The sequence below is a fragment of the Pseudomonas sp. B23(2017) genome (genome assembly GCF_002113725.1).
Taxonomy (GTDB): domain Bacteria; phylum Pseudomonadota; class Gammaproteobacteria; order Pseudomonadales; family Pseudomonadaceae; genus Aquipseudomonas; species Aquipseudomonas putida_Z.
On the sequence record NZ_NEJM01000001.1, the window covers coordinates 681,800 to 728,676 of the forward strand.

Genomic DNA, 46,877 nt, shown 5'->3' on the forward strand with positions numbered 1-46,877 from the left:
GAGGAACAGAGTGCCGCCATGCGCCGCTTCAGCCAGGCCGATCTTGCGCTGGTTGGCGCCCGTGAACGCGCCCTTCTCGTAGCCGAACAACTCGCTCTCGAACAACGACTCGGTCAGGCCGGTACAGTCGACCACCACCAATGGGCCGTTGGCCCTGGGGCTGCCCATGTGCACCGCACGGGCGAACAGTTCCTTGCCGGTACCTGACTCACCCTGTAGCAACACCGGGATCTGCGCCGGCGCCGCGCGTTGCAGGCTGGCAAGGGCCGCCTTGAACGCTGGCGCCCGGCCGACCAGGCCTTGTTCCTGAGGCTGCGCCGACGCGAGGGTGATGCTGGTCAGGCGTTCGACAAAGGCCACTACCCTGCCCTGTTCATCCAGGATCGGCCGCAGCTCGACATCCACATGCTCAGGGCCGCGTGGCGTGTGATGAATGTGCAACACCCGCTCCGGAACCTTGCTGTGCCACGCCTTGCGCATCGGGCAATGCTCGCCGGCCTGGTCGCAAGGCACGGCGTAGTGGTGCGAGACCTTGTGGCATTTCTCGCCCAGCGGCGCCTGCTCATGGCGACCGAACTGGCGGCGATAGGCAGCGTTGGCCGCCAGGATGTTGTAGTCGGTATCCAGCACGATGGTTGGCAGGGCATCGTGCTCAAGATAGGAAACCAAAGCTAGGATGATGGGATGGGCTTCAGGCATGACGGCACCGATTGGATGACCGGCGCAGGGTAACAAGGACTGCCAAACACTGCCATTGGCTGACAGTCGACTGCCATCTGTGCTGCCACTGTCGTCGGCAATTGTCAGCAACGGGCCGGTTTCATTGGCCCAAGCGCAGGAAAATGCCTGGCATGCATCTTGATAAACCTCCTGGCACTGCCTACGCCTGTACAAGGCTGGGCGGATAAATTGGAGAACGCGATGATCATCGGCAACAACCTGCACGTGGACGCCTTTTACGACAAGGCGACCTCGACCATCAGCTACCTGGTCATGGACCGTGAAACCCGCCAATGCGCATTGATCGACAGTGTGCTGGATTACGACCCCAAGTCCGGGTGCACCTGCACTGCGTCGGCGGACCGCCTGATCCAGCGCGTGACCGAGCTTGAAGCCAGCGTGCAGTGGGTGCTGGAAACCCATGTGCATGCCGACCACCTTTCGGCAGCGGCCTATTTGAAGGAAAAGCTCGGCGGCCATACCGCCATCGGCGCGCACATCACCCAGGTACAGAAAGTGTTCGGTGCCCTGTTCAACGCCGAGCCTGGCTTCGCCCGCGATGGCAGCCAGTTCGATGTGTTGTTCGAGGACGAGGAAGGTTTCCGCATTGGCAACCTGCATGCCCGCGCGTTGCACACCCCGGGGCACACGCCTGCGTGCATGAGCTTCATGATCGAGGAGGCCGGCGAGACAGCGGTGTTCGTCGGCGACACCCTGTTCATGCCCGACTACGGTACCGCCCGTTGCGACTTCCCAGGGGCCGATGCCCGTACCCTGTACCGCTCGATCCGTCGCCTGCTGGCCTTTCCCGACCAGACCCGGCTGTTCATGTGCCACGACTACCTGCCAGGTGGCCGTGACATGCAGTACGTCACCACCGTGGCCGAGCAGCGCGCCAACAATATTCATATCCACCAGGGCATCGATGAGGACAGCTTCGTCGCCATGCGTGAAGCCCGCGACAAGACCCTCGACATGCCCGTGCTGATCCTGCCTTCGGTGCAGGTGAACATGCGCAGCGGCCAATTCCCCGCGCCGGAAGATAACGGTGTGAGCTACCTGAAGATTCCGCTGAACAAGCTGTGACCGCCCTGCCCCATAACCAGATTTACAGGATTTACCGCCATGCCTGCCTTGTTGTCCCCTGCCAATACCGACCACCACAAAGTGGTCATCGTCGGTGCCGGCGCCGCCGGAATCGCCACCGCTTCCAGCTTGATCAGCCGTGACCCGTCGCTGGATGTGACCTTGATCGACCCCGCCGAAGTGCATTACTACCAGCCCGGCTGGACCATGGTCGGTGCCGGTGTGTTCAAGGCGCCAAGCACTGCCCGCACCATGGCCTCGACCATTCCGCGCGGCGTGCGCTGGATAAAGGCACGCGTGCAGGGGTTCGACCCGCTGGGCCAACTGGTCCTCCTCGAAGGCGGCCGCGCCATCAGTTATGAACAGTTGGTGGTCTGCCCCGGCCTCAAGCTGGATTGGGCGGCCATTGATGGCCTCAGCGAGACCTTGGGCCGCAACGGCGTCACCTCCAACTACCGCTACGACCTGGCGCCCTACACCTGGGAACTGGTACAGAAGCTCAAGCAAGGCCGAGCCCTGTTTTGCCAGCCGCCCATGCCGATCAAGTGCGCAGGCGCGCCGCAGAAGGCGCTGTACCTGTCTTGCGACCACTGGCTGCGGCACGGTCACCTGGGGGCTGTGAAAGCCAGTTTCTTCAATGCCGGCGCAGTGTTGTTCGGAGTGGCGGACTACGTGCCCGCACTGATGAAGTACATCGACAAGTACGCCGTGGATCTCAATTTTTCCCACCGCCTGGTCGCCGTGGACGGCCCGAACAAGCGCGCCACCTTCGTGCGCACCTTGGCCGATGGCAGCAGCGAAACCCGTATCGAGGCCTTCGACATGCTGCACGTGGTACCGCCGCAGGTGGCACCGGACTTCATTCGTGAAAGCCCGTTGGCCGACAGCGCCGGCTGGGTCGATGTCGACCCGCACACCCTGCGCCATCGCCACTTCACCAATGTCCATGCCCTTGGGGACGTGACCAACACCAGCAATGCCAAGACCGCCGCCGCTGCACGCAAGCAGGCTCCGGTCGTGGCCAACAACGTGCTGGTGGCCCTGGGCAGGTTGCCTGCCCTGGCCCAGTACGATGGTTATGGCTCGTGCCCGCTCACCGTCGAGCGCGGCAAGATCGTCCTTGCCGAGTTCACCTATGGTGGCAAGCTGGCTCCAAGCTTCCCCAACTGGTTGCTGGATGGCCGCAAGCCGACGCGTCTGGCCTGGTTGCTCAAGGCGCAGGTGCTGCCACCCTTGTACTGGAAAGGCATGCTCAAGGGCCGCGAGTGGCTGGCACGGCCACAGCCGTTGGTAGCCGAGGGCCGGCGGTGATCGAACATCAAATACTGGGAGCGGGCCTGGGCGCGATCATCGGTGCCGTGCTGGCGTTGACCGGTGCCGGCGGTGGCATTCTCGCAGTGCCTTTGCTGGTGTTCGGCCTGGGGCTGTCGATGGTCGAGGCGGCACCGGTCGGCCTGCTGGCCGTAGGCATGGCGGCAGCGGTGGGTGCTGTGCTGGGCTTGCGGCAGGGCCTGGTGCGCTATCGGGCGGCGCTGTTCATCGCATTGATCGGTGTGGCAGCGGCGCCGTTCGGGCTGATGCTGGCGCACCGCCTGCCGAACACGCCACTGCAGTTGGTGTTCGCCGTGGTGCTGGTGTATGCCTGCCTGCGCATCTGGCGCAAGGCGGCCAAGGAGCTGCGCGGCGAAGCCAATGATGCCCATCGCTACATCGAACCCTGCGTGCTGAACCCGCTGCAGGGCCGTTTGCGCTGGACCCTGCCCTGCGCGCGCGCCCTGGCCTTCACCGGCGCATTGTCCGGGCTGCTATCCGGCCTGCTGGGCGTGGGCGGTGGCTTTGTCATCATCCCGGCCCTTAACCGCTACACCAACCTGCGCATGGCCAGCATCGTCTCCACTTCGCTGGCGGTGATCGCGCTGGTGTCCACCGGCAGTGTGGTCAGCGCCAGCCTGGCAGGGGTCATGCACTGGCAGGTTGGCGCCCCGTTCGCCGTCGGTGCGGTGCTCGGCCTGCTGCTGGCGCGGCCATTGGCGGCCAGGCTGGCCGGGCCGCGCTTGCAGCAGATGTTTGCCGTGGCCGGTTGGGCTGCGGCCCTGCTGCTGGCCGGCAAGGCGCTACTGGGCTAGCAGCTCGCTCTGTTCTGCCGCGCACAGCGCCAGCAGGTAGTCCCACACTACCCGCAGGCGCACCGACTTGTGCAGTTCGCGGCGGGTGCAGATCCAGTAGCTGCGCTGGATGGTTTCGCCAGGCAGCACGCGCACCAGCGTCGGGTCGTGGCGGGCCATGTAGTTGGGCAGTACGGCGATGCCCAACCCGGCGCGGGCGGCGGTTTGCTGGGCGATCACGCTGGTGCTGCGAAACACCACGTTGGGGGCCCGACAGAAGCTGTTGAGAAACAGCAGTTCCTGGCTGAACAGCAAGTCGTCGACGTAGCCGATCCAGCTGTGCCGGGCCAGGTCCTCCCGGTTGCGCAGCGGGGGCGCGCGATCCAGGTAGTCCTGGCTGGCGTACAGGGCCAGGCGATAGTCGGTGAGCTTGCGGGTGATCAGCAGGTCGGCGTTGGGCCGTTCCAGGTGGATGCTGATCTCCGCCTCGCGGTTGAGGATGCTGACGAAGCGCGGTACCGCCACCAGCTCCACTTCCAGGCCGGGGTAGCGGTCGAACAGCGCATTCATGCGCGGGGTGAAAAACATGATGCCGATGCCTTCGGTCACCCCCAGGCGAATCTTGCCCAGCGGCGTGATGGCCTGGGTGATTTCTTCCTGCGCCAGCAGGGCGACGTTTTCCATGGCTTCGGCGTGCTTGAGCAGGGCCTGGCCCGAGGGGGTCAGTTCATAGCCCTGGGCATGCTGCACGAACAGCGCAGTACCCAGGCTTTGCTCGATGCTCTCGATGTGCCGGGCCACGGTGCTGTGGGTGGTGTTGAGACGCTTGGCGGCGGTAAGCAGGCGGCCGCTGCGCTGCAACTCGAGGAAAAACCGCAGATCGTTCCAGTCGAACATGCTTGTCCCTATGCATCCAGACCGCGCGAACCTTTGTAGGAGCGGCCTTGTGTCGCGATGGGGCGCGCAGCGGCCCTGAATTCAGCAAACACGGTCTACCTGAAGGACCACATGTGCTGACTCAGGGCCGCTGCGCGCCCCATCGCGACACAAGGCCGCTCCTACAGGACCGCGCCGTTGCCGTGATGATCGCTGTGCTAAAACGCACAGCGGCTGCGCGAAATCTCGTGTTTCCTCCACGAAATTACTCACTAAGATGGATCGGGACAAGAATAATAATCAGGCCCGAGGTTGCACATGCCATCAGCCGATTCTGTCTTCGACTACGTGGTCGTAGGGGCCGGTCCCGCCGGTTGCCTGTTGGCCAATCGTTTGTCCGCCGACCCTTCCTGCCGAGTGCTGCTGCTGGAAGCGGGTGGGCGCGACAACTATCCCTGGATCCATATCCCCGTCGGTTACCTCTATTGCATCGGCAACCCGCGCACCGACTGGTGCTTCAAGACCGAGGCTCAGGCCGGCTTGGGCGGTCGTGCGCTGGGCTATCCACGCGGCAAGGTGCTGGGTGGCTGCTCCTCGATCAACGGCATGATCTACATGCGCGGCCAGGCCGCCGACTACGACCATTGGGCCGAGCAAGGCAACGACGGCTGGGCCTGGAAGGACGTACTGCCGTTGTTCAAGGCCAGCGAAAGCCACTTTGCCGGCGCCAGCGAGCACCACGGTGGTGATGGCGAATGGCGGGTCGAGCGCCAGCGCTACAGCTGGCCGATCCTCGATGCCTTCCGTGATGCCGCCGAGCAAAGCGGCATCGGCAAGGTCGATGACTTCAATACCGGCGACAACCAGGGCTGTGGATATTTCCAGGTCAACCAGCGCAGCGGTGTGCGCTGGAACGCTTCCAAGGCTTTCCTGCGGCCGATCAAGGACCGCCCCAACCTCACCGTGCTGACCGGCGTTCAGGTTGACCAGGTGCTGCTCAACAACACCCGTGCACGGGCGGTAAAGGCGTTCTGGCAGGGTGCCTGGCACGAGTTTGCGGCACGTCGCGAGATCATCCTCTGTGCGGGTGCTGTGGGCTCTCCCGGTATCCTGCAGCGCTCCGGCATCGGCCCGCGGCAGTTACTGGAAAGCCTGGGCATTGGCGTGCGTCACGACATGCCCGGTGTGGGCGGCAACCTGCAGGATCACCTGCAACTGCGCCTGATCTACCAGATCCGCAATACCCGTACCCTGAACCAGATGGCCAACAGCCTGTGGGGCAAGATGGGCATGGGCCTGCGCTACCTCTATGACCGCAGTGGCCCGCTGGCCATGGCGCCGAGCCAACTGGGTGCGTTCGTGCGTTCGAGCCCGGAGCAGGCCACCGCCAACCTGCAGTACCACGTGCAGCCGCTGTCACTTGAGCGCTTCGGCGAGCCACTGCACAGGTTCCCGGCCTTTACCGCCTCGGTGTGCAACCTGCGCCCGGCCAGCCGCGGGCGTATCGATATCCGCAGCAGCGACATGAACAGCACACCGCAGATCGACCCCAACTACCTCAGCGACCCCCAGGACCTGCGCGTCGCCGCCGATTCCATTCGCCTTACCCGGCGTATCGTCCGGGCCCCTGCCCTCGCTGCGTTCGACCCAAAGGAATACCTGCCGGGCCCAGCCCTGCAAACCGAAGAAGAGCTGTTCGAAGCCGCCGGCAAGATCGGCACCACCATCTTCCACCCGGTAGGCACCTGTCGCATGGGCAATAGCGAACTGGACGTTGTGGATAACCAATTGCGCGTGCACGGCATCCCTGGCCTACGCGTGGCGGACGCCTCGATCATGCCGCAGATCACCTCCGGCAATACTTGTTCACCCACCCTGATGATCGCCGAGAAGGCGGCGCAACTGATCCTCAAAGGAGCTGCCACCCAGACCTATCTGAACGAAGACGCGATACCGACGCCCTGACCCCGGGTGCGTGCAGTACCGGCAGCTGGCGGTCAGAAGCTGCCGACAGTGGAACAACAAGAATAATCACTGTGGCCTGCGGGCCGAGGACAGCAACGATGTCGGATTACATCCAAGAGCAGGGTGCGGCGGCCAGCAGCTCCAGCCGTCGTGAAGAACGCAAGATCATTTTCGCGTCATCCCTCGGGACAGTTTTCGAGTGGTATGACTTTTTTCTCTATGGTGCGCTGGCAGCGGTCATCAGCAAGCAGTTCTTCGCTGGCGTGAACGACACCACCGCCTTCATCTTCGCCCTGATGGCCTTTGCCGCCGGCTTCCTGGTGCGGCCATTCGGCGCGCTTGTGTTCGGCCGGCTGGGCGACATGATCGGACGCAAGTACACCTTCCTGGTCACCATCGTGCTGATGGGCCTGTCCACCTTCGCGGTGGGGTTGTTGCCCACCTACGCCAGCATCGGCATCGCGGCACCGATCATCCTGGTGGTCCTGCGCATGCTGCAGGGGCTGGCGCTGGGTGGTGAATACGGCGGTGCGGCCACCTATGTGGCCGAGCATGCTCCGCCCGGCAAGCGCGGTTTCCACACGGGTTTCATCCAGTCCACCGCCACCCTCGGCCTGTTGTTGTCGCTGGTGGTGGTGCTGGGCAGCCGCTATATCAGTGGCGACCAGTTCGAAACCTGGGGTTGGCGCCTGCCGTTCCTGCTGTCGATCGTGCTGCTGGCGATTTCCACCTGGATCCGCATGAGCATGCACGAGTCGCCGGCCTTCGTGAAAATGAAGGCCCAGGGCAAGGTCAGCAAGTCGCCGATCCGTGAGTCGTTCACCTCCTGGCCGAACCTGAAAGTGGTGCTCACCGCCCTGTTCAGCATCAACGCCGGGCAGGCCGTGACCTTCTACACGGCGCAGTTCTACGTGCTGTTCTTCATGACCCAGATGCTGAAGATGGACCCGGCCCAGGCCAACACCCTGCTGATCATCAGCGTGGTCATTGGTGCGCCGTTCTTCGTGTTCTTCGGCTGGTTGTCCGACCGTATTGGCCGCAAGCCGATCCTGATGCTCGGCCTGCTCCTGGCCACGGTGCTGTACTTCCCGCTGTTCAAGGCGCTGAGCCACTACGCCAACCCACAGATCGACGCGGCCAGCCGCCAGGCGCCGATCGTTGTCACTGCCGACCCGCAAGGCTGCACCTTCCAGTTCGACCCGGTGGGCAAGGCGCGTTTCGACAGCCCGTGCGACAAGGTCAAGACCTTCCTGGTCAAGCAAGGCCTACCGTACAGCTCTGTGGATGTGGCCGGCAGCGATGTGGTGGTTAACATCGGTGACAAGACCATCAACGGCTTCGACGAAGCAGCCATGCGTGCTGCGGTGGAACAGGCCGGCTACCCGGCCAAGGCCGACCCTGGGCAGGTCAACCAGGTGATGGTGGTGGTGCTGATCGTGGCGATGATCCTGATCGCGACCATGACCTATGGCCCGCTGGCAGCGGTGATGGTCGAGCTGTTCCCGACCCGCATCCGCTACACCTCGATGTCGCTGCCCTACCACATTGGCAACGGCTGGTTCGGTGGCTTCCTGCCAACGGTGTCGTTCGCGCTGGTGGTGTATACCGGGGATATCTTCTACGGGCTGTGGTACCCGGTGCTGGTGACCGGGGTCAGCCTGGTGGTGGGGATCTTCTGCCTGAAAGAAACCAAGGATGTGGATATCGACAAGATCTAATGGTTCGCACGGGCCTCTTGTAGGAGCGGCCTGGTGTCGCGAAAGGGCCGCAAAGCGGCCCCGGGGCATCAGCAGTGATGCGCAAATTGCTGGGACTGCCTTGCAGCCCTATCGCGACACAAGGCCGCTCCTACACCGATCACCCACACCCGCATGAGCCCATAAAAAAACCGGCTGTAAAAGCCGGTTTTCTTATGCCCCGAAAAAACTTATGCACGATTTTCAGAAAAATGTCATACACAGAAATAAACAGCTAATTCAAACACTTAGCTATCACTTCAAGCTTTTAATCCAAAAACAGTTCACAAGTTATCCACAGATGGTCAAGCCATCTGTTCCTGGGGTTTTTCCTCTGCTGGCGGCAGCGAACCCATGGCCCGCTGGGTCGCTTCGTTCCACGCCGCGGCGCGGTCGTTGAGCTCGGCGATGGCCCGTGGCCCGGTGCCGTTGGCGTACATCGGTTCGCCAATCACCACCTCGATGGTGCCAGCGCGCTTGCCCCAACCGGTCTTCGGCCAGAACTTGCCGGCGTTATGGGCAATCGGCAGCACCGGCAGCCCGGCATTCACCGCCAGCGCGGTACCGCCACGGGAGAACTTGCCCATGGTGCCGAATGGCACGCGGGTGCCTTCCGGGAAGATCAGCACCCAGGTCTTCTGCTTGAGCAACTCGTCACCCTTGCTGGCTACCTGGCGCAGGGCTTCCTTGGGATTATCGCGGTTGATCGCGATCGGCCGCAGCATGGCCATGGCCCAACCGAAGAATGGCACGTACAGCAACTCGCGCTTGAGCACCTGGCTCAGTGGCGAGAAATACTGGGAAAGGAAGAAGGTTTCCCAGGTGCTCTGGTGGTTGGACAGGATCACGCAAGGCTCATCAGGCACGTTCTCGGCGCCAGTGATCTTGTAGTCGATACCCAGGATGGTGCGCACCAGAAACAACGCGCAACGGCACCAGTACACGTTGATGAACTTGTAGCGCTTGGGGAACGACAGGAACGGCGCGACGAAGAAGCTCAGCGAGCACCACAGCAGCGAACTGGTGCCCAGCAGCAGGTAAAAAAGAAAGATTCTGATCGCCTGCAGGATCGACATAGTGGCTTGTACCATTGCGGGGCATGCCCGCCTGAGAAAAATGCGCCCGAAGGCGCACTGTTTAAATTAGTTCTCTGGCGATAGCTGCCAGATCGTCGAAAATCAGTGTAGTTTCCGGGACGCCTTTTTCCAGGGTCCGCTCGCCCTTGCCGGTTTTCACCAGCACGGGTTGTGCACCGACGGCCAGGGCGGCCTCCAGGTCACCTTTGCTGTCGCCAACGAACCAGACGCCTTCCAGGCCGACCTGGTAATGCTCGGCGATCGCCCGCAGCATGCCAGGCTTGGGCTTGCGGCAATCGCAGCCTTCGTCCGGCCCGTGCGGGCAATACACGATGTGACCCACCTCGCCGCCCTGCTCGGCCACCAGCGCGCGCAGGCGCGCGTGCATGGCCTCGAGGGTTGCCAGCGCATAGTAGCCACGGGCAATGCCGGACTGGTTGGTGGCCACGGCCACCGTCCAGCCCGCCTTGCTCAACTGCGCGATCGCTTCGACCGAGCCAGGGATCGGCACCCACTCGTCCAGCGTCTTGATGTAGGCGTCGGAGTCGTAGTTGATGACTCCGTCACGGTCGAGAATCAGCAGTTTCAAGGCTTACCCCAGCAGCGAAATGTCGGCCACGCCCAGGAACAGGCCGCGCAGGCGGCTGAGCAGGGCATAACGGTTGGCGCGTACCTTGGCATCCTCGGCGTTGACCATCACCGCCTCGAAGAAGGCGTCGACCGGGTCACGCAGGGCCGCCAGGCGGGCCAGCGATTCGCTGTACTGGCGTGCAGCAGCCATCGGTTGCACGGCCTGGTCGGCCTGCTGGATGGCCGAGTACAGGGAGAACTCGTTGGCGTTGTCGAAGTACTTCGGCTCGACGTGATCGGCGATGGCGCCTTCGGCCTTGCTCAGCAGGTTCGACACGCGCTTGTTCACCGCGGCCAGGGCCTCGGCTTCCGGCAGCTTGCGGAAGGCTTGTACGGCTTGCACGCGCTGGTCGAAGTCCAGGGCAGAACCTGGCTGCAGGGCACGTACCGACAGGTAGGTGGCCACGTCGATGCCTTCGTCTTCGTAACGCGCACGCAGGCGGTCGAAGATGAACTCCAGCACCTGTTCGGCCAGGCCGGCGGCCTTGACCTTGGTGCCGAACTGCTTGACCGCGAACTCGACCGCACCGGTCAGGTCCAGGTCCAGCTGCTTCTCGATCAGGATACGCAGCACGCCCAAGGCGGCACGGCGCAGGGCGTACGGGTCCTTGCTGCCGGTAGGCAGCATGCCGATGCCGAAGATGCCGACCAGGGTGTCGAGCTTGTCGGCGATGGCCACGGCAGCACCGGTGAGGGTCTGCGGCAGCTCGGCGCCGGCACCGCGCGGCATGTACTGCTCGTTCAGGGCCAGGGCCACGTCTTCCGGCTCACCGTCGTTGAGCGCGTAGTAGTAACCGGCCACACCCTGCATCTCAGGGAATTCGCCGACCATCTCGGTGGCCAGGTCGCACTTCGACAGCAGACCGGCGCGGCCGGCGCGCTGGGCGTCGCCGCCGATCAGCGGGGCGATGAAGGCGGCCAGCCTGGAAACGCGCTCGGCCTTGTCGTACACGGTACCCAGCTGAGCCTGGAACACCACGTTCTTCAGGCGCTCGTTGAAGGTTTCCAGCGGCTGCTTCTTGTCCTGCTTGAAGAAGAACTCGGCGTCGGTCAGGCGTGGGCGCACGACCTTCTCGTTGCCTTGCACGATCTGCTTCGGGTCGCGGCTCTCGACGTTGGCCACGGTGATGAAGCGCGGCAGCAGCTTGCCTTCGCTGTCCAGCAGGCAGAAGTACTTCTGGTTGTCCTGCATGGTGGTGATCAGGGCTTCCTGTGGCACTTCGAGGAAACGCTCCTCGAACGAGCACACCAGCGGCACCGGCCACTCGACCAGAGCGGTCACTTCGTCCAGCAGTGCCGGCGGCACGATGGCGCTGCCTTCCTGCTGCATGGCCAGTTCGGCGGTACGCTTGCTGATCAGCTCGCGGCGCTCGGCGAAGTCGGCCAGCACGTAGGCTTTGCGCAGGTCCTCGACGTAGTTGGCCGGGGTGGTGATGACCACGTTTTCCGGGTGGTGGAAGCGGTGGCCACGGGATTCACGGCCGGCCTTCTGCGACAGGATGGTGCAGTCGACCACCTGGTCGCCCAGCAGCATCACCAGCCATTGGGTCGGGCGCACGAACTCTTCACGGCTGGCCGCCCAGCGCATGCGCTTGGGGATCGGCAGGTCGTTGAGCGAATCTTCGACGATGGTCGGCAGCAGGCCGGTGGTGGCCTTGCCCGGGATGTGCTGGGAGAAACGCAGCTTGGCGCCGGTCTGGTCGATTTCCGACAGATCCACACCGCATTTCTTGGCAAAGCCCAAGGCAGCCTGGGTCGGCTCGCCGTCTTTGAAAGCAGCCTGCAGGGGCGGGCCGTCGATATTGATGCTGCGGTCAGGCTGTTGCACATCCAGCTGGCGGATCAGCACGGCCAGGCGACGCGGCGCGGCGTAAACCTGCTTGCCGGTGTAGTTCAGGCCAGCGGCCTGCAGGCCTTTCTCGATACCAGCCAGGAAGGCTTCGCCGAGGTTGGCGAGGGCCTTCGGTGGCAGCTCTTCGGTGCCCAGTTCTACCAGGAAATCTTGAGCACTCATTGTGCAGCCTCCAGCTTAGCCAACACTTCGTCACGCAGTTCAGGGGTGGCCATCGGGAAGCCCAGGCGTGCGCGGGCTTGCAGATAGCTTTGCGCCACGTCCCGGGCCAGGGTACGTACACGCAGGATGTAGCGCTGGCGCTCGGTTACCGAGATGGCACGGCGGGCGTCCAGCAGGTTGAAGGTGTGCGAGGCCTTCAGCACCATTTCATAGGTCGGCAGCGGCAGATCCAGCTTGATCAGGCGGTTGGCTTCGCTTTCGTAGAAGTCGAACAGCTCGAACAGCTTCTCGACGTTGGCGTGCTCGAAGTTGTAGGTCGACTGCTCCACCTCGTTCTGGTGGAACACGTCGCCGTAGGTGACCTTGCCGAACGGGCCGTCGGCCCACACCAGGTCGTACACCGAGTCGACGCCCTGGATGTACATGGCCAGGCGCTCCAGGCCGTAGGTGATTTCACCGGTGACCGGGTAGCACTCGATACCGCCTACCTGCTGGAAGTAGGTGAACTGGGTGACTTCCATGCCGTTGAGCCAGATTTCCCAGCCCAGGCCCCAGGCGCCGAGGGTCGGCGATTCCCAGTTGTCTTCGACGAAGCGAATGTCGTGGACCAGCGGGTCCAGGCCGATGGCTTTCAGCGAGCCGAGGTACAGCTCCTGGAAGTTGGCCGGGTTGGGCTTCAGTACCACCTGGAACTGGTAGTAGTGCTGCAGGCGGTTGGGGTTTTCGCCATACCGCCCGTCGGCAGGGCGACGGCTAGGCTGCACATAGGCGGCGTTCCAGGTTTCTGGACCCACGGCGCGCAGGAATGTAGCGGTGTGGAAAGTGCCGGCGCCTACTTCCATATCGTAGGGCTGAAGCACCACACAACCTTGCTCGGCCCAGTAGTTCTGCAGGGCGAGGATCAGGTCTTGGAAGGTACGCACGGCTGGCGTAGGCTGGCTCACGAAATTCACCTGTATCTGGGGATGCGGATGTAAAGAGCGGGAGTATAACCTGATTCGCCTCGCCCTCTACTCATTGGAGCCTTATGCCACGCTGCTTTTGGTGTACCGACGATCCGTTGTACCAGGCCTACCATGACCAGGAATGGGGAACGCCCCAGCGTGACCCGGCGTTGCTGTTCGAGATGCTTTTGCTCGAAGGGTTCCAGGCGGGGCTTTCGTGGATCACCGTATTGCGTAAACGCGAGCGTTATCGCGAGGTGATGCACGGCTTCGATCCGGTGAAACTCGCCGTCATGAGCGACGAACGCATCGAGGAGTTGATGCAGGATCCCGGCATCATCCGCAACCGCCTCAAGCTCAAGGCTGCCAGGCGCAATGCCCAGGCCTGGCTGGCTGTGGACAACCCTGCCGACTGGCTCTGGTCATTCGTTGGTGGTGCGCCGAAGATCAACCACTTCACGGGCCGCAGCGAGGTGCCAGCGGTTACCGATGAAGCCAAGGCGATGAGCAAAGCCCTGCAGAAAGCCGGCTTCACGTTCGTTGGCCCGACCATCTGCTATGCCTTCATGCAGGCCACCGGCATGGTCATGGACCACACCACCGATTGCGATCGCTACGCCGCCTTGTTGCGCTGAGGGGTTACAATGCGCGCCTTGCTGAAATAAGGAATTCGCCTGTGGAAAAGTTCAAGGGCGCCCTGATGGTCGGGGTGCTGCGTTTGTTTGCCAAGCTGCCCTGGGGCGCTGTGCAGCGCGTCGGCGCCGGTATCGGCTGGCTGATGTGGAAGGTCCCCAACGGCTCGCGCAATGTCGTGCGCATCAACCTGGCCAAGTGCTTCCCGGAGATGGACCCGGCCGAGCGCGAGCAGCTTGTTGGCCGCGCGTTGAAGGATATCGGTAAATCCTTCGTCGAAAGTGCCTGTGCCTGGATCTGGCCGCCGCAGCGCTCGCTGGAGCTGGTCAAGGAAGTGCACGGCCTGGAAGTGCTGGAGCAGGCCCTGGCCTCGGGCAAGGGCGTGGTCGGCATCACCAGCCACCTGGGCAACTGGGAAGTGCTGAACCACTTCTACTGCAACCAGTGCAAACCGATCATCTTCTACCGCCCGCCGAAGCTGAAGGCGGTGGATGACCTGCTGCGTGAGCAGCGGGTGCAGATGGGCAACCGCGTGGCGCCTTCGACCAAGGAAGGCATCCTCAGCGTGATCAAGGAAGTGCGCCGTGGTGGCCAGGTAGGTATTCCTGCCGACCCGGAGCCGGCAGAGTCGGCAGGGGTGTTCGTGCCGTTCCTGGGTACCCAGGCGCTGACCAGCAAGTTCGTGCCGAACATGCTGGCCGGGGGCAAGGCGGTGGGGGTCTTCCTGCATGCCCTGCGGCTGCCGGATGGCTCGGGCTTCAAGGTGTTCCTGGAGGCGGCGCCGGAAGAGATGTACAGCACCGACGTGACCGTGTCGGCAGCGGCGATGAGCAAGGTGGTCGAGCGCTATGTGCGCGAGTACCCGAGCCAGTACATGTGGAGCATGAAGCGCTTCAAGAAGCGCCCGGCGGGCGAGCCGCGCTGGTACTGAGATTTTCACTGTCCCCTGTGGGAGCGGGTTTACCCGCGAATGCGTCGGTGAATCCAACATCGCATTCGCGGGTGAACCCGCTCCCACAGGGACCGCGTTAACCTGATGTCTTGTTGAGCTTCTTCAGGAACACGGTCATTTCTTTCTCGGCCTGCTTGTCCCCATGGGCCTGCGCCGCCACGATCCCCTCCTCCCAGGCCTTGCGCGCCGCCGCCAGGTCACCCTGCAGCTGATGCGCCTTGCCCAGCAGCTTCCACGCCGCCGAGTACTTCGGGTCCTGTTCCACGCACCGTGCCAGATGCAGCGCCGCTTCAGCACCATTGCCTTCGTCCAGCCAGGCCTTGCCCAGGCCGAACCTCAACAATGGGTTATCCACACCCTTGGCCAGCATCTTCTCCAGCGATTCGCGCATGCCCTGTGCTCCTAGAAGAAACTCAAGCCGACGTGGAACAGCTTCTCCACATCCCGAATATGCTTTTTATCCACAACGAACAGGATCACATGGTCGCCCGATTCGATCATGGTGTCGTCGTGGGCAATCATCACCTCTTCGTCACGAATGATCGCGCCGATGGTAGTGCCCGGCGGCAGGGCGATGTCTTCGATCGCCTTGCCGACCACCTTGCTCGACTTCGAATCGCCGTGCGCCACCGCTTCGATCGCCTCGGCCGCGCCACGGCGCAGCGAGTGCACGCTGACGATGTCGCCCCGGCGCACGTGCGCCAGCAAGGTGCCGATGGTGGCCAGCTGCGGGCTGATGGCGATGTCGATGTCGCCACCCTGCACCAGGTCGACATAGGCCGGGTTGTTGATGATGGTCATCACCTTGCGTGCACCCAGGCGCTTGGCCAGCAGCGACGACATGATGTTGGCCTCGTCGTCGTTGGTCAGGGCCAGGAAGATGTCGGCGTCGGCGATGTTCTCTTCCAGCATCAGGTCCTTGTCCGAGGCGCTGCCCTGCAGCACCACGGTGCTTTCCAGGGTGTCGGAGAGGTGTCGGCAACGGGCCGGGCTCATCTCGATGATCTTCACCTGGTAGCGGCTTTCGATGGCCTCGGCCAGGCGTTCGCCGATCTGCCCGCCACCGGCGATGACCACACGCTTGTTGGTTTCGTCGATGCGGCGCAGCTCACCCATCACCGCGCGGATGTCCTTCTTCGCGGCGATGAAGAACACTTCGTCGTCGGCTTCGATCACCGTGTCGCCCCGCGGGGTGATCGGGCGGTCGCGGCGGAAGATGGCCGCCACGCGGGTGTCGACGTTGGGCATGTGCGCGCGGATCTGGCGCAGTTGCTGGCCTACCAGCGGGCCACCGTAGTACGCCTTCACTGCCACCAGCTGGGCCTTGCCTTCGGCGAAGTCGATTACCTGCAGCGAGCCCGGGTGCTCGATCAGGCGCTTGATGTAGTTGGTCACTACCTGCTCGGGGCTGATCAGCACGTCGACCGGGATATGGTCGTTGTCGAACAGCTCTTCGCGGGTCAGGTAGGCCGACTCGCGTACCCGGGCGATCTTGGTCGGGGTGTGGAACAGCGAATAGGCCACCTGGCAGGCGACCATGTTGGTCTCGTCACTGTTGGTTACCGCCACCAGCATGTCGGCGTCGTCGGCACCGGCCTGGCGCAACACCGTAGGCAGCGAGCCGCGGCCTTGCACGGTGCGGATGTCCAGGCGGTCGCCCAGGTCGCGCAGGCGGTCGCCGTCAGTGTCGACCACGGTGATGTCGTTGGCTTCGCTGGCCAGGTGCTCCGCCAGCGTACCGCCGACCTGCCCTGCGCCGAGGATGATGATCTTCATCCGCTACTCCCTACCTTTTGTTCTTATCCGCGCGAAGCGGCGATCTTGATCAGCTTGGCATAGTAGAAACCGTCGTGGCCGCCTTCCTGGGCCAGCAACTGGCGGCCGTGGGGCTGGCGCAGGCCGGCTTCGGTGGCCAGGTCCAGCTCACGGGCGCCCGGGGTGCGGGCAAGGAAGGCATCGATCACTTCGGTGTTCTCGGTCGGCAGGCTGGAGCAGGTGGCGTACAGCAGCATGCCGCCCACTTCCAGGGTCGGCCACAGGGCATCGAGCAGCTCGCCTTGCAGCGTGGCAAGGGCCGGGATGTCGTCGGCCTGACGGGTCAGCTTGATGTCCGGGTGACGGCGGATCACGCCGGTGGCCGAGCATGGTGCGTCGAGGAGGATGCGCTGGAACGGTTTGCCGTCCCACCAGCTGGCGGTGTCGCGGGCATCGCAGGCGATCAGCTCGGCGTCCAGTTGCAGGCGGTCAAGGTTCTCGCGCACGCGGGTCAGGCGCTTGGCTTCGAGGTCGATGGCCACCACGTGGGCCAGGCCGGCTTCGGCTTCCAGCAGGTGGCAGGTCTTGCCGCCTGGTGCACAGCAGGCGTCGAGCACGCGCTGGCCGGGGGCCAGTTCCAGCAGATCGGCGGACAGCTGCGCGGCTTCGTCCTGAACGCTCACCCAGCCTTCGGCAAAGCCTGGCAGGCCGCGCACATCGCAGGCTTCGGCCAGCACGATACCGTCACGGCTGTACTGGCAGGCGCTGGCGCCAACACCTGCCTCGGCCAGCAGTGCCAGGTAGGCATCGCGGCCGTGGTGGCGGCGGTTGACCCGCAGGATCATCGGCGGGTGGGCGTTGTTGGCGGCGCAGATGGCCTCCCACTGCTCCGGCCAGAAGGCCTTGAGCGACTTCTGCAGCCAGCGCGGGTGGGCAGTGCGTACCACCGGGTCGCGCTCCATGCCGGCCAGCAATTCTTCGCCTTCGCGTTGGGCGCGGCGCAGCACGGCATTGAGCAGGCCCTTGGCCCACGGCTTCTTCAGCTTGTCGGCACAGCCGACGGTCTCGCCAATGGCCGCGTGGGCCGGGATACGGCTGTAGAACAGCTGGTACAGGCCGACCAGCAGCAGCGCCTGCACATCGGCATCGGCGGCCTTGAACGGCTTCTGCAGCAGCTGCGCGGCCAGCAGGTCGAGGCGTGGCTGCCAGCGCGCGGTGCCGAACGCCAGGTCCTGGGTCAGGCCGCGGTCGCGCTCATCGACCTTGTCCAGTTGCGCCGGCAGCGAGCTGTTCAGCGAAGCCTTGCCACTGAGCACAGCGGCAAGGGCACGGGCGGCGGCGAGGCGTGGGTTCATTGGCCCAGCACCTTGCCGCTGGCGAATTTCTCGCGACGGCTGTTGAACAGGTCGCTGAAGTTCAGCGGCTTGCCGCCGGGCAGTTGCAGACGGGTCAGGCTCAGCGCCTGGTCACCGCAGGCGACCACCAGGCCGTCCTTGCTGGCGGAGAGGATCTCGCCTGGGGCGCCTTTACCTGTGGACAGGTTTGCCGCCAGCACCTTCACGCTTTCGCCATCGAGGGTGCTGTGGCAAACCGGCCACGGGTTGAAGGCACGGATCAGGCGTTCCAGCTCGACGGCCGGGCGGCTCCAGTCGATGCGCGCTTCGTCCTTGTTCAGCTTGTGCGCGTAGGTGGCCAGGGCATCGTCCTGCACTTCACCGTGCAGCGAACCATCGGCCAGGCCGGCGATGGCTTGTACGACTGCGGGCGGGCCCATCTCGGCCAAGCGGTCGTGCAGGCTGCCGCCGGTGTCTTCGGCGCTGATCGGGGTGACTACCTTGAGCAGCATCGGGCCGGTGTCCAGGCCCGCTTCCATACGCATCACGGTCACACCGCTCTCGGCGTCGCCGGCTTCCACGGCGCGCTGGATCGGTGCGGCACCGCGCCAGCGTGGCAGCAGGGAGGCATGGCTGTTGATGCAGCCCAGGCGCGGGATATCCAGCACCACCTGCGGCAGGATCAGGCCATAGGCGACCACCACCATCAGGTCCGGCTTCAGCGCGGCCAGTTCGGCCTGGGCTTCGGCGTTGCGCAGGGTCGGCGGCTGGAACACCGGGATGTCATGGGCCACAGCCAGTTGCTTGACCGCGCTCGGCATCAGCTTCTGGCCGCGGCCGGCCGGGCGGTCGGGCTGGGTGTAGACAGCCACGATCTCGTAGGGGCTGTCGAGCAAGGCCTTGAGGTGTTCGGCGGCAAACTCTGGAGTGCCTGCAAAGACGATGCGCATGGAGTTCTCGCTTCAAAAAAGAAAAAGGCTTGCCGGAGCAAGCCTTCTGGAAGGTGGGGATCAGGCTTGCTGGCGGTGCTGCTTTTCCAGCTTTTTCTTGATCCGGTCGCGCTTGAGCTGCGACAGGTAGTCGACGAACAGCTTGCCGTTGAGGTGATCGAATTCGTGCTGCACGCACACCGCCAGCAGGCCTTCGCACTCCAGTTCGAACGGCTTGCCGTCGCGGTCCTGGGCCTTGACCCGCACACGCAGCGGGCGGTCGACGTTCTCGTAGAAGCCAGGTACCGACAGGCAGCCTTCCTGGTACTGGCCCATGTCGTGGGTCAGTTCTTCGACCGTGGGGTTGATAAAGACGCGCGGCTCGCTGCGGTCTTCACTGAGGTCCATGACCACGACCTGCTGGTGCACGTTGACCTGGGTGGCGGCCAGGCCGATGCCAGGGGCTTCGTACATGGTTTCAAACATGTCGTCGATCAGCTGACGCAGGGCGTCGTCGAACACCGTCACCGGCTTGGCGATGGTGCGCAGGCGCGGGTCCGGGAATTCGAGAATGTTCAAGATGGCCATAAGGTCAGGCAGTCACTGTGCGTTCGGTTGAAAACTGAGCACACATAATAAAGGGAAACGGGGATTTCAGCACCTGGCAAAGCTCGGCTAGGGTTTTCAAGGGCCGCTTATAGCCCATTCGATGGACAGGTTGTCAAAGCGTTATCAACAAAGTTATCCACAGTTTGTGCCACGTCGATGGCCCCAATTCGATCAAGGATGATCCCCATGCAGACTTACCATTCGTCGCCTCTTCCACCTGCCGAACTGGAGGCGCGATTACGCCTGCACCGGCTGCCGGAAACGGGATTGCGTCGTTTTAACACCTTGTTGGAGGCCTTTGGCAGTGCCTCTTCGGCACTGTGCGCACCGGCCGGCGCGTGGCGCGCATTGGGCATACCACAGGCCACCATCGATGCCCGGCGCAGTGCCGAAGTACGTGAGGGCGCACTGGCTGCAATGGCCTGGTTAGAGCGCCCGGGCCAGCATTTACTGATGTGGGACGGCCCTGGCTACCCGCCACTATTGGCGGAAATCGACGATGCCCCTCCGCTGCTTTTCGTCGCTGGCAACCCGGCCTTGCTCGAGCGCCCACAGCTGGCAATTGTGGGCAGCAGGCGTGCTTCACCCCCGGCGCTCGATACTGCTGCGGCATTTTCCCGCTACCTGGCGCAGGCCGGTTTCACCATTACCAGCGGCTTGGCCGTGGGCATCGACGGTGCCGCTCATCGGGCCGCATTGCAGGCTGGTGGGGGCACGGTTGGCGTGCTCGGTACGGGGTTGCAAAAACTTTATCCACAGCGCCACAAGTCGCTCGCGCAAGCGATGATCGACAACGGTAGCGCGCTGGTTTCCGAGTACCCGCTGGATGCCGGGCCGCTGCCTGGCAATTTCCCGCGGCGCAATCGCATCATCAGTGGCCTGTCGCTGGGCGTGCTGGTGGTCGAGGCCAGCCTGGCCAGTGGTTCGCTGATCACCGCACGCCTGGCTGCCGAGCAAGGCCGCGAGGTGTATGCCATACCGGGCTCCATTCACCACCCCGGTGCCAAGGGCTGCCACCAGTTGATCCGTGACGGCGCGCTGCTGGTGGAGAGCGTGGAGCAGATATTGGAAAGCCTGCAGGGCTGGCAGAACCTGCCGCCTGCGGTTGTGGATAAATTCGACCATCCCCTGCTCGCCCTGCTGCATGCTGCGCCACAAACCAGCGAAAGCCTGGCCCACTGCAGCGAGCTGCCGCTGGCCGACGTGCTGGCGCAGCTGACCGAACTGGAGCTGGAAGGCCGGGTCAGCAATGAAGCCGGGCGTTGGTTTGCCCGCGCGGGCTAAGTACACTGCTCACAAGCAAGGTATATAGGCGGAGTAACAAAAATGGTGAGCAGTTTTCGTGTGCAACAAGCCGCACGTGAGATCCGGGCGGGCGCAGTGATCGCCTATCCGACGGAAGCGGTCTGGGGCCTGGGCTGCGACCCGTGGAACGAGGATGCGGTGTATCGCCTGCTGGCGCTGAAGTCGCGGCCTGTGGATAAAGGCCTGATCCTGGTAGCCGACAACATCCGCCAGTTCGACTTCTTGTTCGAGGATTTCCCCGAAGACTGGATCGACCGCATGGGCAGCACCTGGCCGGGGCCGAACACCTGGCTGGTACCGCACCAGGATCTGTTGCCCGAGTGGGTGACCGGGGAGCATGACACCGTGGCGCTGCGGGTCAGCGACCACCCGTTGGTGCGTGAGTTGTGTGCGTTGGTGGGGCCATTGATTTCCACCTCGTGCAACCCGGGCGGGCGCCCGGCGGCGAAGACCCGGTTGCGGGTGGAGCAGTACTTCCATGGCCAGCTGGATCTGGTGCTGGGTGGGGCGTTGGGTGGAAGGAAGAACCCGAGTGTGATTCGTGACCTGGTGACTGGCGAAGTCGTTCGCCCGGGCTGATACCGCTGGCGAGGGCTTCGCCCTCGATCGCCGGCAAGCCAGCTCCCACAGGTACTGCACATGACTTGAAATCGGCGCGGTCGGTGTGGGAGCTGGCTTGCCGGCGATTGGGCTGCAAAGCGGCCCCAGAACCCCGCAGATTTTTCTGATTTTGTCTCGAATGGCTGTCCAGCTTGCGGCTTGGGAAATATCCTACGAGCCGCGTCCTCTGCCATCACCTTCTCAGTGGGAACCAGTGTCTCTAGGCTTCATCCGTCGCTGAATACCTTGGCGATCGGGTGTGGTAGCCCGGATGCATTTTTTCCATGGCAGTCTATGGTGACTGTGCGTGGGAGGCTTTCGAGCCTGCCTGGATTGGAAAATGCCCGGGTCTACCACCTCGCGTACAGTCGCCACCCATTCACGTGGTAGTGATTGGTGGCGGCAATGAGGAGCATTTTCCAATGATGAAGAAAATAGTCCCCGATCCACCGCTTCCCTGCACCTCTACTCGCCCCTTCGGCCGCTGCGATGCCGGCCACGAACCGCTGTTCACCGTAAACCCGAACATTTCCGCCGAGGACGCCTTGGTTCATGTAGCTCTGTATCTGCGAGGCGCCTACGAAACGGGTTCGAAAGCCCTCGAGTACCTGCGCGAAGAAGGCCGTGGCATGTATTGGTCGAGCCTGCATTCCATTGAACTGGCGGAGGGATTGGTGGAGGCGATTCTCGATGGTATCGAGTCGATACCAACCACCCGTCCTCCACAGGCATAGCGCCCTGTTCAAGGCCGACGCAGTACCTGTGGGAGTGGGCTCAGGGGATCAGTACAGTCGACCCGACAGTCCTGCGCGCCGACAGCTCCGCCTGTGCCTTGGCCGCCTCACTCAGCGGATACCGCTGCTGGATATCCACAACTAGCTTGCCGCTGCCAATCATCGCAAACAGGTCATCGGCCATGGCCTGGGTATTCTCGGCATTGTTGGCATAGGTCGCCAACGTGGGCCGGGTCACATACAGCGAGCCCTTCTGCGCCAGAATCCCCAGGTTCACCCCGCTCACTGCCCCCGAGGCATTGCCAAAGCTCACCATCAACCCGCGCGGCTGCAGGCAGTCCAGCGAGGTCAGCCAGGTGTCGGCACCCACACCGTCATACACCACCGGGCATTTCTTGCCGTCGGTCAGCTCCAGCACCCGCTGGGCCACGTCTTCACGGCTGTAGTCGATGGTCGCCCACGCCCCCAGCGCCTTGGCCCGCTCGGCCTTCTCGGCAGAGCTCACGGTCCCGATCAGCTTGGCGCCCAAGGCCTTGGCCCACTGGCACGCCAACGAACCCACGCCGCCAGCTGCTGCGTGGAACAAGATCACGTCACCCGCCTTCACCTCATAGGTCTGCTTCAGCAGGTACTGCACGGTCAAACCTTTGAGCATCACCGCCGCTGCCTGCTCGAAGCTGATGTTGTCGGGCAGCTTCACCAGGTTGGCTTCCGGCAGCGTATGCACCTCGCTATACGCGCCCAGCGGGCCGCCGGCATGGGCCACGCGGTCACCCACTTTCAGCCGGGTCACGCCCTCGCCCACGGCTTCGACCACGCCAGCCGCTTCCGTGCCCAGCCCCGAAGGCAGGGATGGCGGTGCATACAGCCCGCTGCGGAAGTAGGTATCGATGAAGTTCAGGCCGATCGCATGGTTACGCACACGCACCTGCTGTGGCCCTGGCGGGGCAGGTTCGAATTCCACAAACTGCAGCACTTCCGGGCCGCCATGCTGGCTGAACTGGATACGCTTGGCCATCTCGCACTCCTGTCGTATGGGTCGGGAAAGGCCTTCTATCGGACGCCTTTGCTTGATCGCCGTCAACTGCGGCGCGCGGGCTGGGGGTGGTATGCTACGCGGCGAATTCTTCCCTGCCCGTTCCTGGTGACCCGATGACTAGCCGCACCGAGGCCGTGAAAGCCTACCTGCTCGACCTGCAAGACCGCATCTGCTCTGCCCTCGAAGCTGAAGACGGCGGCGCCCGCTTCGTCGAGGACGCCTGGGTGCGCGAAGCCGGTGGCGGGGGCCGCACGCGGGTGATCGGCGATGGCAAGGTGATCGAGAAAGGCGGGGTCAACTTTTCCCACGTGTTCGGCGCCGGTCTGCCGCCGTCGGCCAGTGCCCACCGTCCCGAGCTGGCGGGCCGTGGCTTCGAGGCCCTGGGCGTGTCGCTGGTGATCCACCCGCACAACCCGCATGTGCCCACTTCCCACGCCAACGTGCGCTTCTTCATCGCCGAAAAGGAAGGTGAAGAGGCTGTCTGGTGGTTCGGCGGCGGCTTCGACCTGACCCCGTACTACGGCAATGAAGAAGACTGCATCCACTGGCACCGTGTGGCCGAGCAGGCCTGTGCGCCGTTCGGCGCCGACGTGTACCCCCGCTACAAGGCCTGGTGCGACCGCTACTTCCACCTCAAACACCGTGGCGAGCCACGCGGCATCGGTGGCTTGTTCTTCGATGACTTGAACGAGTGGGACTTCGACACCTGCTTCGCCTTCATCCGCGCCATCGGCGACGCCTACGTCAACGCCTACCTGCCGATCATCCAGCGCCGCAAGGACACCCCTTACACCCCGCAGCAGCGCGAGTTCCAGGAATACCGCCGTGGCCGCTACGTGGAGTTCAACCTGGTCTACGACCGTGGCACCCTGTTCGGCCTGCAGTCCGGTGGCCGCACCGAGTCCATCCTCATGTCGTTGCCGCCGCAGGTGCGCTGGGGCTACGACTGGAAGGCCGCGCCCGGCAGCGAAGAAGCACGCCTGACCGAGTACTTCCTGCAGGACCGCGACTGGCTCGGCCAGTAAGCCTGTGGATAATCAAGGAGCCGTCATGGACCAGTACGTCGTTTTTGGTAACCCCATCGGCCACAGCAAGTCGCCGCTGATCCATCGCCTGTTCGCCGAACAGACCGGCCAGGACCTGGAATACGCCACCCTGCTGGCGCCGCTGGACGAGTTCAGCGACTGCGCGCGCGGCTTCTTCAAGCAAGGCTGCGGTGGCAACGTCACCGTGCCGTTCAAGGAAGAGGCCTTCCGCCTGTGCGACAGCCTGACCCCGCGTGCCCAGCGCGCTGGCGCGGTGAATACGCTGAGCAAGCTGGCCGATGGCAGCCTGCAGGGCGACAACACCGATGGCGCTGGCCTGGTGCGCGACCTGACGGTGAATGCCGGGGTCGAGCTGGCGGGCAAACGCATTCTGATCCTGGGTGCTGGTGGCGCGGTGCGTGGCGTGCTGGAGCCGATCCTGGCGCACAAGCCGCAGTCGCTGGTGATTGCCAACCGGACTGTGGAAAAGGCCGAGCAGCTGGCGCGTGAGTTCGATGAGCTGGGGCCGGTGGTAGCCAGCGGGTTTGCCTGGTTGCAGGAGCCGGTGGATGTGATCATCAATGCCACCTCGGCGAGCCTGGCCGGTGAGTTGCCGCCGATTGCCGACAGCCTGGTCGAGGCGGGGCGCACGGTTTGCTACGACATGATGTATGGCAAGGAGCCTACGCCGTTTTGCCAATGGGCCGAGAAGCTGGGGGCGGCCAAGGTGCTGGATGGGCTGGGGATGCTGGCTGAGCAGGCGGCTGAGGCTTTCTTTATCTGGCGTGGGGTGCGGCCGGATACGGCGCCAGTGTTGGCTGAGTTGCGCCGGCAGCTGGCTCGGGGCTGAGATTGTTGGGGCCGCTGCGCGGCCCATCGCGACACAAGGCCGCTCCTACAGGGGACCGCGTCAGCAGGCATTGCGCGGTCGGTGTAGGAGCGGCCTTGCGTCGCGATGGGCTGCGCAGCAGCCCCAAAAATCTCAACCCAACATCACTCTTCAAACCGGATCGGACAAAGCTCCACCCCTTCCAGCTTCTGCAACTCCTCGATCACCTGCGGCCTGGCCCGGTGCAGGGTCAGACTCCCCCCCGCCCGCCGCAACCGCCGCGCCTCGCGGTGCAACATATCCACACCCGAGTAATCGATGAAGTTCACCTGCCGCGCATCGATCACCACATGCGGCCCCTGGCAGCGCTGCAAGCGCACCTGCAGGTAATGCGCCGCACCAAAGAAGATCGACCCGCCCACCCGCAGCACGTCCGCCTCCCCTTCACGGCTCTGCTGCACCCGTGGCCGCGAGGTGCGCTTCAGATAGAAGAACAGCGACGCCAGCACACCGGCATAGATCGCCGTCTGCAGCTCCAGCAACAAGGTCGCTGCCGCCGTCAGCGCCATTACCAGAAACTCCGAGCGGCTGACCCGGAACAGCGCACGAATCCCCCGGTGGTCCACCAACCCCCAGCAGATCAGCAGGATGCTGCCGGCCATGGCCGGAATCGGCAGGTGCGCGATCAGACCGGCCCCGGCAACGGCGAACACCGCCACCCACAGCGCCGAGAATACCCCGGCCATGGGCGAGCGGGCGCCGGCGTCGTAGCTCAGCCCGGAGCGGGTGAAGGAGCCGGAAGACAGGTAACCGGAGAAAAACGCACCGACGATGTTCGACAGGCCCTGTGCGCGTATTTCCTGGTCTGCGTCGATCAACTGCTCCGAACGTGCCGACAATGAGCGGGCAATCGACAGGCTGGTGACCAGCCCGAGCATGCCCACTGCCACGGCGCTGGGCAGCAGGCGCAGGATCAGTTCCACATCCAGCAAGGGCAGCGGGCTGAAGGGTGGCAGCTGGCCGGTGAATGCCGGCACACGCGGCACATGGCCAAAGAACCCGGGCAGCAGCCAGGCCAGCAGGCTTACCAAAATCAGGCTTATCAACAGGCTGGGCCAGCGTGGGCGCCAGAGCTTGAAGCCCACGCCGATCACTACTGTGGCCAGGCCCAGAATCAAGGACGGCAGGTCGACCTCGCCGGCATGGCTGGCCAGGTCCTGCACGGTCTTCAACGCCGTAGCCTGGCTTGGCAGGTCTATGCCCAGCAGGTTGGGCAGCTGGCCCAGGGCAATGACGACAGCGGCGCCCAGGGTGAAGCCGAGCACCACGGAATGGGAGACGAAATTGACCAGTGCGCCGAAGCGCAAAAGCCCCAGCAGCAACTGGAAGATGCCGCCGACGAAGGTCAGCAGCAGCACCAAGGTGACATAGTCGGTGCTGCCGGCAACGGCCAGCGGGCTGATACTGGCGTAAAGGACGATGGAGATGGCAGCGGTCGGGCCGCAGATCAGGTGCCAGGACGAGCCCCACAGGCAGGCGATCAGCACTGGCACGATGGCGGCGTACAGCCCGTACTCGGCCGGCAGGCCGGCGATCAGGGCATAGGCGATGGATTGCGGCAGGGCGAGGATTGCACCGCTCAGGCCCACCAGCAGGTCCTGGCGCAGGCTGCGGCCCGATTGGCGGGGGAGCCAGGAGAGGAAGGGCAGCAGGTGAGTGAGGCGATGCATGGGTTATCCACAATCCTGAAATTGCACTGTCCCCTGTGGGAGCGGGTTTACCCGCGAATGCTGCAGTGAATCTACCGACGCATTCGCGGGTGAACCCGCTCCCACAGGGTTCGCGTTGGTGCGAGACTACAGTTTCGCGCTGACGGCCTCCAGCGCATTGCCATCGGCCTTGGTCGTCACCCCGGCCAACCACCCTTCCAGCAACTCGGGGTGCGCCTTCAGCCAAGCCTTGGCCGCATCATCGAAGCTGATCTTCTTGTCCACAACTTCGGCCATGATGGTGTTTTCCATGTCCAGCGTGAACTTCAGGTTGCCCAGCAGCTTGGCCGCATTCGGGCAGGCTTGTGGATAACCCTTGCGGGTCAGGGTATACACCTCGCCCTTGCTGCCAAACCACTTCTCCCCGCCGCTCAGGTAATGCATCTTCAGCTTCACGTTCATCGGGTGCGGGGTCCAGCCGAGGAAGGTGATGAACTGCTGTTTCTTCACCGCCCGGTCGACCTGCGCCAGCATCGCCTGCTCGCTGGACTCCACCAGCTTCCACTGGCCGAGGTTGAATTCATTCTTGTCGATGATTTCCTTCAACGACAGGTTGGCCGGTGCCCCGGAACCGATCCCGTACAGCTTCTTGTCGAACTGGTCGGCGTGTTTCTGCAAGTCGGCAAAATCCTTCACCCCGGCATTCCACACATAGTCGGGCACTGCCAGGGTGAACTCGGTTCCTTCCAGGTTGCGTGAAAGCTGCTGCACATCGCCGTTGGCGATGAACTTCTCATGAAAGCCCTGCTGTGCCGGCATCCAGTTGCCGAGGAAGGCATCGACGCGGCCATCCTTGAGGCCGCCGTAGATGATCGGCACGGCCAGGCTGTCGATTTTCACCCGGTAACCCAAGCTTTCCAGAAGCAGGCGGGCCAAGGCGTTGGTCGTGGCGATGTCGCTCCAGCCGGGGTCGGCCATCTTCACGGTGGTGCATTGCGCGTCGCTGTCGGCGGCGTGGGCCGTGGCGGTACCCAGGCTCAGGGCCAGGGCGAACACGGCGGCGGAGAACTTGTGCATGGCGGCCTCTTTTCTCAATCCAGGGGGGCGGGCTGTGGATAACGTGCCTTGCGCTCGAGGTCGTCGAGATCGATGTGGTTGCGCATGTACTGTTGGCTGGCGTCCACCAGCGGTTGGTGGTCCCAGCTTTTCAGCTTGCCGATGGCCAGCGCCTCGGCCACCAGGCGGCGGCGCCGCTGGCTGGCAAGAACCTGCTGGCGCAGGCTGGGGATATCCCAACGTTGCTGTGCTTCATCGACAAATGCCTGCAGCAGCGCCTGGTGTTCCGGGCTGCCGGTGAGGTTCTCCCGCTCGTGCGGGTCGCGGCTCAGGTCATAGAGTAGGCATGGGTCGTCTTCGCTGTACACGAACTTGTACGGCCCGCGGCGGATCATCATCAGCGGGCCGACGGTGCCTTCGGCCATGTATTCGCCGATCACTTCGTCATGGCCGCCCTGCCCTTGCAGGTGGCCGACCAGCGAGCGGCCATCCAGGTGCAGGTGGTTATCCACAGCACCTCCGGCCAGCTCGACCAAGGTCGGCAGCAGGTCGCAGGTAGACACCGAGGCACTGACCCGGGCTGGCGCGAAGCGCTTCGGCGCGTGCACCAGCAGCGGCACCCGCGCCGACATCTCGAACCAGTGCATCTTGTACCAGAGGCCACGCTCGCCAAGCATGTCGCCGTGGTCGCCGGAGAACACGATCAGGGTGTCGTCGGCCAGGTTGCATTCCTCCAGGGTCTGCAGCAGCAGGCCGATGTTGTCATCGATGTAGCTGCAGGCGCCGAAGTAGGCACGGCGGGCGTCACGGATGTTGTCCACAGGCAGCGGCTTGTTCCACAGGTCGTAGACCTTCAGCAGGCGCTGCGAGTGCGGGTCGAGTTCTGCCTGGTCGAATTCGGCGCGGGGCATGGGGATATCCACACCCTCGTAGCGATCCCAATAGCGCCGGGGGATGGTGTAGGGGTCGTGCGGGTGGGTCATCGACACGGTCAGGCAGAACGGTCGGCCATCGTTTTCGCGCACATGGTCGTACAGGTACTGGCGCGCCTTGAACACCACCTCCTCGTCGAAATCCAGCTGGTTGGTGCGCACGCACGGGCCGGCCTGCAGTACCGAGGACATGTTGTGATACCAGCTCGGGCGCACGTCCGGTTCATCCCAGTTCACCGCCCAGCCGTAGTCGGCGGGGTAGATATCGCTGGTCAGGCGTTCTTCGTAGCCATGCAGCTGGTCCGGGCCGCAGAAGTGCATCTTGCCCGACAGCGCGGTGCGGTAGCCAAGGCGGCGCAGATAGTGGGCGTAGGTCGGCACATCGGCGGGGAAGTCGGCGGCGTTGTCGTAGGCGCCGATGCGACTGGGCAACTGGCCGCTGACCAGAGTGAAGCGCGACGGCGCGCACAACGGGCTGTTGCAGTAGGCCGAGTCGAACACCACCGCCTGTTCGGCAAGGCGGCTCAGGTGCGGCATCTGGATCGGCGAAGAGGCGTAGATCGGCAGCAAGGGCGCGGCCATCTGGTCGGCCATGATGAACAGGATATTCGGGCGCGTCATGGTGGCTTCCATCGTTGAGGGTTATGCGAACCGCTTGCCTATCAAGATGCGACTGTGGATAACATGGGTAAAGCCCATGGCGGGCAATAACTGGGATTAGCCACACTTATGTTTGACCACCTTGCCGAGCTGTCGCTGGATACCTTGCGCGTGTTCGAGGCCGCCGCGCGGTTGCGCGGCTTTACCGCTGCGGCGCTGGAGCTGGGTACCACGCAGCCAGCGGTGAGCCAGCAAGTCAAACGGCTGGAGGCACAGTTGGGCACGCGCCTGTTCGACCGCATTTACCGGGGTATCGAGCTGACCGAGGCTGGCCAGGTGCTGTTCGAACAGGTGCATCAGGGCCTGCAGGCCATGGAGGACGGCATCGCCCAGGCCAGTGGGCGCGGCCAGCGCGAAGTGCTGCAGGTGGCTACCGACTTCGCCTTTGCGGCGTTCTGGCTGATGCCACGGCTGCAGCGTTTTCACGAGGCTTATCCACAGGTGGACGTGAGCCTGGTGACCGGTGAGCGCAGCCAGGGCATGTTGCGACCGGACATCGATGTGGCGGTGCTGTTTGGCGACGGGCGTTTTCACCAGGGCGAGAGCCGCTGGCTGTTCGATGAGGAGGTTTTCCCTGTGTGCAGCCCCCGGCTGATTCATGGCAAACCCTTGTCAGCCGTGGCTTTGCAACGATTGCCCTTGCTGCACTTGAAGGGCGAGCAGGCTAGCCGTTGGTTTGACTGGGCGGGGGTGTTTCGCGGGTTTGGGGTGGCCAGCCCGCCACCGGCCGGGCAGTTGCGGTTTGATAACTATACGTTGCTGATCCAGGCGGCGATTGCCGGGCAAGGGGTGGCGATTGGCTGGGGGCACCTGGTGGATGGGCTGGTGGAGCAGGGGTTGCTGTGCCGGCCGTTGGAGGGGAGTTTGCGCTCGGCGCGCGGGTATTACGCGGTGCTGCCACCACGCAAGCGGCGTGGGGCGTTGATCGAGCGGTTTGTGGATTGGCTGGAGCAAGAGCGTAGCCTTTGAGATTTTGGGGCCGCTTTGCGGCCCATCGCGACACAAGGCCGCTCCTACAAAGGTACTGCCCACGCCGGCCCGTGTAGGAGCGGCCTTGTGTCGCGATGGGCTGCACAGCAGCCCCGGCAATCTAGACCACGAAGTTCAGATGCTCGCCCCGGTGCAAATCCAGCTCCAGCATATCCACCATCCCTGCCGCGACCCTGGCCAGGTGCCGCAACGGCTCGGCCAACCCCGGCTCCAGCGTACCTTCGGTGCTGCGAAAATGCTCCATCCCCAACCCGGCCAGTTCCTGCGGGGCATTGATCAGCGTCCAGTGCAACGCACTGCGCTGTAACCCGTCCACCACCTGGTCCACACACTCCCGCTCCGCCTCGCTGTACTTGCCCGGCTCATCCAGCACATCGAAATCGCCCACCAGCAGCAGCCGGCGTATAGTCGTACGCTTCAGCCCCGCCACCAGCGCCTCGCTCATGCGGGCTTGCCCGGGCAGATCGCCCGGCGCCAGCGTCGACAACAGGGCAATTACTGCCGACCCGCCTGCCGCGCCCTGCTCCGCCTGGTTGGCATCGCCCAGCCCGCCTATCTTGAAATGCAGGCCGGGGCGCGGCGCGTGGCGGTTGAGGTCGTCGACCACGGCGGTGACTTCGTGCTGGCGCGACAGCAGCTCTACCATCAGGGCGTTGCCCAGGCTGCTTTCAGGCCCGAACAGGACCAGTTTGAACACTGGGGTTTCGGCGTTTTTCACTGCATCACTCCCTTTGCAGGTGGTGATGGTTGGACCGCAATCAGGAGTTATCGTGCAGAGGATCAAGGGTTACCACGCCCACGTTTACTACGACGCAGCGACCATGGACCAGGCCCGTGAACTGTGCGAGGAGGCGGCGCGGCTGTTTCCCGTGACCATGGGGCGCATGCACCAGAAACCGGTGGGGCCGCATCCGGACTGGAGCTGCCAGCTGGCCTTCGAGCCGGAGTTTGTGGGGGTGGTGCTGCCGTGGTTGGCGCTGTATCGGAAGGGGTTGGTGGTGTTCATGCACCCGCTGACCGGTGATGAACTGGCGGACCACCGTGACCATGCGATCTGGATGGGGGCTGTGCGGCCGCTGGATCTGTCGATTTTCGGGGGTTAGATCTTCATTGTCTGTACCGGCCTCATCGCCGGCAAGCCAGCTCCCACAGGGATATCACAGGGCCTGAGGGCGGCGCTGTACCTGTGGGAGCTGGCTTGCCGGCGATGAAGGCGACGCGGTTCAACGGCGGGCGCCGCGCACCCCTTCAGCCAGTGCCGAGCACAGGCTCAATACATCGTTGACTGCCTGCTCGGCACTCTTGGCCTGGGCAATCTTGTCGACCAGTGCCGAGCCCACCACCACGCCGTCCGACAGGCGGGCAATGGCCGCAGCCTGCTCCGGCGTACGAATGCCGAAACCAACGCTGATCGGCAGATCGGTATGCCGACGCAGGCGGGCAATGGCTTCGGTCACGTGCTCGGTGGTCGCCGAGCCGGCGCCGGTGACACCGGCCACCGACACGTAGTAGACGAACCCGGAGCTGCGCTCCAGCACGCGCGGCAGGCGCGCGTCGTCTGTGGTCGGGGTGGTCAGGCGGATGAAGTCGATACCCGCAGCCTGGGCCGGGGTCGCCAGTTCGGCGTCGTGCTCTGGCGGCAGGTCGACGATGATCAGGCCATCGACACCCGCTTGTTTGGCTTCGGCCACGAACTTTTCCACGCCAAAGCGGTGGATCGGGTTGTAGTAGCCCATCAGTACGATCGGTGTGGCCTGGTTGTCCACACGGAATTCGCGAACCATCTGCAGGGTCTTGGCCAGGGTCTGGCCGGCTTCCAGGGCACGCAGGGTGGCCAGCTGGATGGCCACGCCGTCGGCCATCGGGTCGGTGAACGGCATGCCCAGTTCGATCACGTCGGCACCGGCTGCCGGCAGGCCCTTGAGGATCTGCAGCGAGGCGTCATAGCCCGGGTCGCCCGCGGTGACGAAGGTGACCAGTGCCGAGCGGCCTTCGGCCTTCAGCTCGGCGAAGCGTTGTTCAAGACGGCTCATGCCTGTTTCTCCTGGGCGGCCATGTGGTTCATGACGGTTTGCATGTCTTTGTCGCCGCGGCCCGACAGGCACACGACCATCAGGTGGTCCTTGGGCAGCTTCGGTGCGCGCTTGATCGCTTCGGCCAGTGCGTGGGAGCTTTCCAGGGCCGGGATGATGCCTTCCAGGCGGCAGGTGGCGTGGAACGCATCCAGCGCTTCGTCGTCGGTGATGCTGACGTACTCGACACGCTTCACTTCGTGCAGGTAGGCGTGCTCCGGGCCGATGCCCGGGTAGTCCAGGCCGGCGGAAATCGAGTGGGCGTCGGTGATCTGGCCGTCTTCGTCCTGCAGCAGGTAGGTGCGGTTGCCGTGCAGCACGCCCGGTACCCCGCCGTTCAGGCTGGCGGCGTGCTTGTCGGTGTGCACGCCATGGCCACCAGCTTCGACGCCGATGATCTGCACGCTTGGCTCTTCGAGGAACTCATGGAACAGGCCCATGGCGTTGGAGCCGCCACCGACGCAGGCAACCAGACTGTCTGGCAGGCGGCCTTCCTTCTCTTGCAGCTGGGCGCGGGTTTCCTTGCCGATGATCGACTGGAAGTCGCGGACCATGGCGGGGTACGGGTGCGGGCCGGCCACGGTGCCGATCAGGTAGAAGGTGTCTTCGACGTTGGTGACCCAGTCGCGCAGGGCCTCGTTCATGGCGTCCTTCAGGGTGCCGGTGCCGGCGGTGACCGGGACGATCTCGGCGCCCAGCAGCTTCATGCGGAACACGTTGGCCTGCTGGCGCTCGATGTCGGTGGCGCCCATGTAGATCACGCAAGGCAGGCCGAAGCGGGCAGCGACGGTGGCGGTGGCCACGCCGTGCATGCCGGCGCCGGTTTCGGCGATCAGGCGCTTCTTGCCCATGCGCTTGGCCAGCAGCACCTGGCCAATGCAGTTGTTCACCTTGTGCGCGCCGGTGTGGTTGAGTTCTTCACGCTTGAAGAAGATCTTCGCGCCGCCGCAGTGCTCGGTCAGGCGCTCGGCGAAGTACAGCGGGTTGGGGCGGCCGATGTAGTCGCGTTGGAAGTAGGCCAGCTCTTCGAGGAACTTGGGGTCTGCCTTGGCCGCTTCGTATTCGCGGGCCAGGTCCAGCACCAGTGGCATCAGGGTTTCGGCCACGTAGCGGCCGCCGAACGAGCCGAACAGGCCGTTGGCGTCGGGGCCGGGGCGGTATTGGGACTGGGTCATGGGGCGCTCCAGGGCGTAATGAATGAGTGATGGGCTTTACTCTAACCACGGCAAGCCCGGCTGAAAACCGATAAGATTGCGCAAACTTGTCAGAAAAACTCACAGGTAAAATGGCTTACGACCTCCCTCCCCTCAATGCCCTGCGGGCCTTCGAGGCTACCGCACGGCTCAACAGCGTCAGCCAGGCGGCCGAAGCGCTGCACGTCACCCATGGCGCCGTCAGCCGGCAGATCAAGGTACTTGAAGAGCACCTGGGCGTAGCGCTGTTCGTGAAGGACGGGCGTGGCATCAAACTCACAGATGCCGGCGTACGCCTGCGCGATGCCAGTAGCGAAGCCTTCGACCGCCTGCGCAGCGTGTGCGCCGAGCTCAGCCACGATGTCAGCGAGGCGCCGTTTGTGCTGGGCTGCTCGGGCAGCCTGCTGGCGCGCTGGTTCATCCCGCGGTTGGGGCGGTTGCAGGCGGATTTGCCTGAGCTGCGCCTGCACCTGTCGGCCGGTGAAGGCGACCTGGACCCGCGGCGGCCAGGGCTGGATGCGCTGCTGGTGTATGCCGAGCCGCCATGGCCGGCGGACATGCAGGTGCATGTGCTGGCCGAGGAGCGCATCGGGCCGGTGCTCAGCCCGCATTTCGCCGGTTTCGAGCGCTTGCAGGGCGCGCCGGCCAAGGCATTGCTGGGCGAAGCCTTGCTGCACACCACCTCGCGCCCGCAGGCTTGGCCGACCTGGGCGCTGGAACAGGGGCTGGAGCCGGCGACCCTGCACTATGGCCAGGCTTTCGAGCACCTGTATTACCTGCTGGAAGCTGCGGTGGCCGGGTTGGGTGTGGCGATTGCGCCGCAGCCGCTGGTCGCTGATGACCTGCGGGCGGGCCGTTTGAGTGCGCCGTGGGGCTTTTCACCTACCCCTGCGGCATTGGCGCTGTGGGTGCCCAGGCGCGCCGCGGACGGGCGCGCCGAGCAGTTGGCGCAGTGGCTAAGGGCAGAACTGGCGCGACAGGGCGCTTAGTTGCGTTTGCACATCAGGTACGCCGCCAGCAGGCCTAGCGCGCCAATGGCGACGCCGGCGGTGGTGTACGGGTGTTCCTGGGCATAGTCGCGGGTGGCGATGCCGGTCTGGCGGGTGCGGTGCTTCACTTCCTCGTAGGCATCGCTCAACAGGTGGCGCGAATGACGCAGGGCACTCTCGGCGTTGCTGCGGATTGCCTTCACCGATTTCTGGGACTCCTCCGACGCATCATGCTTGAGGTTTTCCAGGCTTTTCAGAAGGCTCTCGATCTCCGCTTCCATGCTTTCCAGGGACGTTCTACGCAGCGAATTGCGGTGCATGTTGACTCTCCTTTGCAGTATGGACTGTAAGGATTGCGACCTTGGGCCCGCGGGAAAGTGCGATCGAACTTTCGCCAATGGTGACCGCTCGCAGGTAAACCAGGCCTGCGCTGCTAGGCTCAATCTCACCATCATCCGAGGAGAGCGCTCATGACCGATCACACCTACAAGAAGATCGAACTGGTGGGGTCTTCGACCACCAGCATCGAAGAGGCGATCAACAATGCCCTGGCCGAAGCCGGCAAGAGCATCAAGCACCTGGAGTGGTTCGAAGTGATAGATACCCGCGGCCATATCCGTGACAACAAGGCGGCGCACTTCCAGGTCACGCTGAAGGTCGGCTTCCGTATCGCCAATAGCTGAAACACTGCCGGGCTGGATGAGCCCGGCATGATGGGGTATTTAGGGAGGGGGCGCCTTGGCGGGCGCCCTTTCTGATTTCATCTGCACAAGGAAAGCGAGTGATGAACAAACTGATTCTGGCGCTGGGCCTGATGACCCTGGCCGGTGGTGCGCTGGCGGCGGGCAAGCCGTGCGAGGAACTCAAGGCAGAGATTGCGGCCAAGCTGGATGCCAAGGGTGTTACCGGCTACAAGCTGGAGATCGTCGACAAGGGCGACCCGGCCGGCAAGGTGATTGGCAGTTGCGAGGCTGGTACCAAGGAGATTGTGTACCGGCGCGGCTAATGTGCTGGCTTCTTCGCGGGCTCGCCCGCTCCCACAGGGATATCACAGGCCTGAGAGCGACGCTGTACCTGTGGGGGCGGGCAAGCCCGCGAAGAAGTTCACGCGGTCTTGAGAGCCTGCGCCATCAGTTCATAGGACCGAATACGGTCCGCATGCTCATACAAATCACAGGTGAAGATCAGCTCATCCGCCCCGGTCTGCTCCAGCAGCACTTCCACCTTGGCACGCACCTTCTGCGGGCTGCCGATCATCGCCAGGCCTAGGAAGCTGCCCACCGCATCCCGCTCATGGGGTAGCCACAGCCCGTCCATGCTTTCCACCGGCGGCTTCTGCATCAGGCTCTGCCCACGAATCAGCGCGAGGATGCGCTGGTACACCGACGTGGCCAGGTACTCGGCCTTTTCGTCGGTTTCCGCCACCACCATGGGGATGCCCAGCATCACATACGGCTTGTCCAATGTGGTCGAGGGCTTGAAGTGGTTGCGGTACACGCGGATCGCCTCGTGCATGTAGCGCGGCGCAAAGTGCGAGGCGAAGGCGTAGGGCATGCCGCGCATGCCGGCCAGTTGAGCGCTGAACAGGCTGGAGCCGAGCAGCCACATCGGTACGTCGGTGTCGTGCCCTGGTACGGCGATCACTTTTTGATCATCGGTACGCGGGCCGAGGTAGCGTGACAGTTCCTCGACATCGTCCGGGAAGTCATCCGGGCCGCCGGCGCGGTCGCGGCGCAGGGCGTAGGCGGTCATCTGGTCGGAACCCGGCGCGCGGCCCAACCCCAGGTCGATGCGCCCCGGGTACAGGCTGGCCAGGGTGCCGAACTGCTCGGCGATCACCAGCGGCGCATGGTTGGGCAGCATGACCCCGCCAGAGCCCACGCGAATGCTCGAGGTACCCCCCGCCAGGTAGCCGATCAGCACCGAAGTCGCCGAACTGGCGATGCCGTCCATGTTGTGGTGCTCGGCCACCCAGAAGCGGTTGTAGCCAAAGCGCTCGACGTGCTGCGCCAGGTCCAGCGAGTTGCGCAGCGACTGCGCCGGGCCGGCGTCGGCGCGTACCGGCACCAGGTCGAGGGTGGAAATCTTCAGGTCACGCAGCTGCGTCATGGAGCCTCCGCAAAGGTATTTGGCCAAAGGCCTTTTCAACTCTGTATGGGCACATTCGACGGATTCAATGCTTGCCGTGCGATTGCTCTGAACTTGCCGTAGGCGGCTGACCTCTGAAGCCATAAGCATGTAACCCGAGACCAGGAGGCATCATGAAAAAGACAGCATCGGCGATCTGGCAAGGTGGCCTGAAGGACGGCAAAGGCCTGCTTTCTACCGAAAGTGGCGCGCTCAAGCAGAACCCCTACGGCTTCAACACCCGTTTCGAGGGCTCGCCCGGGACCAACCCGGAGGAGCTGATCGGTGCGGCGCACGCCGGCTGCTTCTCGATGGCACTGTCGATGATGCTGGGCGAAGCGGGGTTCACCCCGGACAGGATCGACACCGCTGCCGAAGTGACACTCGACAAGCAAGCTGATGGATTTGCCATTACGGCGGTGCATCTGGTGCTCAGGGCCAAGGTGCCTGGGGCGAGTGAAGCGCAGTTCTTGCAGATCGCCGACAAGGCCAAGGCCGGTTGCCCGGTGTCCAAGGTGCTGAACGCGAAGATCAGCCTGGATGCGGCGCTGGTGGGTTGAAGCAGTGCAATGAGGGCGGTTTGTTGTAGTCTAAACAGCGTCGGCAGCACGCTGCCCTTTCAGGAGCCGTTTCATGATTCGCGTAGCAATCACCGTGTTGGCTTCCCTGGTCGCCACATCTGCGTTGGCGGCGGTCAAGCCGTGCGAGGAGCTCAAAGCCGAGATCGAGGCCAAGATCCAGGCCCAGGGTGTTTCGTCCTATACCCTGGAGATCGTGCCCAACAGCGAGGTCAAGGACCAGAACATGGTCGTCGGGACCTGCGATGGTGGGACCAAGAAGATCATTTATCAGAAGAATGATCGGTAGGTTCAGGATTTTGGGGGCCGCTTTGCGGCCCTATCGCGACACAAGGCCGCTCCTACAGGGATCGCGTATGTCCTGTAGGAGCAATGCAGCCCCAGGTCAAGGAATGCAGAACACCTCGCTAGGCTCGTTCACCACCACCTTGCGGCTGCCGTCATACAGCAGCACCTGCGGTTCCATCACCGGCGCCCGTGCCTCCAGGCGATAGCGTTCACCGGCCTTGAAGTTGTCAAAGCGCACGGTCAGGTAGCAGGTACGGTCCCTGGGCTGGGTCATGAGGCCGCCCCCATATATCTCGTAATCGAAGCGCACTACCAGTTCGTGCTTGCCTGGCGTCACCTGGAAGTAGCGGCCATCCTCCAAGCGCTTGCCGTCGAGGCGGTCGGCCATGATCACCCTGCCGGGAGTCATGGTGTACAGGTCGACCCAGGCCTGCTTGGGGTCGACGGGCGGCAAGGGGCTGGCGCAAGCCCCCAGTGCACTGAGGGCGATCAGCATCATGGGCTGGCGCATGGCAAGACTCCCACTTGCGATTCATAGGCTACAAGCATAGCGCCGTTTGTGCGTTTCAGGTGCGCTGGCAGCCTGCAGGCAAGCCCTGGCCAACCAGTTTTTGCTGATGGTCGTAGAGTTTGATCCAGGGGCGGAAACCGATGCTGCCAGCCTGCAGCTGGTAGCGCTGGCCGGCACTGAAATCCTTGAAGGTCAGTTTGACCTGGCAATCCCGCCACAAAGGCTCCTCGACCGGGCCGATATTGCTGGGGGTAACCGGAAACTGGTAGCGCACGGTCAGCTCGTGGCTGCCGGGCTGTACTTCGAAGTAACGGCTGTCGGCCCAGTCGCGTTCATCTACCTGCACGGCGTGCAGCGAGGTGTTGTCGTAGGGCGTGAGGTCGATCCAGGCCTGGTTCGGGTCCGGGTCTGGCAAGGTCGAACAGGCGGATATCAGCAACAGTGAGCCGGTGACCAACAGTGCACGCATGGCGAAACTCCCCCTTGGCGAGATAGTCTTGGAGTGAATCGGCCTTGAGCGAGTCAGACAGTCCCGGATGCTTCGACTTATTCTTATGCAGCGCTCAGGCCCTGGGCCACTCGACCTTGTTTTCACCCGTTTGGTTCCCCTGCTGGCGGTGCTCCTGCTGAACGGTTGCAGCAGCGCCGCCTACTATGGACAGTTGGCCGAGGGCCAGTGGCAGCTGCTACGCGCACGGCAGCCAGTGGATCAGGTAGTGGCCAACCCGGCCACTTCAGCGCAATTGCGCGCGCGCCTGGAGCACGCCAAGCAGGCGCGGGCATTTGCCAGCCAGCAGCTGAAGCTGCCGGACAACCGCAGCTACCGGGTGTACGCCGACCTTGGCCGGCCCTACGTGGTATGGAATGTGTTCGCCACCCCCGAGCTGTCGTTGCAGCCAGTGACGCACTGCTTCCCGATCGCAGGGTGTGTTGCCTATCGCGGCTATTACCAGCAAGGCGCGGCGCGTGGGGCGGCGGCGTTGATGCGCCAGGACGGCATGGATGTATACGTGGGCGGCGTGGAGGCTTATTCGACCCTGGGCTGGTTCGACGACCCGATCCTGTCGTCGATGGTGGGCTGGAGCGACGAGCGCCTGGCCACGCTGATCTTCCATGAGTTGGCCCACCAGCGCTTCTATGTGCAGGACGACACCGAGTTCAACGAGTCGTTTGCCTCATTCGTCGAGCAGGAAGGCACGCGGCAATGGCGCGTGGCGCGGGGCCTGGCTGCCTCTGGCGGGGAGCAGGGGCAGCAGCGTGAGCAGTTCATCCGGTTGGTGCTGGCCAGCCGCGAGCGGTTGCAGGCGATTTATGCCGGGCCTCTGGATGATGTGCAGAAGCGGGCGGTCAAGCAGGCGGAGTTCGAGCGGCTTAGGCGGGAATACCGGCAAGTGCGTGATGCCCAGTGGGGTGGTGACAAGCGCTATGACGCCTGGATGTATGGGCCGATGAGCAATGCCAAGTTGCTGCCCTTCGGGCTGTATGACCAGTGGGTACCGGCGTTTGCGGCGGTGTTCCGTGAGGTGGGTGGCGACTGGGCGCGGTTTTATCAGCGGGTCGAGCAACTGGGGCGGTTGCCGATTGAAGAGAGGAAAGTGGCGTTGCAGCGGTTGATGGTGAACCTGTGAGAATTTGGGGCCGCTTTGCGGCCCATCGCGACGCAAGGCCGCTCCTACAGAAGATACGCGATCGCCTGTAGGAGCGGCCTTGTGTCGCGATGGGCTGCAAAGCAGCCCCCAGGGCCATCAAGCCTTGAGGAAAGCCTGATGCATCTCGGCCAAGGTAGCAAAGTGGTAGGCCGGCTCTTCCGCCACCAGTTCTTCCTGGCTACCAAACCCGTACCCCACCGCCACCGCCTGCAAGCCATTGCTGCGCGCACCGATCAGGTCATGCTTGCGGTCGCCGATCATCAGCGTCTGCGCCGGGTCCAACCCTTCTTCATCAAGCAGGTGGCGAATCAGCTCGACCTTGTTGGTGCGCGTGCCATCCAGTTCACTGCCGTAGATCACCTTGAAGTGGTGGTCGAAGGCGAAGTGCCGGGCGATTTCACGGGCGAACTCCCATGGCTTGGAGGTGGCGATGTACAGCGTGCGACCCTGGCCGTTCAGGGCCTCGAGCAGCTCCGGCACACCTTCGAACACCAGGTTTTCGTACAGGCCGGTGACCCTGAAGCGTTCCCGATAGAAGTTCACCGCATCCCAGGCCTTGGCTTCGTCGAAGCTGTAGAACTGCATGAAGGCCTGCAGCAGGGGTGGGCCGATGAAGTGCTCGAGGCGGGTGAGGTCCGGCTCGTCGATGCCCAGTTTGGCCAGGGCATACTGGATCGAGCGGGTGATGCCCTGGCGCGGGTCGGTCAGGGTGCCGTCGAGGTCGAAGAGGATGTTTTGCTGGTGCATTTGCGGGTTCCACTTTGAATGCTGCGTGGTCTTCTTCGCGGGTAAACCCGCTCCCACAGGGATATCACAGGGCCTGAGGCCGGCGCCGTACCTGTGGGAGCGGGTTTACCCGCGAATGCGGTCATTCAGGTTGATCGTAGCCTTCGGCCAAGTGCTGGTCCTTGAGCTTCACATAGTTACTGGCGCTGTAGGCAAAAAATGCGTGTTCCTGGTCGTTCAGCAGCCGGGCCTGTTTCACCGGGCTGCCCATGTACAGGTAGCCACTGACCAGGCGCTTGCCCGGCGGCACCAGGCTGCCGGCGCCGATGATCACTTCGTCCTCGACGATGGCGCCGTCCATGATGGTGCTGCCCATGCCGACCAGGATGCGGTTGCCCAAGGTGCAGCCATGCAGCATGACCTTGTGGCCGATGGTCACTTCGTCACCGATGATCAGCGGGAAGCCGTCCGGGTTGAACGGGCCGGCATGGGTGATGTGCAGCACGCTGCCGTCCTGCACGCTGGTACGCGCGCCAATGCGGATGCGGTGCATGTCGCCGCGTATCACGGTCAACGGCCAGACGGAGCTGTCTTCACCGATTTCCACGTCCCCCAGCACTACCGCCGATCGGTCGACGAAGGCCCTGGGCCCAACTTTCGGAGTGTGTTGCTGGAAGCTTCGGATGGCCATGATAGCGTCTCTCATCTGTGCCGATAGGCAGGCTGCCTGCTGCGGTCGGCGTCGATTGTAATTAAGATGGGGCAGTGTTTCTTCTGCCAAGGTATCCAAACCGTGAGTGCGAACAACCCGCTTCTGCAGTCCTACGATCTGCCGCCCTTCTCGCAAATCCGTGCCGAACACGTATTGCCGGCAATCGAAGCGATCCTGGCCGACAACCGTAAAGCCATTGCCGAGATCCTCGAAAAGCAGGGCAAGAACCCTACCTGGGCTGGCCTGGTGCTGGCCATGGACGAACTGAACGACCGCTTGGGCGCCGCCTGGAGCCCGGTCAGCCACCTCAATGCGGTGTGCAACAGCGCGCAGCTGCGCGAAGCCTACGAGTCGTGCCTGCCAGCGCTGAGCGCCTACTCTACCGAACTGGGCCAGAACCGTGCGCTGTTCGAAGCCTACCAGGCGCTGATCGACAGCCCCGAGGCCGCCGGTTTCGACGTGGCGCAAAAGACTATCCTCGAGCATGCCCTGCGTGACTTCCGCCTGTCGGGTATCGACCTGCCGGCGGATAAACAGCAACGCTACGCCGAAGTGCAGAGCAAGCTCAGCGAGCTGGGCAGCCGTTTCTCCAACCAGCTGCTCGACGCTACCCAGGCCTGGACCAAGCACGTTACCGACGAAGCCGCGCTGGCCGGCCTGACCGACTCGGCCAAGGCGCAGATGGCCGCCGCCGCCCAGGCCAAGGGCCTCGACGGCTGGCTGATCACCCTGGAATTCCCCAGCTACTACGCGGTGATGACCTACGCCAGCGACCGCGCCCTGCGCGAAGAGCTGTACGCCGCCTACTGCACTCGCGCCTCGGACCAGGGCCCGAATGCCGGCCAGTTCGACAACGGCCCGGTGATGCAGGAAATCCTCGGCCTGCGCCAGGAACTGGCCGAACTGCTGGGCTACAAGAACTACGCCGAGCTGAGCCTGGCCACCAAGATGGCCGAGTCCAGCGACCAGGTGCTGAGCTTCCTGCGTGACCTGGCCAAGCGTTCCAAGCCGTTCGCCGCCCAGGACCTGGAGCAGCTCAAGGCCTACGCCGCCGAGCAGGGCTGCCCTGAGCTGGCCAGTTGGGACGCCGGCTACTTCGGCGAGAAGCTGCGCGAGCAGCGTTACAGCGTGTCGCAGGAGGCCCTGCGCGCCTACTTCCCGATCGACAAGGTGCTGGGTGGCCTGTTCAGCATCGTGCAGCGCCTGTACGGCATCGAGATCGCCGAACTCAAGGGCTTCGACAGCTGGCACCCGGATGTGCGCCTGTTCGAGATCAAGGAAAACGGCCAGCACGTCGGCCGCTTCTTCTTCGACCTCTACGCCCGCGCCAACAAGCGTGGCGGCGCCTGGATGGATGGCGCGCGGGACCGTCGCCGCACAGCCGCTGGCCAGTTGCAGAGCCCGGTGGCCAACCTGGTGTGCAACTTCACCCCGGCCGCGCCCGGCAAGCCGGCGCTGTTGACCCACGATGAAGTCACCACCTTGTTCCACGAGTTCGGCCACGGCCTGCACCACATGCTGACCCGCATCGAGCATGCCGGTGTATCCGGCATCAACGGCGTGGCCTGGGACGCGGTCGAACTGCCGAGCCAGTTCATGGAAAACTGGTGCTGGGAGCCGGAAGGCCTGGCACTGATCTCCGCCCACTACGAAACCGGTGCCCCACTGCCCCAGGACCTGCTGGACAAGATGCTGGCGGCGAAAAACTTCCAGTCGGGCATGATGATGGTGCGCCAGCTGGAGTTCTCGCTGTTCGACTTCGAGCTGCATGCCACCCATGGCGACGGCCGCAGCGTGCTGCAGGTGCTCGAAGGCGTACGCGACGAGGTGTCGGTCATGCGCCCACCGGCGTACAACCGCTTCCCCAACAGCTTTGCGCACATCTTCGCTGGTGGTTATGCCGCGGGCTACTACAGCTACAAGTGGGCCGAAGTGCTGTCGGCCGACGCCTTCTCGCGCTTCGAGGAAGAAGGCGTGCTGAATGCCGAAACCGGCCGTGCCTTCCGTGAGGCTATCCTGGCACGCGGTGGTTCGCGCGAGCCGATGGAGCTGTTCGTCGACTTCCGTGGCCGAGAGCCTTCCATCGATGCCTTGCTGCGCCATAGTGGCCTGAGCGAGGGCGCTGCAGCATGAGCGAGGTAGCCGTGAACAAGACCAAGAAACGCTTCATTGCCGGGGCGGTATGCCCGGCGTGCAGCGAGACCGACAAGCTGATGATGTGGAACGAAGACGGCGTACCGCACCGCGAGTGCGTGGCCTGCGGCTTTACCGACACCCTCAACGAGCAGGGCTTGTCGGTGCCGAAGGAGCTCGGCACCCGGGTCAACCATCTGGAACCGAAAGCCGCGCCGGCCAAGGTACAGACGGTGCAGTTCTTCCCCAACCCGAAGCTGAAGAAACCGGCTGAATAAAGCCGTCGTGCCGCCCGGGCGCCGTGCCCGGGCCAGCATGCCCGGGTGGTAGATAGTCAGGCCACCTGCTGCACGCTGGCCATGCAAGCTCGCCTGCTCTTCTCTACGAGCAAGGTGTTGCACCATGGACAACCCCCTTCTGCAAAATAGCCATATCCCCGTCGATTATCCGTCGATCACGCTTCAAAACATGCAAGTTGCCTTCGACCACGTGCTGTTGGCGCACGAGCAAGGCATAGAACGCATCATCCGCGACCAGCAGGCACTGCCAACCTGGGATGACATGGTGCTGGCGGTGGACGGGCTGGATAGTCAGCTTCTGACGGTGTTGTATGCCGCCTCGCCATTGGTTGGTCGGGATGAAGCCTGGGCTGGTGCCATTTTCGACTTCTTCGCCAAGGCTACGGAGCGGTTCGAACAGAAATTCACCAACTCCGCACTGCAGGCCCTGTATGAGCGCTTGGCCAACAGCGACATCGGCAAGCAGCTGGATGCCCAGAAACGCGCCACGTTGCGCTGGCATCTGCGCAAGTTCGCCTCAAGTGGTGCATCGCTCGACCCTGCAGGCAAGTTGCGCTTGGCCGAACTGCTGAAACAGATTGGCGCTGCGCGGGAGGCGTTTCGCAGCAACATCAACCGACCAGGGCTGAGCATCACGGATGAATCCGAACTGAGCGGTGTACCTCAACGCATCCGTGACGAGCTGGCTACAAGGGCACAGGAGGCGGGTGAGCCGGGTTGGTTGATTGCGTGTGAAAGCGTGACCACCGACGCCGTGCTCAAACATGCTGACAACAGGCAGCTGCGCGAGCGCGTGTACCGGGCTTATAACACCCGAGGCGTCGGCCTTGGCCAACAGCAGGATAATCGCTCGCACCTGGAGCAACTGGCGAGGCTGCTGGAAGAAAAGGCCCACCTGCTCGGCTTTGCCAGCCATCTGGAGCAGAGCCTGCAGATGAAGAGCGCAGGTTCGGTTGCCCAGGTGCGCGGCTTTCTTCATGACCTGGCCGACCATGTGCGGCCGGCCGTGCTGCAGTGGCGTGCAGATATGCAGCATCAGGCCGCAGCCAAAGGTTTGGGGAATGTCCAACCTTGGGACATTGCCTACCTGCAGGCCTCGTCGCGCGAGGTGCTTTCCACCGAAGCCTTGCGCGAACATTTCCCGCTGAATGCCGTGGTCAGCGCATTGCAGCAGTTGGCGGAAAAACTGTTTGGTGTAACGCTGCTGGCCAAGCCGCTGGCAACCTGGGATGACAGCGTGCAACCGTTCGAGGTGTGGCAGGACAACGCCTTGATCGGTTTCCTGTACCTGGACGCCGTACAGCATGCCGGCAAGCAACCTGACTCGGTATTCACCACCTACATTCGCAACCGCCGGGTCGATGCCGAGGGCATCTTCCAGGCAGCCTCGGTGGTGGTCTACAGCGACGTGCCTGCAGCGCTGCCGGGTAGCCAGCCGTTGCTGGACCATCTGTCACTGCGCAAGCTGTTCCATGAGTTTGGCCATGCCTTGCACCATTTGCTGGTGCGCACGACCAACCACGTGATGTCCAATGTCACCGAACTCGGTACCGATGGCGTGGAGCTGTTCGGCAAGCTGTTCGAACGTTGGGTCTGGGACGCGGATTACCTGGTGGAGATCTCTTCGCCGCTCCAGGATGGCAGCAAGCTTTCCCGGCCCCGGGTCGATGAGTGCCTGCGCCGCTTGCGGCAGCAAGGTGTGGAAGAAACCGCGCGCGACCTGAGCATGGCGCTGTTCGACCTGGACCTGCATGGCATGCCGAACGATGGCCGGTCCCTCGAGCAGCGCCTGGGCGATGCCCGTGAGCATTGTGGCTACTGGCCCCTGGCCGATTTCGAGCACCCGGCGCATGCCTTCGACCATCTGGTAAACGGCTACGATGCCGGTTACTACGCCTATCTGTGGTCGGACGTGCACGCCTTCGACCTGTTCACCCGCTTCGAGGCCCAAGGCCTGCTGGACCGGGCCACAGGCCAGGCGCTGCAGGAGGCATTGCTTGCCCCAGGGGCATCGCGACCGTTGCGTGAAGGTATCGAGGTGTTCCTCGGCCGGCAATCGAGCCAGCTGCCCTTTCTGCGTTGGCATGGCCTGAAGTGAACGTGCGCTGACCGGAGGTGCTGGAAAGAATCAGGCAGGCAATATACTGTATATGAATACAGTATCCGGGATAGGCCATGATTCCTCCAGCACCGCAAAAGGGCCGTGGCACGGCGCACAATCCGCACAACCGCTTTGCCCCCAGCCATTCGGTGGCGGAGGATGATGGCTGGTACCAGGAGGTGCCGCAAACCCAGGGCACCGAGGTGCGGGTAGAGACGGCCAAGTCGGTGATCAGCCGCAACACCTCGCCCGACCTGCCCTTCGACCGCTCCATCAACCCTTACCGTGGCTGCGAGCACGGTTGCATCTACTGCTATGCCCGCCCTTCCCACGCCTACTGGGACCTTTCCCCCGGCCTGGATTTCGAGACCAAGCTGATTGCCAAGACCAACGCCGCCGAGGTGCTCGCGCAACAACTGAGCAAACCGGGTTACGTGTGCGCGCCGATCAACCTGGGTTCCAATACCGATCCGTACCAGCCGATCGAACGTGAACAACTGCTGACCCGGCGCCTGCTCGAAGTGCTGCTGCGTTTTCGCCACCCGGTGACCATCGTCACCAAGGGGGCGCTGGTGCTGCGCGACCTCGACCTGCTGGCCGAGATGGCTCGCCAGCGCCTGGTACGGGTGATGATCAGCCTGACCACGCTGGACGATGACCTGAAACGGGTGCTGGAACCGCGCGCGGCGTCACCCAAGGCGCGCTTGCGGGCGATCCGCGTGTTGCGCGAGGCGGGAGTGCCGGTGGGCGTGTTGTGTTCGCCGATGATTCCGATGATCAACGACAGCGAACTGGAGCGGCTGCTGGAGGCGGCGAGGGAGGCAGGTGCACAGAGCGCAGCCTACATGATGTTGCGCCTGCCGCTGGAAGTGGCACCGTTGTTCGAACAATGGCTGCAGGACCATTACCCGCAGCGGGCGGCGCATGTATTGAGCCTGATCCGCCAGAGCCGCGGCGGTGAACTGTATGACAGCCGGTTTGGTGCACGCATGCGCGGTGAAGGCGTGTTTGCCGAGTTGCTGGCGCAGCGCTTTGCCAAGGCCATGAAGCGGCTGGAGTTCGAAGGGCGAGAAGCGCAGGCGCTGGATTGTTCGGCGTTTTGCCCGCCGGGTGGGCAGATGGCGCTGTTCTGATGCTTGAGCCATTGCACGGCCCTTGTGGGAGCAACTGTCTTGCTCAATTTCTAAAATCTAGCGCGTCACCTGTGGGAGCGGGCTTGTCCCGCGAACACGGGCGAAGCCCGTGCCATCCAGCGC

General features: G+C 63.7%; 48 protein-coding genes (1 of these 48 cut by a window edge). 24 read left to right on the forward strand and 24 right to left on the reverse strand.

Features of this window, described 5'->3' with window-relative positions:
* Nucleotides 1-699: the 5' portion of a sigma-54-dependent Fis family transcriptional regulator gene (locus CAG46_RS03075; protein ID WP_085616020.1), read on the reverse strand. It extends 594 nt beyond the left edge of the window; only the first 699 of its 1,293 coding nucleotides appear in the window; the start codon lies at nucleotides 697-699; the stop codon falls past the left edge of the window.
* 222 nt (nucleotides 700-921) lie between these two features.
* Here CAG46_RS03075 and CAG46_RS03080 point away from each other — a divergent pair, with 222 nt between their 5' ends.
* Genes CAG46_RS03080 through CAG46_RS03090 form a run of 3 tightly spaced genes read left to right on the forward strand, consistent with a single transcriptional unit; the run spans nucleotide 922 to nucleotide 3,932 of the window.
* Nucleotides 922-1,806, forward strand: coding sequence for an MBL fold metallo-hydrolase (locus CAG46_RS03080; RefSeq protein WP_085616022.1), 885 nt, complete (start codon nucleotides 922-924; stop codon nucleotides 1,804-1,806).
* A 39-nt stretch (nucleotides 1,807-1,845) separates the two neighbouring features.
* Entirely contained in the window at nucleotides 1,846-3,117 is a 1,272-nt protein-coding gene (locus tag CAG46_RS03085; RefSeq protein WP_085616024.1) for an FAD/NAD(P)-binding oxidoreductase, read from the forward strand.
* Nucleotides 3,114-3,932, forward strand: coding sequence for a sulfite exporter TauE/SafE family protein (locus CAG46_RS03090; protein ID WP_085616026.1), 819 nt, complete (start codon nucleotides 3,114-3,116; stop codon nucleotides 3,930-3,932). The genes CAG46_RS03085 and CAG46_RS03090 overlap by 4 nt, the downstream gene beginning before the upstream one ends.
* Here the strand turns inward: CAG46_RS03090 and CAG46_RS03095 are convergent.
* Entirely contained in the window at nucleotides 3,921-4,808 is an 888-nt protein-coding gene (locus CAG46_RS03095; protein ID WP_013970255.1) for a LysR family transcriptional regulator, read from the reverse strand. The two genes, CAG46_RS03090 and CAG46_RS03095, sit on opposite strands and share 12 nt — an antisense overlap.
* Before the next feature lie 297 nt (nucleotides 4,809-5,105).
* Between CAG46_RS03095 and CAG46_RS03100 the strand changes: the two genes are divergently transcribed.
* Both CAG46_RS03100 and CAG46_RS03105 read left to right on the forward strand, forming a co-directional pair.
* On the forward strand, nucleotides 5,106-6,752 hold the full coding sequence (locus tag CAG46_RS03100; protein WP_085616028.1) for a GMC family oxidoreductase: 1,647 nt from the start codon (nucleotides 5,106-5,108) through the stop codon (nucleotides 6,750-6,752).
* A gap of 98 nt (nucleotides 6,753-6,850) precedes the next feature.
* The gene (locus CAG46_RS03105; RefSeq protein ID WP_025337178.1) at nucleotides 6,851-8,470 is read left to right on the forward strand and encodes an MFS transporter; all 1,620 of its coding nucleotides are present in this window, start codon (nucleotides 6,851-6,853) and stop codon (nucleotides 8,468-8,470) included.
* A gap of 323 nt (nucleotides 8,471-8,793) precedes the next feature.
* Here CAG46_RS03105 and CAG46_RS03115 read toward each other — a convergent pair whose 3' ends face one another.
* From CAG46_RS03115 to glyQ, 4 genes are read right to left on the reverse strand one after another with little or no spacing between them, the layout of a single operon-like run.
* Entirely contained in the window at nucleotides 8,794-9,579 is a 786-nt protein-coding gene (locus CAG46_RS03115; RefSeq protein ID WP_025337179.1) for a 1-acyl-sn-glycerol-3-phosphate acyltransferase, read from the reverse strand.
* A 46-nt stretch (nucleotides 9,580-9,625) separates the two neighbouring features.
* Nucleotides 9,626-10,153: a D-glycero-beta-D-manno-heptose 1,7-bisphosphate 7-phosphatase gene (gmhB, locus tag CAG46_RS03120; protein WP_025337180.1), complete on the reverse strand. Its 528-nt coding sequence runs from the start codon at nucleotides 10,151-10,153 to the stop codon at nucleotides 9,626-9,628.
* Nucleotides 10,154-10,156: 3 nt separating this feature from the next.
* Complete coding sequence (glyS, locus tag CAG46_RS03125) at nucleotides 10,157-12,208, reverse strand: glycine--tRNA ligase subunit beta (protein ID WP_085616032.1); 2,052 nt, start codon at nucleotides 12,206-12,208, stop codon at nucleotides 10,157-10,159.
* Entirely contained in the window at nucleotides 12,205-13,152 is a 948-nt protein-coding gene (gene glyQ / locus CAG46_RS03130; protein WP_025337182.1) for a glycine--tRNA ligase subunit alpha, read from the reverse strand. Before glyQ ends, glyS begins: the two co-directional genes overlap by 4 nt.
* 83 nt (nucleotides 13,153-13,235) lie before the next feature.
* Here glyQ and CAG46_RS03135 point away from each other — a divergent pair, with 83 nt between their 5' ends.
* Together CAG46_RS03135 and CAG46_RS03140 are read left to right on the forward strand one after the other, a co-directional pair.
* Nucleotides 13,236-13,787, forward strand: coding sequence for a DNA-3-methyladenine glycosylase I (locus CAG46_RS03135; protein ID WP_085616034.1), 552 nt, complete (start codon nucleotides 13,236-13,238; stop codon nucleotides 13,785-13,787).
* 41 nt (nucleotides 13,788-13,828) lie between these two features.
* Entirely contained in the window at nucleotides 13,829-14,716 is an 888-nt protein-coding gene (locus tag CAG46_RS03140) for a lysophospholipid acyltransferase (RefSeq protein ID WP_085588886.1), read from the forward strand.
* A 97-nt stretch (nucleotides 14,717-14,813) separates the two neighbouring features.
* Here CAG46_RS03140 and CAG46_RS03145 read toward each other — a convergent pair whose 3' ends face one another.
* The 5 genes from CAG46_RS03145 to def are packed head-to-tail and all read right to left on the reverse strand — an operon-like array spanning nucleotide 14,814 to nucleotide 19,343.
* On the reverse strand, nucleotides 14,814-15,128 hold the full coding sequence (locus tag CAG46_RS03145) for a tetratricopeptide repeat protein (RefSeq protein WP_085616036.1): 315 nt from the start codon (nucleotides 15,126-15,128) through the stop codon (nucleotides 14,814-14,816).
* A gap of 11 nt (nucleotides 15,129-15,139) precedes the next feature.
* Nucleotides 15,140-16,513, reverse strand: coding sequence for a Trk system potassium transporter TrkA (trkA, locus tag CAG46_RS03150; protein ID WP_013970264.1), 1,374 nt, complete (start codon nucleotides 16,511-16,513; stop codon nucleotides 15,140-15,142).
* A 23-nt stretch (nucleotides 16,514-16,536) separates the two neighbouring features.
* Nucleotides 16,537-17,847 carry a 16S rRNA (cytosine(967)-C(5))-methyltransferase RsmB gene (gene rsmB, locus CAG46_RS03155; protein WP_085616038.1) on the reverse strand — a complete coding sequence of 437 codons (1,311 nt, stop codon included), beginning with the start codon at nucleotides 17,845-17,847 and terminating at the stop codon, nucleotides 16,537-16,539.
* The gene (gene fmt / locus CAG46_RS03160; protein ID WP_085616041.1) at nucleotides 17,844-18,776 is read right to left on the reverse strand and encodes a methionyl-tRNA formyltransferase; all 933 of its coding nucleotides are present in this window, start codon (nucleotides 18,774-18,776) and stop codon (nucleotides 17,844-17,846) included. The genes rsmB and fmt overlap by 4 nt, the downstream gene beginning before the upstream one ends.
* 60 nt (nucleotides 18,777-18,836) lie before the next feature.
* On the reverse strand, nucleotides 18,837-19,343 hold the full coding sequence (gene def / locus CAG46_RS03165) for a peptide deformylase (protein ID WP_054884415.1): 507 nt from the start codon (nucleotides 19,341-19,343) through the stop codon (nucleotides 18,837-18,839).
* 207 nt (nucleotides 19,344-19,550) lie between these two features.
* On the opposite strand from def, the gene dprA reads away from it, so the two are divergent.
* The 3 genes from dprA to CAG46_RS03180 all read left to right on the forward strand — a co-directional run bounded on the left by dprA (nucleotide 19,551) and on the right by CAG46_RS03180 (nucleotide 22,003).
* The gene (gene dprA / locus CAG46_RS03170) at nucleotides 19,551-20,648 is read left to right on the forward strand and encodes a DNA-processing protein DprA (protein WP_075046836.1); all 1,098 of its coding nucleotides are present in this window, start codon (nucleotides 19,551-19,553) and stop codon (nucleotides 20,646-20,648) included.
* 42 nt (nucleotides 20,649-20,690) lie between these two features.
* On the forward strand, nucleotides 20,691-21,248 hold the full coding sequence (locus CAG46_RS03175; protein WP_085616043.1) for an L-threonylcarbamoyladenylate synthase: 558 nt from the start codon (nucleotides 20,691-20,693) through the stop codon (nucleotides 21,246-21,248).
* Nucleotides 21,249-21,691: 443 nt separating this feature from the next.
* Complete coding sequence (locus CAG46_RS03180; protein ID WP_013970269.1) at nucleotides 21,692-22,003, forward strand: hypothetical protein; 312 nt, start codon at nucleotides 21,692-21,694, stop codon at nucleotides 22,001-22,003.
* Between the two features lie 40 nt (nucleotides 22,004-22,043).
* Here CAG46_RS03180 and CAG46_RS03185 read toward each other — a convergent pair whose 3' ends face one another.
* Nucleotides 22,044-23,021, reverse strand: coding sequence for an NADPH:quinone reductase (locus tag CAG46_RS03185; RefSeq protein WP_085616045.1), 978 nt, complete (start codon nucleotides 23,019-23,021; stop codon nucleotides 22,044-22,046).
* Nucleotides 23,022-23,155: 134 nt separating this feature from the next.
* Here CAG46_RS03185 and hemF point away from each other — a divergent pair, with 134 nt between their 5' ends.
* Nucleotides 23,156-24,067 (forward strand): oxygen-dependent coproporphyrinogen oxidase, encoded by a 912-nt coding sequence (hemF, locus tag CAG46_RS03190; protein ID WP_019098072.1) that lies wholly within the window; start codon nucleotides 23,156-23,158, stop codon nucleotides 24,065-24,067.
* A gap of 25 nt (nucleotides 24,068-24,092) precedes the next feature.
* A complete protein-coding gene (aroE, locus tag CAG46_RS03195) occupies nucleotides 24,093-24,917 on the forward strand; it encodes a shikimate dehydrogenase (RefSeq protein WP_085616047.1) in 825 nt (274 codons plus the stop codon).
* A gap of 143 nt (nucleotides 24,918-25,060) precedes the next feature.
* Here aroE and CAG46_RS03200 read toward each other — a convergent pair whose 3' ends face one another.
* From CAG46_RS03200 to betC, 3 genes are all read right to left on the reverse strand, one after another.
* Nucleotides 25,061-26,626 carry a SulP family inorganic anion transporter gene (locus CAG46_RS03200; RefSeq protein WP_085616049.1) on the reverse strand — a complete coding sequence of 522 codons (1,566 nt, stop codon included), beginning with the start codon at nucleotides 26,624-26,626 and terminating at the stop codon, nucleotides 25,061-25,063.
* 126 nt (nucleotides 26,627-26,752) lie between these two features.
* Nucleotides 26,753-27,682, reverse strand: a complete 930-nt coding sequence (gene choX / locus CAG46_RS03205) for a choline ABC transporter substrate-binding protein (protein WP_085616051.1) — start codon at nucleotides 27,680-27,682, stop codon at nucleotides 26,753-26,755.
* Nucleotides 27,683-27,696: 14 nt separating this feature from the next.
* Nucleotides 27,697-29,214, reverse strand: a complete 1,518-nt coding sequence (gene betC / locus CAG46_RS03210) for a choline-sulfatase (RefSeq protein WP_085616053.1) — start codon at nucleotides 29,212-29,214, stop codon at nucleotides 27,697-27,699.
* 108 nt (nucleotides 29,215-29,322) lie between these two features.
* On the opposite strand from betC, the gene CAG46_RS03215 reads away from it, so the two are divergent.
* On the forward strand, nucleotides 29,323-30,222 hold the full coding sequence (locus tag CAG46_RS03215; RefSeq protein ID WP_025337194.1) for a LysR family transcriptional regulator: 900 nt from the start codon (nucleotides 29,323-29,325) through the stop codon (nucleotides 30,220-30,222).
* Between the two features lie 121 nt (nucleotides 30,223-30,343).
* On the opposite strand, the gene CAG46_RS03220 is transcribed toward CAG46_RS03215, so the two are convergent.
* Nucleotides 30,344-30,961, reverse strand: coding sequence for an NAD(P)-dependent oxidoreductase (locus CAG46_RS03220; protein WP_085616055.1), 618 nt, complete (start codon nucleotides 30,959-30,961; stop codon nucleotides 30,344-30,346).
* Between the two features lie 52 nt (nucleotides 30,962-31,013).
* Between CAG46_RS03220 and CAG46_RS03225 the strand changes: the two genes are divergently transcribed.
* Nucleotides 31,014-31,346 (forward strand): DOPA 4,5-dioxygenase family protein, encoded by a 333-nt coding sequence (locus tag CAG46_RS03225; protein ID WP_013970278.1) that lies wholly within the window; start codon nucleotides 31,014-31,016, stop codon nucleotides 31,344-31,346.
* A 120-nt stretch (nucleotides 31,347-31,466) separates the two neighbouring features.
* Here CAG46_RS03225 and trpA read toward each other — a convergent pair whose 3' ends face one another.
* Both trpA and trpB read right to left on the reverse strand, forming a co-directional pair.
* Complete coding sequence (gene trpA, locus CAG46_RS03230; protein ID WP_015268450.1) at nucleotides 31,467-32,276, reverse strand: tryptophan synthase subunit alpha; 810 nt, start codon at nucleotides 32,274-32,276, stop codon at nucleotides 31,467-31,469.
* Nucleotides 32,273-33,490, reverse strand: coding sequence for a tryptophan synthase subunit beta (gene trpB / locus CAG46_RS03235; protein ID WP_015268451.1), 1,218 nt, complete (start codon nucleotides 33,488-33,490; stop codon nucleotides 32,273-32,275). The genes trpA and trpB overlap by 4 nt, the downstream gene beginning before the upstream one ends.
* A 110-nt stretch (nucleotides 33,491-33,600) precedes the next feature.
* Between trpB and CAG46_RS03240 the strand changes: the two genes are divergently transcribed.
* Nucleotides 33,601-34,497: a LysR family transcriptional regulator gene (locus CAG46_RS03240; protein ID WP_085616057.1), complete on the forward strand. Its 897-nt coding sequence runs from the start codon at nucleotides 33,601-33,603 to the stop codon at nucleotides 34,495-34,497.
* On the opposite strand, the gene CAG46_RS03245 is transcribed toward CAG46_RS03240, so the two are convergent.
* Nucleotides 34,494-34,817 (reverse strand): YqjD family protein, encoded by a 324-nt coding sequence (locus tag CAG46_RS03245; protein ID WP_003261039.1) that lies wholly within the window; start codon nucleotides 34,815-34,817, stop codon nucleotides 34,494-34,496. The two genes, CAG46_RS03240 and CAG46_RS03245, sit on opposite strands and share 4 nt — an antisense overlap.
* 150 nt (nucleotides 34,818-34,967) lie before the next feature.
* On the opposite strand from CAG46_RS03245, the gene CAG46_RS03250 reads away from it, so the two are divergent.
* Together CAG46_RS03250 and CAG46_RS03255 are read left to right on the forward strand one after the other, a co-directional pair.
* Nucleotides 34,968-35,180, forward strand: coding sequence for a dodecin (locus CAG46_RS03250; protein WP_085616059.1), 213 nt, complete (start codon nucleotides 34,968-34,970; stop codon nucleotides 35,178-35,180).
* A 101-nt stretch (nucleotides 35,181-35,281) separates the two neighbouring features.
* Nucleotides 35,282-35,503: a DUF1161 domain-containing protein gene (locus CAG46_RS03255; RefSeq protein ID WP_003261041.1), complete on the forward strand. Its 222-nt coding sequence runs from the start codon at nucleotides 35,282-35,284 to the stop codon at nucleotides 35,501-35,503.
* A 98-nt stretch (nucleotides 35,504-35,601) separates the two neighbouring features.
* Here the strand turns inward: CAG46_RS03255 and CAG46_RS03260 are convergent, their stop codons facing one another.
* Nucleotides 35,602-36,606: an LLM class flavin-dependent oxidoreductase gene (locus CAG46_RS03260; RefSeq protein ID WP_085588901.1), complete on the reverse strand. Its 1,005-nt coding sequence runs from the start codon at nucleotides 36,604-36,606 to the stop codon at nucleotides 35,602-35,604.
* Nucleotides 36,607-36,758: 152 nt separating this feature from the next.
* Here CAG46_RS03260 and CAG46_RS03265 point away from each other — a divergent pair, with 152 nt between their 5' ends.
* Both CAG46_RS03265 and CAG46_RS03270 read left to right on the forward strand, forming a co-directional pair.
* Nucleotides 36,759-37,184, forward strand: coding sequence for an OsmC family protein (locus CAG46_RS03265; RefSeq protein WP_013970285.1), 426 nt, complete (start codon nucleotides 36,759-36,761; stop codon nucleotides 37,182-37,184).
* 73 nt (nucleotides 37,185-37,257) lie between these two features.
* A complete protein-coding gene (locus CAG46_RS03270; protein WP_003261043.1) occupies nucleotides 37,258-37,491 on the forward strand; it encodes a DUF1161 domain-containing protein in 234 nt (77 codons plus the stop codon).
* Between the two features lie 96 nt (nucleotides 37,492-37,587).
* On the opposite strand, the gene CAG46_RS03275 is transcribed toward CAG46_RS03270, so the two are convergent.
* Both CAG46_RS03275 and CAG46_RS03280 read right to left on the reverse strand, forming a co-directional pair.
* A complete protein-coding gene (locus tag CAG46_RS03275) occupies nucleotides 37,588-38,001 on the reverse strand; it encodes a hypothetical protein (RefSeq protein WP_013970286.1) in 414 nt (137 codons plus the stop codon).
* 55 nt (nucleotides 38,002-38,056) lie between these two features.
* The gene (locus CAG46_RS03280; protein ID WP_015268455.1) at nucleotides 38,057-38,470 is read right to left on the reverse strand and encodes a hypothetical protein; all 414 of its coding nucleotides are present in this window, start codon (nucleotides 38,468-38,470) and stop codon (nucleotides 38,057-38,059) included.
* A gap of 85 nt (nucleotides 38,471-38,555) precedes the next feature.
* Between CAG46_RS03280 and CAG46_RS03285 the strand changes: the two genes are divergently transcribed.
* Nucleotides 38,556-39,629 (forward strand): aminopeptidase, encoded by a 1,074-nt coding sequence (locus CAG46_RS03285; protein ID WP_085616061.1) that lies wholly within the window; start codon nucleotides 38,556-38,558, stop codon nucleotides 39,627-39,629.
* A 117-nt stretch (nucleotides 39,630-39,746) separates the two neighbouring features.
* Here the strand turns inward: CAG46_RS03285 and CAG46_RS03290 are convergent, their stop codons facing one another.
* Both CAG46_RS03290 and CAG46_RS03295 read right to left on the reverse strand, forming a co-directional pair.
* Nucleotides 39,747-40,397, reverse strand: a complete 651-nt coding sequence (locus tag CAG46_RS03290) for an HAD family hydrolase (protein ID WP_085616063.1) — start codon at nucleotides 40,395-40,397, stop codon at nucleotides 39,747-39,749.
* Between the two features lie 121 nt (nucleotides 40,398-40,518).
* Complete coding sequence (locus tag CAG46_RS03295) at nucleotides 40,519-41,067, reverse strand: gamma carbonic anhydrase family protein (RefSeq protein WP_003261048.1); 549 nt, start codon at nucleotides 41,065-41,067, stop codon at nucleotides 40,519-40,521.
* Nucleotides 41,068-41,133: 66 nt separating this feature from the next.
* On the opposite strand from CAG46_RS03295, the gene prlC reads away from it, so the two are divergent.
* From prlC to CAG46_RS03315, 4 genes are all read left to right on the forward strand, one after another.
* Nucleotides 41,134-43,221 carry an oligopeptidase A gene (gene prlC, locus CAG46_RS03300; protein ID WP_085616066.1) on the forward strand — a complete coding sequence of 696 codons (2,088 nt, stop codon included), beginning with the start codon at nucleotides 41,134-41,136 and terminating at the stop codon, nucleotides 43,219-43,221.
* Entirely contained in the window at nucleotides 43,218-43,499 is a 282-nt protein-coding gene (locus CAG46_RS03305) for a YheV family putative zinc ribbon protein (protein WP_013970292.1), read from the forward strand. Before prlC ends, CAG46_RS03305 begins: the two co-directional genes overlap by 4 nt.
* Nucleotides 43,500-43,623: 124 nt before the next feature.
* Nucleotides 43,624-45,618, forward strand: coding sequence for a M3 family metallopeptidase (locus tag CAG46_RS03310; protein ID WP_085616068.1), 1,995 nt, complete (start codon nucleotides 43,624-43,626; stop codon nucleotides 45,616-45,618).
* Between the two features lie 77 nt (nucleotides 45,619-45,695).
* Nucleotides 45,696-46,754 carry a PA0069 family radical SAM protein gene (locus CAG46_RS03315; RefSeq protein WP_075046853.1) on the forward strand — a complete coding sequence of 353 codons (1,059 nt, stop codon included), beginning with the start codon at nucleotides 45,696-45,698 and terminating at the stop codon, nucleotides 46,752-46,754.
* The last annotated feature ends 123 nt before the right edge of the window (nucleotides 46,755-46,877 follow it).

Excerpts from the sequence above, each read along its gene's own strand:
- CAG46_RS03080 (WP_085616022.1), top strand. The coding sequence starts at position 922 with ATGATCATCGGCAACAACCTGCACGTGGACGCCTTTTACGACAAGGCG.
- CAG46_RS03085 (WP_085616024.1), top strand. The coding sequence starts at position 1,846 with ATGCCTGCCTTGTTGTCCCCTGCCAATACCGACCACCACAAAGTGGTC.
- CAG46_RS03095 (WP_013970255.1), bottom strand. The coding sequence starts at position 4,808 with ATGTTCGACTGGAACGATCTGCGGTTTTTCCTCGAGTTGCAGCGCAGC.
- CAG46_RS03100 (WP_085616028.1), top strand. The coding sequence starts at position 5,106 with ATGCCATCAGCCGATTCTGTCTTCGACTACGTGGTCGTAGGGGCCGGT.
- CAG46_RS03105 (WP_025337178.1), top strand. The coding sequence starts at position 6,851 with ATGTCGGATTACATCCAAGAGCAGGGTGCGGCGGCCAGCAGCTCCAGC.
- CAG46_RS03115 (WP_025337179.1), bottom strand. The coding sequence starts at position 9,579 with ATGGTACAAGCCACTATGTCGATCCTGCAGGCGATCAGAATCTTTCTT.
- glyS (WP_085616032.1), bottom strand. The coding sequence starts at position 12,208 with ATGAGTGCTCAAGATTTCCTGGTAGAACTGGGCACCGAAGAGCTGCCA.
- CAG46_RS03135 (WP_085616034.1), top strand. The coding sequence starts at position 13,236 with ATGCCACGCTGCTTTTGGTGTACCGACGATCCGTTGTACCAGGCCTAC.
- CAG46_RS03145 (WP_085616036.1), bottom strand. The coding sequence starts at position 15,128 with ATGCGCGAATCGCTGGAGAAGATGCTGGCCAAGGGTGTGGATAACCCA.
- trkA (WP_013970264.1), bottom strand. The coding sequence starts at position 16,513 with ATGAAGATCATCATCCTCGGCGCAGGGCAGGTCGGCGGTACGCTGGCG.
- rsmB (WP_085616038.1), bottom strand. The coding sequence starts at position 17,847 with ATGAACCCACGCCTCGCCGCCGCCCGTGCCCTTGCCGCTGTGCTCAGT.
- fmt (WP_085616041.1), bottom strand. The coding sequence starts at position 18,776 with ATGCGCATCGTCTTTGCAGGCACTCCAGAGTTTGCCGCCGAACACCTC.
- def (WP_054884415.1), bottom strand. The coding sequence starts at position 19,343 with ATGGCCATCTTGAACATTCTCGAATTCCCGGACCCGCGCCTGCGCACC.
- dprA (WP_075046836.1), top strand. The coding sequence starts at position 19,551 with ATGCAGACTTACCATTCGTCGCCTCTTCCACCTGCCGAACTGGAGGCG.
- CAG46_RS03175 (WP_085616043.1), top strand. The coding sequence starts at position 20,691 with ATGGTGAGCAGTTTTCGTGTGCAACAAGCCGCACGTGAGATCCGGGCG.
- CAG46_RS03180 (WP_013970269.1), top strand. The coding sequence starts at position 21,692 with ATGATGAAGAAAATAGTCCCCGATCCACCGCTTCCCTGCACCTCTACT.
- CAG46_RS03185 (WP_085616045.1), bottom strand. The coding sequence starts at position 23,021 with ATGGCCAAGCGTATCCAGTTCAGCCAGCATGGCGGCCCGGAAGTGCTG.
- hemF (WP_019098072.1), top strand. The coding sequence starts at position 23,156 with ATGACTAGCCGCACCGAGGCCGTGAAAGCCTACCTGCTCGACCTGCAA.
- aroE (WP_085616047.1), top strand. The coding sequence starts at position 24,093 with ATGGACCAGTACGTCGTTTTTGGTAACCCCATCGGCCACAGCAAGTCG.
- CAG46_RS03200 (WP_085616049.1), bottom strand. The coding sequence starts at position 26,626 with ATGCATCGCCTCACTCACCTGCTGCCCTTCCTCTCCTGGCTCCCCCGC.
- choX (WP_085616051.1), bottom strand. The coding sequence starts at position 27,682 with ATGCACAAGTTCTCCGCCGCCGTGTTCGCCCTGGCCCTGAGCCTGGGT.
- betC (WP_085616053.1), bottom strand. The coding sequence starts at position 29,214 with ATGACGCGCCCGAATATCCTGTTCATCATGGCCGACCAGATGGCCGCG.
- CAG46_RS03215 (WP_025337194.1), top strand. The coding sequence starts at position 29,323 with ATGTTTGACCACCTTGCCGAGCTGTCGCTGGATACCTTGCGCGTGTTC.
- trpA (WP_015268450.1), bottom strand. The coding sequence starts at position 32,276 with ATGAGCCGTCTTGAACAACGCTTCGCCGAGCTGAAGGCCGAAGGCCGC.
- trpB (WP_015268451.1), bottom strand. The coding sequence starts at position 33,490 with ATGACCCAGTCCCAATACCGCCCCGGCCCCGACGCCAACGGCCTGTTC.
- CAG46_RS03240 (WP_085616057.1), top strand. The coding sequence starts at position 33,601 with ATGGCTTACGACCTCCCTCCCCTCAATGCCCTGCGGGCCTTCGAGGCT.
- CAG46_RS03245 (WP_003261039.1), bottom strand. The coding sequence starts at position 34,817 with ATGCACCGCAATTCGCTGCGTAGAACGTCCCTGGAAAGCATGGAAGCG.
- CAG46_RS03250 (WP_085616059.1), top strand. The coding sequence starts at position 34,968 with ATGACCGATCACACCTACAAGAAGATCGAACTGGTGGGGTCTTCGACC.
- CAG46_RS03255 (WP_003261041.1), top strand. The coding sequence starts at position 35,282 with ATGAACAAACTGATTCTGGCGCTGGGCCTGATGACCCTGGCCGGTGGT.
- CAG46_RS03260 (WP_085588901.1), bottom strand. The coding sequence starts at position 36,606 with ATGACGCAGCTGCGTGACCTGAAGATTTCCACCCTCGACCTGGTGCCG.
- CAG46_RS03265 (WP_013970285.1), top strand. The coding sequence starts at position 36,759 with ATGAAAAAGACAGCATCGGCGATCTGGCAAGGTGGCCTGAAGGACGGC.
- CAG46_RS03270 (WP_003261043.1), top strand. The coding sequence starts at position 37,258 with ATGATTCGCGTAGCAATCACCGTGTTGGCTTCCCTGGTCGCCACATCT.
- CAG46_RS03275 (WP_013970286.1), bottom strand. The coding sequence starts at position 38,001 with ATGCGCCAGCCCATGATGCTGATCGCCCTCAGTGCACTGGGGGCTTGC.
- CAG46_RS03280 (WP_015268455.1), bottom strand. The coding sequence starts at position 38,470 with ATGCGTGCACTGTTGGTCACCGGCTCACTGTTGCTGATATCCGCCTGT.
- CAG46_RS03285 (WP_085616061.1), top strand. The coding sequence starts at position 38,556 with ATGCAGCGCTCAGGCCCTGGGCCACTCGACCTTGTTTTCACCCGTTTG.
- CAG46_RS03290 (WP_085616063.1), bottom strand. The coding sequence starts at position 40,397 with ATGCACCAGCAAAACATCCTCTTCGACCTCGACGGCACCCTGACCGAC.
- CAG46_RS03295 (WP_003261048.1), bottom strand. The coding sequence starts at position 41,067 with ATGGCCATCCGAAGCTTCCAGCAACACACTCCGAAAGTTGGGCCCAGG.
- prlC (WP_085616066.1), top strand. The coding sequence starts at position 41,134 with ATGGGGCAGTGTTTCTTCTGCCAAGGTATCCAAACCGTGAGTGCGAAC.
- CAG46_RS03305 (WP_013970292.1), top strand. The coding sequence starts at position 43,218 with ATGAGCGAGGTAGCCGTGAACAAGACCAAGAAACGCTTCATTGCCGGG.
- CAG46_RS03310 (WP_085616068.1), top strand. The coding sequence starts at position 43,624 with ATGGACAACCCCCTTCTGCAAAATAGCCATATCCCCGTCGATTATCCG.
- CAG46_RS03315 (WP_075046853.1), top strand. The coding sequence starts at position 45,696 with ATGATTCCTCCAGCACCGCAAAAGGGCCGTGGCACGGCGCACAATCCG.